General features: G+C 45.7%; 53 protein-coding genes, 1 tRNA gene and 1 riboswitch (2 of these 55 only partly in view). Of the genes, 33 read left to right on the top strand and 21 right to left on the bottom strand.

Going from position 1 to position 57,671, the window contains the following annotated elements; genetic code table 11:
• Positions 1-138, top strand: the 3' portion of a protein-coding gene (locus tag ACSSU7_RS11665; RefSeq protein ID WP_492516635.1) for a hypothetical protein. It extends 378 nt beyond the left edge of the window; 138 of the gene's 516 nt are visible here — the last part of the coding sequence; its start codon lies off the left edge, out of view; the stop codon is at positions 136-138.
• 135 nt (positions 139-273) lie between these two features.
• Here the strand turns inward: ACSSU7_RS11665 and sugE are convergent, their stop codons facing one another.
• Positions 274-594 carry a quaternary ammonium compound efflux SMR transporter SugE gene (sugE, locus tag ACSSU7_RS11660; RefSeq protein ID WP_492516634.1) on the bottom strand — a complete coding sequence of 107 codons (321 nt, stop codon included), beginning with the start codon at positions 592-594 and terminating at the stop codon, positions 274-276.
• A gap of 393 nt (positions 595-987) precedes the next feature.
• Here sugE and ACSSU7_RS11655 point away from each other — a divergent pair, with 393 nt between their 5' ends.
• The 4 genes from ACSSU7_RS11655 to ACSSU7_RS11640 all read left to right on the top strand — a co-directional run bounded on the left by ACSSU7_RS11655 (position 988) and on the right by ACSSU7_RS11640 (position 7,851).
• A complete protein-coding gene (locus ACSSU7_RS11655; protein WP_492516633.1) occupies positions 988-2,670 on the top strand; it encodes a phosphoethanolamine transferase in 1,683 nt (560 codons plus the stop codon).
• 6 nt (positions 2,671-2,676) lie between these two features.
• Positions 2,677-3,099, top strand: coding sequence for an EamA family transporter (locus ACSSU7_RS11650; RefSeq protein ID WP_492516632.1), 423 nt, complete (start codon positions 2,677-2,679; stop codon positions 3,097-3,099).
• 264 nt (positions 3,100-3,363) lie between these two features.
• A riboswitch (cobalamin riboswitch) is annotated at positions 3,364-3,596 on the top strand.
• Between the two features lie 163 nt (positions 3,597-3,759).
• A complete protein-coding gene (locus tag ACSSU7_RS11645) occupies positions 3,760-6,570 on the top strand; it encodes a ribonucleoside-diphosphate reductase subunit alpha (protein WP_492516631.1) in 2,811 nt (936 codons plus the stop codon).
• A 156-nt stretch (positions 6,571-6,726) separates the two neighbouring features.
• Complete coding sequence (locus tag ACSSU7_RS11640) at positions 6,727-7,851, top strand: ribonucleotide-diphosphate reductase subunit beta (RefSeq protein WP_492516630.1); 1,125 nt, start codon at positions 6,727-6,729, stop codon at positions 7,849-7,851.
• A 55-nt stretch (positions 7,852-7,906) separates the two neighbouring features.
• Here the strand turns inward: ACSSU7_RS11640 and ACSSU7_RS11635 are convergent, their stop codons facing one another.
• Positions 7,907-8,686, bottom strand: coding sequence for an ankyrin repeat domain-containing protein (locus ACSSU7_RS11635; protein ID WP_492516629.1), 780 nt, complete (start codon positions 8,684-8,686; stop codon positions 7,907-7,909).
• A gap of 163 nt (positions 8,687-8,849) precedes the next feature.
• On the opposite strand from ACSSU7_RS11635, the gene ACSSU7_RS11630 reads away from it, so the two are divergent.
• Complete coding sequence (locus tag ACSSU7_RS11630) at positions 8,850-10,622, top strand: sensor domain-containing diguanylate cyclase (RefSeq protein ID WP_492516628.1); 1,773 nt, start codon at positions 8,850-8,852, stop codon at positions 10,620-10,622.
• Between the two features lie 40 nt (positions 10,623-10,662).
• Here ACSSU7_RS11630 and ACSSU7_RS11625 read toward each other — a convergent pair whose 3' ends face one another.
• The 5 genes from ACSSU7_RS11625 to ffh form a co-directional block, all read right to left on the bottom strand.
• A complete protein-coding gene (locus ACSSU7_RS11625; RefSeq protein WP_492516627.1) occupies positions 10,663-12,543 on the bottom strand; it encodes an EAL domain-containing protein in 1,881 nt (626 codons plus the stop codon).
• 151 nt (positions 12,544-12,694) lie between these two features.
• On the bottom strand, positions 12,695-14,344 hold the full coding sequence (locus ACSSU7_RS11620) for a sensor domain-containing diguanylate cyclase (protein WP_492516626.1): 1,650 nt from the start codon (positions 14,342-14,344) through the stop codon (positions 12,695-12,697).
• Between the two features lie 246 nt (positions 14,345-14,590).
• Positions 14,591-15,541 (bottom strand): 23S rRNA (adenine(1618)-N(6))-methyltransferase RlmF, encoded by a 951-nt coding sequence (rlmF, locus tag ACSSU7_RS11615; RefSeq protein ID WP_492516625.1) that lies wholly within the window; start codon positions 15,539-15,541, stop codon positions 14,591-14,593.
• A 133-nt stretch (positions 15,542-15,674) separates the two neighbouring features.
• Positions 15,675-15,750, bottom strand: a tRNA-Lys gene (locus tag ACSSU7_RS11610).
• 178 nt (positions 15,751-15,928) lie between these two features.
• On the bottom strand, positions 15,929-17,293 hold the full coding sequence (ffh, locus tag ACSSU7_RS11605; protein WP_492516624.1) for a signal recognition particle protein: 1,365 nt from the start codon (positions 17,291-17,293) through the stop codon (positions 15,929-15,931).
• A 224-nt stretch (positions 17,294-17,517) separates the two neighbouring features.
• On the opposite strand from ffh, the gene ACSSU7_RS11600 reads away from it, so the two are divergent.
• Positions 17,518-18,336 (top strand): cytochrome C assembly family protein, encoded by an 819-nt coding sequence (locus tag ACSSU7_RS11600; RefSeq protein WP_492516623.1) that lies wholly within the window; start codon positions 17,518-17,520, stop codon positions 18,334-18,336.
• Between the two features lie 94 nt (positions 18,337-18,430).
• Here the strand turns inward: ACSSU7_RS11600 and ACSSU7_RS11595 are convergent, their stop codons facing one another.
• From ACSSU7_RS11595 to ACSSU7_RS11570, 6 genes are all read right to left on the bottom strand, one after another.
• Complete coding sequence (locus ACSSU7_RS11595; protein WP_492516622.1) at positions 18,431-19,120, bottom strand: histidinol-phosphatase; 690 nt, start codon at positions 19,118-19,120, stop codon at positions 18,431-18,433.
• Between the two features lies 1 nt (position 19,121).
• Entirely contained in the window at positions 19,122-20,006 is an 885-nt protein-coding gene (yedA, locus tag ACSSU7_RS11590) for a drug/metabolite exporter YedA (RefSeq protein ID WP_492516621.1), read from the bottom strand.
• A gap of 12 nt (positions 20,007-20,018) precedes the next feature.
• Complete coding sequence (locus ACSSU7_RS11585; RefSeq protein ID WP_492516620.1) at positions 20,019-20,675, bottom strand: hypothetical protein; 657 nt, start codon at positions 20,673-20,675, stop codon at positions 20,019-20,021.
• A 44-nt stretch (positions 20,676-20,719) separates the two neighbouring features.
• A complete protein-coding gene (locus ACSSU7_RS11580) occupies positions 20,720-22,258 on the bottom strand; it encodes a 2-isopropylmalate synthase (protein WP_492516619.1) in 1,539 nt (512 codons plus the stop codon).
• A 366-nt stretch (positions 22,259-22,624) separates the two neighbouring features.
• Positions 22,625-23,407 (bottom strand): CDP-diacylglycerol--serine O-phosphatidyltransferase, encoded by a 783-nt coding sequence (gene pssA / locus ACSSU7_RS11575; RefSeq protein ID WP_492516618.1) that lies wholly within the window; start codon positions 23,405-23,407, stop codon positions 22,625-22,627.
• Positions 23,408-23,633: 226 nt separating this feature from the next.
• The gene (locus ACSSU7_RS11570; protein ID WP_492516617.1) at positions 23,634-24,284 is read right to left on the bottom strand and encodes a YiaD family glycine zipper/OmpA-like lipoprotein; all 651 of its coding nucleotides are present in this window, start codon (positions 24,282-24,284) and stop codon (positions 23,634-23,636) included.
• Positions 24,285-24,464: 180 nt separating this feature from the next.
• Here ACSSU7_RS11570 and tgt point away from each other — a divergent pair, with 180 nt between their 5' ends.
• From tgt to ACSSU7_RS11530, 8 genes are all read left to right on the top strand, one after another.
• Positions 24,465-25,568, top strand: coding sequence for a tRNA guanosine(34) transglycosylase Tgt (tgt, locus tag ACSSU7_RS11565; protein ID WP_492516616.1), 1,104 nt, complete (start codon positions 24,465-24,467; stop codon positions 25,566-25,568).
• A gap of 107 nt (positions 25,569-25,675) precedes the next feature.
• Complete coding sequence (gene yajC, locus ACSSU7_RS11560) at positions 25,676-25,990, top strand: preprotein translocase subunit YajC (protein WP_492516615.1); 315 nt, start codon at positions 25,676-25,678, stop codon at positions 25,988-25,990.
• 102 nt (positions 25,991-26,092) lie between these two features.
• Complete coding sequence (secD, locus tag ACSSU7_RS11555; protein WP_492516614.1) at positions 26,093-27,922, top strand: protein translocase subunit SecD; 1,830 nt, start codon at positions 26,093-26,095, stop codon at positions 27,920-27,922.
• A 49-nt stretch (positions 27,923-27,971) separates the two neighbouring features.
• A complete protein-coding gene (gene secF, locus ACSSU7_RS11550) occupies positions 27,972-28,937 on the top strand; it encodes a protein translocase subunit SecF (RefSeq protein WP_492516613.1) in 966 nt (321 codons plus the stop codon).
• Between the two features lie 200 nt (positions 28,938-29,137).
• Positions 29,138-30,409: an HlyC/CorC family transporter gene (locus ACSSU7_RS11545; protein ID WP_492516612.1), complete on the top strand. Its 1,272-nt coding sequence runs from the start codon at positions 29,138-29,140 to the stop codon at positions 30,407-30,409.
• Between the two features lie 100 nt (positions 30,410-30,509).
• Entirely contained in the window at positions 30,510-30,821 is a 312-nt protein-coding gene (gene clpS / locus ACSSU7_RS11540; protein WP_135278575.1) for an ATP-dependent Clp protease adapter ClpS, read from the top strand.
• A gap of 38 nt (positions 30,822-30,859) precedes the next feature.
• On the top strand, positions 30,860-33,133 hold the full coding sequence (gene clpA, locus ACSSU7_RS11535) for an ATP-dependent Clp protease ATP-binding subunit ClpA (RefSeq protein ID WP_492516611.1): 2,274 nt from the start codon (positions 30,860-30,862) through the stop codon (positions 33,131-33,133).
• A 102-nt stretch (positions 33,134-33,235) separates the two neighbouring features.
• The gene (locus tag ACSSU7_RS11530) at positions 33,236-33,877 is read left to right on the top strand and encodes a trimeric intracellular cation channel family protein (protein WP_492516610.1); all 642 of its coding nucleotides are present in this window, start codon (positions 33,236-33,238) and stop codon (positions 33,875-33,877) included.
• Between the two features lie 27 nt (positions 33,878-33,904).
• Here ACSSU7_RS11530 and ACSSU7_RS11525 read toward each other — a convergent pair whose 3' ends face one another.
• The 3 genes from ACSSU7_RS11525 to ACSSU7_RS11515 form a co-directional block, all read right to left on the bottom strand.
• A complete protein-coding gene (locus ACSSU7_RS11525) occupies positions 33,905-34,519 on the bottom strand; it encodes a glutathione S-transferase (protein ID WP_492516609.1) in 615 nt (204 codons plus the stop codon).
• A gap of 15 nt (positions 34,520-34,534) precedes the next feature.
• Positions 34,535-35,551: a quinone-dependent dihydroorotate dehydrogenase gene (locus ACSSU7_RS11520; protein WP_492516608.1), complete on the bottom strand. Its 1,017-nt coding sequence runs from the start codon at positions 35,549-35,551 to the stop codon at positions 34,535-34,537.
• A 124-nt stretch (positions 35,552-35,675) separates the two neighbouring features.
• Positions 35,676-37,808, bottom strand: a complete 2,133-nt coding sequence (locus ACSSU7_RS11515; RefSeq protein WP_492516607.1) for a molybdopterin-containing oxidoreductase family protein — start codon at positions 37,806-37,808, stop codon at positions 35,676-35,678.
• 148 nt (positions 37,809-37,956) lie between these two features.
• Here ACSSU7_RS11515 and ACSSU7_RS11510 point away from each other — a divergent pair, with 148 nt between their 5' ends.
• The 4 genes from ACSSU7_RS11510 (at position 37,957) to ACSSU7_RS11495 (ending at position 40,906) form a co-directional block, all read left to right on the top strand.
• Positions 37,957-39,144 carry a JmjC domain-containing protein gene (locus ACSSU7_RS11510; protein WP_492516606.1) on the top strand — a complete coding sequence of 396 codons (1,188 nt, stop codon included), beginning with the start codon at positions 37,957-37,959 and terminating at the stop codon, positions 39,142-39,144.
• Positions 39,145-39,167: 23 nt separating this feature from the next.
• Positions 39,168-39,659 carry a DUF7931 domain-containing protein gene (locus ACSSU7_RS11505; protein WP_492516605.1) on the top strand — a complete coding sequence of 164 codons (492 nt, stop codon included), beginning with the start codon at positions 39,168-39,170 and terminating at the stop codon, positions 39,657-39,659.
• Between the two features lie 9 nt (positions 39,660-39,668).
• Entirely contained in the window at positions 39,669-40,499 is an 831-nt protein-coding gene (locus ACSSU7_RS11500; protein ID WP_492516604.1) for a secretin GspD/PilQ domain-containing protein, read from the top strand.
• Between the two features lie 185 nt (positions 40,500-40,684).
• Positions 40,685-40,906: a hypothetical protein gene (locus ACSSU7_RS11495; protein WP_492516603.1), complete on the top strand. Its 222-nt coding sequence runs from the start codon at positions 40,685-40,687 to the stop codon at positions 40,904-40,906.
• A 106-nt stretch (positions 40,907-41,012) separates the two neighbouring features.
• Here the strand turns inward: ACSSU7_RS11495 and ACSSU7_RS11490 are convergent, their stop codons facing one another.
• The 3 genes from ACSSU7_RS11490 to dapA all read right to left on the bottom strand — a co-directional run bounded on the left by ACSSU7_RS11490 (position 41,013) and on the right by dapA (position 44,193).
• Entirely contained in the window at positions 41,013-41,786 is a 774-nt protein-coding gene (locus ACSSU7_RS11490) for an MBL fold metallo-hydrolase (RefSeq protein ID WP_492516602.1), read from the bottom strand.
• Between the two features lie 205 nt (positions 41,787-41,991).
• The gene (gene bamC, locus ACSSU7_RS11485; protein ID WP_492516601.1) at positions 41,992-43,287 is read right to left on the bottom strand and encodes an NlpB/DapX family lipoprotein; all 1,296 of its coding nucleotides are present in this window, start codon (positions 43,285-43,287) and stop codon (positions 41,992-41,994) included.
• 30 nt (positions 43,288-43,317) lie between these two features.
• Positions 43,318-44,193, bottom strand: coding sequence for a 4-hydroxy-tetrahydrodipicolinate synthase (gene dapA, locus ACSSU7_RS11480; RefSeq protein WP_135278585.1), 876 nt, complete (start codon positions 44,191-44,193; stop codon positions 43,318-43,320).
• A 342-nt stretch (positions 44,194-44,535) separates the two neighbouring features.
• Here dapA and rsxA point away from each other — a divergent pair, with 342 nt between their 5' ends.
• The 14 genes from rsxA (at position 44,536) to ACSSU7_RS11410 (ending at position 55,338) form a co-directional block, all read left to right on the top strand.
• Positions 44,536-45,129: an electron transport complex subunit RsxA gene (rsxA, locus tag ACSSU7_RS11475; RefSeq protein ID WP_135278586.1), complete on the top strand. Its 594-nt coding sequence runs from the start codon at positions 44,536-44,538 to the stop codon at positions 45,127-45,129.
• Between the two features lie 149 nt (positions 45,130-45,278).
• Positions 45,279-45,857 carry an electron transport complex subunit RsxB gene (gene rsxB, locus ACSSU7_RS11470; RefSeq protein WP_492516600.1) on the top strand — a complete coding sequence of 193 codons (579 nt, stop codon included), beginning with the start codon at positions 45,279-45,281 and terminating at the stop codon, positions 45,855-45,857.
• Positions 45,854-47,791 carry an electron transport complex subunit RsxC gene (gene rsxC, locus ACSSU7_RS11465; protein ID WP_492516599.1) on the top strand — a complete coding sequence of 646 codons (1,938 nt, stop codon included), beginning with the start codon at positions 45,854-45,856 and terminating at the stop codon, positions 47,789-47,791. Before rsxB ends, rsxC begins: the two co-directional genes overlap by 4 nt.
• A gap of 36 nt (positions 47,792-47,827) precedes the next feature.
• A complete protein-coding gene (rsxD, locus tag ACSSU7_RS11460; RefSeq protein ID WP_492516598.1) occupies positions 47,828-48,847 on the top strand; it encodes an electron transport complex subunit RsxD in 1,020 nt (339 codons plus the stop codon).
• A gap of 21 nt (positions 48,848-48,868) precedes the next feature.
• Entirely contained in the window at positions 48,869-49,531 is a 663-nt protein-coding gene (gene rsxG, locus ACSSU7_RS11455) for an electron transport complex subunit RsxG (RefSeq protein ID WP_492516597.1), read from the top strand.
• Positions 49,528-50,220, top strand: coding sequence for an electron transport complex subunit E (locus tag ACSSU7_RS11450; RefSeq protein ID WP_492516596.1), 693 nt, complete (start codon positions 49,528-49,530; stop codon positions 50,218-50,220). The genes rsxG and ACSSU7_RS11450 overlap by 4 nt, the downstream gene beginning before the upstream one ends.
• A gap of 17 nt (positions 50,221-50,237) precedes the next feature.
• Positions 50,238-50,903 (top strand): endonuclease III, encoded by a 666-nt coding sequence (gene nth, locus ACSSU7_RS11445; RefSeq protein WP_492516595.1) that lies wholly within the window; start codon positions 50,238-50,240, stop codon positions 50,901-50,903.
• Positions 50,900-51,979: an FIST C-terminal domain-containing protein gene (locus ACSSU7_RS11440; RefSeq protein ID WP_492516594.1), complete on the top strand. Its 1,080-nt coding sequence runs from the start codon at positions 50,900-50,902 to the stop codon at positions 51,977-51,979. Before nth ends, ACSSU7_RS11440 begins: the two co-directional genes overlap by 4 nt.
• Before the next feature lie 15 nt (positions 51,980-51,994).
• Positions 51,995-52,432 carry a DUF1841 family protein gene (locus ACSSU7_RS11435; RefSeq protein ID WP_492516593.1) on the top strand — a complete coding sequence of 146 codons (438 nt, stop codon included), beginning with the start codon at positions 51,995-51,997 and terminating at the stop codon, positions 52,430-52,432.
• A 1-nt stretch (position 52,433) separates the two neighbouring features.
• Positions 52,434-52,991, top strand: coding sequence for a sigma-70 family RNA polymerase sigma factor (locus ACSSU7_RS11430; RefSeq protein ID WP_492516592.1), 558 nt, complete (start codon positions 52,434-52,436; stop codon positions 52,989-52,991).
• A gap of 9 nt (positions 52,992-53,000) precedes the next feature.
• Positions 53,001-53,258 (top strand): zf-HC2 domain-containing protein, encoded by a 258-nt coding sequence (locus ACSSU7_RS11425; protein ID WP_492516591.1) that lies wholly within the window; start codon positions 53,001-53,003, stop codon positions 53,256-53,258.
• A gap of 50 nt (positions 53,259-53,308) precedes the next feature.
• Positions 53,309-53,635, top strand: a complete 327-nt coding sequence (locus ACSSU7_RS11420; RefSeq protein ID WP_492516590.1) for an HvfA family oxazolone/thioamide-modified RiPP metallophore — start codon at positions 53,309-53,311, stop codon at positions 53,633-53,635.
• 23 nt (positions 53,636-53,658) lie between these two features.
• A complete protein-coding gene (locus ACSSU7_RS11415) occupies positions 53,659-54,573 on the top strand; it encodes an HvfB family MNIO-type RiPP peptide maturase (RefSeq protein ID WP_492516589.1) in 915 nt (304 codons plus the stop codon).
• Positions 54,574-54,588: 15 nt separating this feature from the next.
• Positions 54,589-55,338 carry an HvfC family RiPP maturation protein gene (locus tag ACSSU7_RS11410; protein WP_492516588.1) on the top strand — a complete coding sequence of 250 codons (750 nt, stop codon included), beginning with the start codon at positions 54,589-54,591 and terminating at the stop codon, positions 55,336-55,338.
• Positions 55,339-55,385: 47 nt separating this feature from the next.
• On the opposite strand, the gene ACSSU7_RS11405 is transcribed toward ACSSU7_RS11410, so the two are convergent.
• Both ACSSU7_RS11405 and secA read right to left on the bottom strand, forming a co-directional pair.
• A complete protein-coding gene (locus ACSSU7_RS11405; protein WP_492516587.1) occupies positions 55,386-55,580 on the bottom strand; it encodes a DUF1289 domain-containing protein in 195 nt (64 codons plus the stop codon).
• A 50-nt stretch (positions 55,581-55,630) separates the two neighbouring features.
• Positions 55,631-57,671, bottom strand: the 3' portion of a protein-coding gene (gene secA, locus ACSSU7_RS11400; protein ID WP_492516586.1) for a preprotein translocase subunit SecA. It continues 689 nt past the right edge of the window; only the last 2,041 of its 2,730 coding nucleotides appear in the window; its start codon lies beyond the right edge, outside the window; its stop codon occupies positions 55,631-55,633.

Here is a 57,671-nt window from a genome sequence, read left to right as displayed (position 1 = left end):
ATTAATGCCGGAAAAGTGCTGATGATTGTTTCTGTACCCTTGCATAGACTCATTGAGATTCGCGACATCTTGATTAAAAGACATCCCGAAGCCAGCTATGAAGGAACTTGGCCAACTGATCACGTATTATTTCCTTAGCAGTGGATTGATACGCAGTGATAAAAATGGCTAAGTAGTCTAAGCGTAATGTGAATGGCGCTTGCTGAATGTACACCTTGATGGTGTGGGGTCTGTTTCGGCCTGCAATGCCAAACAAACTACAGGCCAAAAGCACTAAATGGCTGTGCTTAACTTCAGCCCTACTATACCAACAAATATGCATAACAAACTTAGTAGCCTACCTAAGTTCGCAGATTCATCAAATAGCAATATGCCAAAAATTGCTGTGCCAATGGCACCGATTCCTACCCAAACCGCATACGCCGTTCCAACGGGTAATGATTTCATTGCCATTCCTAGCAGCCAAACGCTCAGTACCATTGCCAGCACGGTGCCTACCGTTGGCCAAAGTCGCGTAAAACCCTCGGTATACTTCAAGCCTATCGCCCACACTACCTCTAACAGCCCGGCCGCCACAAGAATCGCCCAACTCATCTTAACACCTCACAAAAAAATATTGGGTCGTCCCGAGATTAATCTAAATAAGCAAGGTCGTCCTTACTTATCGCACAACGCATAAAGTTTAGCACTAGAATTGAATGCCAGCTTACTTTCAACATAGCGCACAATGAATAATTACCAACCCATTGATGCAATCAAACGCTATTGCCCACCATAGCTTACACATGCTGCATGTAATTAAACATCACAAGGGAGCAATCTACAATTTATGCAGTGCCGTATTTAATTCTTAAATCAATTCATGCAATTATTGCACCATGCATCATTCATATTTAATTTTTTACTTATATAAATCAATGCAGTAGGCATCTGGCACATTTACTGCTCTTACCTTAATAATATTTAAGCTAAGGCACACCCCATACTATGCAGTCAATGAAGCCAGAAGTTACCGACAAAACAGAATTGTCAAAATTTCTGAATCAAACACAAGCCATATTGTTAGTGGTCATTTTCATCATGCTAACAGGCAACTTCGCCCTGTTTCACGGCATTGCGCACATATACCCACTTACAGTTGCCAATGCACCTTTTTTAACCTCATTGGCTTTATTCTTTAGCGCACTGACCGCCGTTTTCTTTTTATCCATTTGCCATGGAAAATTTACACGCTGGATATTGGCATTGTTTGTCATTATTGCATCGCAAGCCGCTTATTATATGGACCACTTAGGTGTCATTATCGATACCGTCATGATTGATAACATCATGCAAACCAGTACAAACGAGTTTGCTAGCTTAATTACCATGAGCTTAATCGTGAGAACTTTAGTTTTCGGTGTTATACCGGCATGGTTAATTATTAAATACTGCCCCGCACCAATCAATTTCAAAGCGGAATTTAAATCTAGATTAAAAACCATCGCTGTTTGCTTGGTAAGCATCGTTTTATTAGTAATACCGTTCACCGCTGACTACAGCTCGTTTATACGAGAACATAAAATTGTCAGGTTCTACGCTAACCCAACTTACTCAGTGTACTCGGCGATTAAATACGTCACAGAGCAATCAAAAATTGCAAGTCATGCGGTGTTACATAAAACGGCAGAAGATGCGGTTTTAATTGACCCAAGCACAAGTAAAAAAGAGCTCATCATATTAGTAGTTGGTGAAACTGCCCGTGCAGACCGCTTCTCATTAAATGGATATAAGCGAGAAACCAACCCATTGCTCGCCAAAGAAAACCTTGTAAGCTTTAGTAATGTCAGCTCATGCGGGACATCTACCGGCGTCTCTGTGCCATGCATGTTTTCATCTTTAGGGCGAGATAAGTACGATAAAGAAAAAGCGCTTGAGCAAGAAAATGTATTAGACGTTCTGAAAAAAAATGGTATTGAGGTGCTGTGGCGCGACAATAACTCAGACTCTAAAGGAGTTGCCACCAGAGTTAAATATGAGGACTTTAAGTCGCCAACGCTCAATCCAACTTGCGAAGGTGAGTGTAGAGATATCGGTATGTTAAGCGGGCTTGATAAGTATATTGAGGCGCACAAATCTCAAGACATGATGATTGTATTGCACCAAATGGGCAATCACGGCCCTGAGTACTATCGCAGATACCCCAAAGCATTTGAACGCTTTAAACCTGCCTGCCAAACTGGTGAGTTGAGAGATTGCTCTAAACAGGAAATTGATAATGCTTATGACAATGCAATTTTATATACGGATTATTTTTTATCCGAAGTGATTAGTTTTCTCAAAAAATACGACAGCACGCACGAAACAGCAATGCTTTACATCGCAGATCATGGTGAGTCTTTAGGTGAACACGGCATTTACCTACATGCCGCACCGTATATGATGGCGCCTAAAGAGCAAACGCATGTTCCAGCCATTGTATGGGCCGGGAAAAGCTTTGATTATCGCTTGGATGATATTAAATCGTATCAAGACCATGCGCTGAGCCATGACGATTTATTTTGTACTATACTGGCTTCGTATGAGTTAGATTCACACATATGTGCAGCCAAAAAAGGCATTTTCTCTAAAAATACCGCGTTAAAATCAGCGGCTATCTCTGACAATCATGCAGAGAGGAAACTAAATTAATTCACCATGGAACGCTGGGTTCTATACGCTATTATCTCCATGCTGTTTGCAGGCTTTACTGCCGTCATTGCAAAACAGGGCTTAACTGGCATTTCTGCTGAGCTTGGTTTAACGCTAAGAACACTGTTTGTTTGCGCATTTATTATTTTGTTTGGTCTGCTTGCCGTCACACCGGCTGAAATTAAAAACCTGCAAAAACATCATTATATCTGGCTGGCACTATCCGCCCTCACCACTGCCGGCTCTTGGATTTTTTATTACAAAGCACTGAAAATGGGGGATGTAGCAACGGTCGCTCTGATTGATAAAGGCAGCGTGGTTGTCACCGTGATATTGGCATGGCTGCTATTTAAAGAAGTTATCACCTTACGCATGATGATAGGCGCAGTATTAATTATTGCTGGCATCATCACGATTGCAAAAAAATAATAGAATCACCACAACCTAATCCTAAGGCTGACCAAAATTGACTAGAGCGCATAGCTGACGTGAGCCTCTACCCCACTGCAAAGCTTAATCCCCCTTCAATTAACTGACTAAAGCACAAGAGACTTAAAATCTCTTGTGCTTTTGCAATCTAATCAAGCTAAAAAAGCCAATTAAAAAAATCCTTATAAAACATAGGTATGGAAATTTAAAATAAATAATATCTATATATTGTGCTTTTAATATTGAAATCACCCACTATGTTGCGTTATAGTGCTTGCACACGGTTCTTATTTTTCAGTCGAAAATTAAGATAATAGGGAATCCGGTGCGAAGTTTGACCTAGCGCAAACATCAATACCGGGGCTGCCCCCGCAACTGTAATCAGAGAGTTATTTTGTATTTCTCGCCACTGAATTTTGATTAATTAAAATTTGGGAAGGCTAGCAAAATGATGATGACCTGAGAGCCAGGAGACCTGCCGTAGACATTTTCACGCTGCACTTGTGTGAATACTTTTATAACGTTTGAGGCGGGGTGTCCTCGGCAGATGGGTAGACTCAATCTATCCGCCATGCTGGTCTTTGTTTGGCGTATTTTTCTATTGTAGAAGATGCTCGCCTATAAAGCGTACCTGCCCTTTATTAAAAAAGGGAAATCTAAATGGATGACATAAAACCATCTTCAAGTACTGACTCAGTACAATCTACACTACTGCCTATGTTGCAGGTAATTCGCCGTAATGGTGCCGCGGTAACATTTAATTTAGACAAAATTGCTATCGCGATCACTAAAGCCTTCTTGGCGGTTGAAGGTAACCAAAGTGCCGCATCACAGCGTGTACGTGACCAAGTTAACACATTGAGCCAAATCGTTAATAACGCATTAATTCGCCGCTTACCAGCTGGTGGTTCTATCCATATTGAAGACATTCAAGACCAGGTTGAACTAGCCTTGATGCGTAGCGGCAATCACGACGTAGCACGTGCTTACGTGCTTTACCGTGAGAAACGCAATGCTGAACGTGCCGCAGAAAAAGCGACGACTAGTGAACCTAGCCATGCGCTGAATGTGAATATTGACGGTAAATTAGTGCCGCTTAACATTAAACAGCTAAACGACATGGTGGCAGAAGCCTGTCTGAATCTGGGCAACGAAGTAGATGTGAACCTCGTTGTAGAGCAAGCAGTGCGTGATTTATATGATGGCATTCCATTTAGCGAAGTATATAAAGCGCTGATTTTATCTGCGCGTAGCTTGATTGAAACTGAGCCAGCTTACAATTATGTAACAGCGCGTTTGCAGCTGGATTTAGTGCGAGCTGAAGTATTAGGCGAGCGCGTAAGCCATGCTGAAATGGATACGTACTATGTGGAATACTTCCCACGCTATATCAAAATCGGTATCGGCTCAGATTTGTTAGACCCACGTTTGGCACAGTTTGATTTGGGTAAACTGGCCGCAGCTTTGGTTAAAGAGCGCGATTTCCAATTTAGTTACTTAGGTATTCAAACTTTATATGACCGCTACTTCTTGCATATTGAAGAGCGTCGTATCGAACTACCGCAAATCTTCTTTATGCGCGTGGCGATGGGTTTGGCGATTAACGAGATTGACCGCGAAGCGCGCGCAATCGAGTTCTACAATGTATTGAGTACGTTTGACTTTATGAGCTCAACGCCAACTTTATTCAATGCTGGCACATTGCATTCACAGCTTTCTTCTTGTTACCTCACCACTGTGAGCGACGACTTGGACGGTATCTACCAAGGCATTAAAGAAAATGCTTTGCTGCAAAAATACGCAGGCGGGTTAGGTAACGACTGGACGCCAGTTCGCTCATTAGGTGCACGCATCAAGGGCACTAACGGTAAGAGCCAAGGCGTGATTCCATTCTTAAAAGTGGTGAACGACACGGCAGTAGCGGTAAACCAAGGCGGTAAACGTAAAGGTGCAGTATGTGGTTACTTGGAAACTTGGCATCTGGATATTGAAGAATTTTTAGACCTGCGTAAAAACACCGGTGATGATCGCCGTCGTACGCATGACATGAATACCGCGCATTGGATTCCAGATTTATTCATGCGCCGCGTGACTGAAGCTGGCGAGTGGACATTGTTCTCACCATCTGATGTGCCGGACTTGCATGACAAATACGGTAAAGCGTTTGAGGCGGCTTATGTGGAATACGAGCGTCGTGCGGATAATGGCGAAATCAAGTTGTTCAAGCGCGTGCCTGCTTTGCAGATGTGGCGCAAGATGCTTTCTATGCTATTTGAAACAGGCCATCCTTGGATTACGTTCAAAGACCCATGCAATATTCGTTCGCCACAGCAGCACGTGGGTGTGGTGCATAGTTCTAACTTATGTACAGAAATCACGCTGAATACTTCTGATACAGAAATCGCTGTATGCAACTTGGGTTCTGTGAACTTATTGCAACATTTAACAGAAGTTAACGGAAAGTTAGTGCTAGATAACGACAAATTGCAAGCCACGATTAAAGTCGGCATGCGCATGTTGGATAACGTGGTGGATATCAACTTCTACCCAGTGGGTAAAGCGCGCAACTCCAACACACGTCACCGCCCAGTGGGTATGGGCATCATGGGCTTTCAAAACTGCCTGCACGCAATGCGTATTCCTTATGCAAGTATGGAAGCGGTTGAGTTTGCCGACCGCGCCATGGAAATGGTGTGCTACAACGCGTACTGGGCATCAACCGTGTTGGCAGAAGAGCGCGGCCCTTACTCTAGCTTTAAAGGCAGCTTGTGGGATCAAGGCATCTTGCCATTAGATACATTAGATTTGTTAGCTAGTGAGCGTGGCGGCAATGTGGAAGTGGATAGAAGCAAGACATTGGATTGGGACGCTTTGCGTAGCCGCATCCAAAAAGTAGGTATGCGTAACTCTAATTGCGTGGCGATTGCGCCAACTGCGACGATTTCTAATATCGTCGGCGTATCTGCCAGCATTGAGCCTGAGTACCAAAACCTGTACGTGAAATCTAACTTATCTGGCGAGTTCACCATTGTGAATGAGCAATTGGTCAATGATCTGAAAGCACGTGGCTTATGGGATACCGTGATGGTGTCAGACCTGAAGTATTTTGATGGTTCATTGGCGCCTATCGAGCGCGTGCCAGCAGACTTAAAACAGCTTTATGCAACAGCATTTGATGTTGATCCAAGCTGGTTGATTGAAGCGGCAGCACGTCGCCAAAAATGGATAGACCAGGCGCAATCACTTAACCTGTATTTCGCAGTGCCTTCAGGCAAGAAGCTTAACGATACGTACTTATTGGCTTGGCAACGTGGCTTGAAAACGACGTATTACTTACGTTCATTAGGCGCAACAGCGGCAGAGAAATCGACTGGTAGTGGTGGCGAGTTGAATGCGGTTGCATCAAGTGCGCCAGAACCAGCGCCAAAGATGTGTTCGATAGATAACCCGGAATGCGAATCTTGTCAATAAGCAAGCGTCTGTGAGCCATCCATTGCTTTGTTACAACAATGCTCAAAGACTGCGCCGTACTATTTGTACTGTCTTGTCTTTTGCGCTTGTCGTGCCTCGCACTGAATAGCTCTCACTAGCTTGCTAAAAATGATGACGAAGAATTAAGGAAAAAACATGCTTTCATTTGAAGATGAAGTTTACGTAGAGCCAACTAAGCCACAACTGGCGCCAGTGCCAACACCAACCGCAGCGCCAGTAGCAGCAAACCAGCCGTCTATTTCAGGCCGTGTGAATGCCTCAGATAAGCGCATGATTAACGGCCAAACGGACGTGAATCAACTAGTGCCGTTCAAATACCATTGGGCGTGGGATAAATACTTGGCCGGTTGTGCCAATCACTGGATGCCGCAAGAAGTTTCCATGAGCCGCGACATTGCACAGTGGAAGGACAGCACTGCACTGACCGACGATGAACGTCTGATTGTTAAGCGTAATCTGGGCTTTTTTACCACAGCTGACTCATTGGCTGCGAACAATATCGTGCTGGGCACTTATCGCCACATCACTGCGCCAGAGTGCCGCCAATACTTGCTGCGCCAAGGCTTTGAAGAGGCGATTCATACACATGCCTATCAATACATCGTTGAGAGTTTGGGTTTAGACGAATCTGAAGTATTTAATGCTTACCAGGAAGTAGCGAGTATTAAAGATAAAGATGACTTCTTGATTCCATTCATCAATGTCCTGACAGACCCGGAGTTCAAAACCGGTACACCAGAGGCTGATCAACAACTATTGCGTTCATTGATTGTGTTTGCCTGCATCATGGAAGGTCTGTTCTTCTACGTAGGCTTCGTGCAGATTCTGGCACTTGGCCGCCAGAACAAGATGCAGGGCGCGGCTGAGCAGTACCAGTACATCTTGCGTGATGAGTCTATGCACTGCAATTTCGGTATTGATGTCATTAATACGATTAAGCTTGAGAACCCACATTTATGGACTGCTGAATTCCGTGAAGAGATTAAAGGCTTAATCCAACACGGTGTTGAGTTGGAATATCGTTACGCAGAAGCAACCATGCCACGCGGCGTGCTGGGCTTGAATGCCACCATGTTTAAGGAATACCTGCGCTTTATTGCCAACCGCCGTTGCCAGCAAATTGGTTTGGATGTGCTTTACCAAGGTGCGACCAATCCGTTCCCATGGATGAGTGAGATGATAGATTTGAAGAAAGAGAAAAACTTTTTTGAAACCCGTGTGACAGAATATCAAACGGGCGGCGCATTAAGCTGGGATTAATCTGGCGCCAAACTGGCAAGAATAGCCTTAGCTACACGGCTATTTTTGCCTGCACTCAAGGAGTAGCGCCTTTTTCTTTTAAGAGCGCTACTATTTTAGTATTACCTGCATCTTCAGCTAAGGCTAAAGCAGACTTACCGTTCTTACCACGCGCCAAGATATCAGCACCTCGTTCGATAAGTAGTTCAGCCACTTCAAACTGACCAGATGTGAGACTAAGCAATAAAGGCGTAAAACCAAGGCTATCCCGATCATTGATATAAGCCCCTCTTTTGATCAACATTTCTGCAATAGTTTTATAACCAGGCAATTGTTGACCACATACCAGTAAAAGCGGCGTCATGGTCTTGCGGTCATAAGCATTCACATCCGCACCTTTTTTGATCAGTATGCCCGCTATCACCGTGTAGCCTTTTTTTAAAGCAACCAACAGCGCGGGCGTGCCATCTGGATCTGAAATGTGGATATTGAAATTACTACGAACAAAGAGATCAACAGCCGCCTGATTACCTGTATGAATTGCCTGCAGAAACTGCTCTTCACTGCGCGCAATCCCTAGCCGCTCTAATTCTTTAATAGCAGCATCTATACCCTGGGCTTCGCGGATATGTTGAGACTGTCGCACTTGCCGCAGCCTGAGAATGTCTTCCATCACCTCTTTTGGGAAGCCCTGACGCCCGCCGCGAGAGTCAATAATCAGCTCACTGAAATAATCATGTATTTGTGGTGTAGACCACAGCTTCTCGATGCGCAACAAAATACGATCGAACTTATCTTCAAGGGCGTATGGGTAGTTCTCGCCGAGGTATTCAAAAAAAGGATGTTTAACAGACATAATGAATATAGTAACTTAATCTAGCTATTTAAATTGAGTGAGTTAGTAATGACTACCAACATCTCACAAAAATTCATTATAATCAATTTTTAATATGCTAAGCTAACAGCGTTGCATAGTTTACTCACGCGCTATTTCGTAAGTAAACGAAAGGATTATTTTGTTGAATTTCGAAGAAATGCATACAAGATTACCCGCTTACTATCGTTACCTGATTGCGATAGTGCTGTTCCTCATAGCCTTTTTTCTGCGTTTCATCATCGCACCAGCACAAGAAAATCTGGCTTACATCACCTTTTATTTGCCAACACTCATCAGCTTCTATCTACTTGGAACTGGCCCTGGCGCCTTGGTGGCTATACTTTCTGGCATAGCTGGCGAATACTACTTCGTGAAACCATTTGAAGTATTATTTAGCGCGCAAAAGAGCTATCTTCCACTCGTATTTTTCTCCTTAACATCTTGCCTGATTGGGTTAATCATCACGAGACTTAGCCACTACAGTGATGAACTCAAGCATGCCGAAGTCCGAGAGAAGTTCCGTAGCCATGTACTAGAGCTGATTACCAAAGGGGCGCCGCTACCTAATATACTCAGAGCCATCATCCTCTGGGTTGAACAAGAAAACCCAGCTATACGCGGCAGTATTATGCTGCTAGATTCTGAAGGTAAGCGCCTGTTGGCAACAGCCGCTCCTAACCTGCCTAGATTCTACGTAGCCGCAGTGAATAATCTAAGCATAGGCGAAGGCGTTGGCTCCTGCGGCACAGCAGCATTTACCGGCAAACGGGTCATTGTTGAAGATATACAAAACCACCCTTACTGGCGCTATTTTAGAGAGATTGCAGGCCAAGCAAGGCTTGGGTCTTGCTGGTCGGAGCCAATACGTTCAACGCAAGGCAAGGTACTAGGAACCGTCGCCATCTACCACCAGAATACATACCGGCCAACTGAAGCCAATATCATGCTGATTGAGCAAGCCGCATATCTCGCAAGTATTGCCATTGAAAAAAATCATAGTGAACTTGCCTTAAAGAAGAATGAAGAACGCTGGAGATTTGCTTTAGAGGGTGCAGGAGACGGGGTTTGGGAATATGATTTTCAAACAGGTAAAACTGAAGCATCCCCACGCTTAATGGAGATTTTGGGGTTAGATGCGAGCCTAACATCTGATGTTGAGAGGTTTCACCACTGGGTAGCGTACACCCACCCAGACAGCGTCACCAACACAATGATGGCGATACAGGCGATGAAAGATAACAAAACCGATCGCTACCAGATTGAACAGCAAAAGCTATGTGGAGACGGCTCTTACAAGTGGCTACTGAACCGAGGCATGGTGATCAGCCGCAACGATGAAGGAAAACCATTACGCATGATTGGCACCTCTACAGACATTACCGAGCGCAAACAGCTTGAAGAGGAGTTCAAACGCCAAGCACGTATTGATTTCCTCACTGGGGTCAGCAATCGCCGCTACTTCATGGAGCAAGCCGAACAAGAAATACAGCGCACCAATCGCTACGACACGCCACTCTCGTTCTTTATGCTGGATATTGACCTCTTTAAGCAGGTTAATGATACATACGGCCATAAATCGGGCGATACGGTGCTGAAAAGAATGGCTACGGTATGCCGTGAAACCTTACGTGAGATCGACATCATTGGCCGCGTAGGGGGCGAGGAGTTTGCTATTTTACTGCCCGAGACAGACAAAGCAGAAGCCGCCGAGGTTGCCGAGCGGCTACGTGCAGTACTTGCCAATGAAAAAGTACCAATGGAGGTTGGCATTCCCATTCAGTTCACAGTTTCAATCGGTGTAGCTTCCAGAATATCCAAGCAAGACAACATCGACATGCTACTCAACCTAGCAGATGAAGCACTTTATCAGGCCAAAAAGTACGGGCGCAATCGAGTCTACATTGCTATGCAATAAGCGGATTAACCAGAAGTGGAAACTAGAGGCTGACTAATAATTACACTAAACTCTTAATCCAGCTACTTGCAGGCACAGGTTTACTATACAAATACCCTTGGTGGACCACCACTGCCCTAGCATTCAAAAAATCTGCCTGCTCTTGCGTCTCCACCCCTTCAGCCACCACATTTAATTGCATATGTTTGGCAACTGCCAATACCGATTCAACTAAAGCCGCATCGTCTGGGTCATGCGGCGCATCCTGCACAAACGTTTTATCTATCTTCAACTCATGAATCGGCAAGCGTTTGAGATGACTTAGCGAAGAATATCCGGTACCAAAATCATCCAGAGAAAAGTGTATTCCCAGTAAAGTGAGCTCCGTCATTTTAGCAATCACCTCGCTGATGTTATCAATCACCAACCCTTCCGTCACTTCGAGCGTCAAATGGGTTGGGTCAGCGCCGGTATCCGCTAAAATTGTTTTAATGCTCGAAACAAAACCCCGCTGACGGAAGTGCCTTGGACTAATATTGACTGATACGCGAATCGGCAAACTGTAAATATCCTGCCTTGCCAAAATCCGGCAAGTTTCAGTGAGCACCCACACATCCACATCCACAATCAAATCTGTTTCTTCAGCCACAGGAATAAATAAAGAAGGCGGCACCAAGCCACGTTCGGGATGCTGCCAGCGCACCAAGGACTCAGCGCCAACCACCACACCGGCAGCGTTCACTTGCGACTGCAGATACAGCATTAACTCTCCGGCTGGAATGGCCAAGCGCAATTCACGCTCAATTTTGAAGCGCTGCTCAGCCACACTTGCCATTGACTGTTCAAACAAGATACTTTGATTGCCACCATTTTGCTTAGCACGATGCATGGCTGTATCCGCGCGGCGAAACACATCACCCGCATCATCTTCAATATTAATAGGGAAAGTGGCAATACCAATACTACCTGATGCAATCAACTCATCATCCCCCAGCTGAATTGGGAGCTTAAGCTGCAATCTAATTTTATCAAGCAGGTGGCTAACCATCGAGTCAATATCTGCTGTATTGCTTGCACCTTTCGGAATCAACACCGCGAATTCATCCGCAGACATTCTGGCTAGCATACCATCGGCTCCCACCAGCGGCTTTAGCCTATCGGCGATAAAACATAGCAGCATATCCCCCACCGCATGCCCACGCGCTTCATTCAGCGTTTTAAAACGATCTAGGTTTAATAAAATGAGTGCACCTTTGGAGCCAGTGCTTTTGCACTCCAATAAGGCACAATTAAGACGATCAATCTGCAATGATCGATTCGGTAAGCCGGTCAATGAATCGTAGTAGGCCAAACGGTGCAGCTCAACACGACCATGCTCTTTCTCTTCATAATCTTGAAAAAGCAGGCAAATTAGCATCGTTGCCACCGGATAAAACAAAATAATCGTGGGGCCCAACTGCTTATCAATCCAAACCCCAATGCCGCCAGGTAAATATAAAAACAGCAGCAGCATCACCACGTGCACTAGCAGGCCAGCACCTAATAGCGGTAGTGCCTTCAAAGAGCCGCCTACACTTTTCCGATAATAATAAAACGCAACACCGATTAAAGCAGCCACTACAGTGACGGCAACTCCGATATAAACACCGGCTCCACCAAGCCATATCCGGTATGCGCCGATAATAGACGCACTCAACGCAGCAACAAAAGGGCCACCAAACATCCCTGCAACAAACAAAACAATGGAGCGCCCATCAAAGATCACGCCATTACCGTACTGCACTGGTGTCATCATGCCAATCACACCGGCAATACCAAATAAAAGACCAAAAAATAACGGCTGCGTTAACGGATTTTTTTTATTACGGGAGGAGGTAACTTGGTAGATTGTTGTGAGCGCAACTAACAAAGCAGTATTGTGAATCAGCTCAATAAAAAACATGACACTCCCTTAAAGTAGATCAGACGAAATCAAGCTGCATATTAACTGATAAGATCACTAATAAATAAGCCGAACAAATAAAAATTAAGCTTTGCACACTCGCTTACTCCAACCAAGCACTTAAAAAAGCAGAAAAACCTCGCCTCAAGCCCTAGCTTGCTGCACATACCCGATTACGGCCAGACTGCTTTGCCTGATAAAGCGCCTTATCCGCTCGACTAAGCAACACATCGATATTGTCATCCGCTGACTCCACAGAAGACACGCCAATCGAGACCGTATACTGTACTGGCAAGCCATCCTTCATTGGCACTTCAGAGTCAGCAACCGACAGCCTTAAACGCTCAGCCACTTCCAGCGCCTCTGTGCGATTGGTTTCTGGCAGCAAAATAGCAAACTCTTCACCGCCTACGCGCCCAATAATATCAACCTCACGCAAGGTTTGGCGACATACATCTGCCAATTTTTTCAATACAATATCGCCAACTTTATGTCCATGGCTGTCATTAATTTTCTTAAAAAAGTCAATATCCATCATAAAAATTGCCATTTCTTTTTCATAGCGCTGACTTCGACTAAGCTCTTTCTCCGCCTGCTCCATAAAGTGACCGCGATTATTCAACTCAGTCAGGTAGTCAATATGTGCCTTTTGGTTAAGCTCCAACTCCAGCAGTTTACGGCTATTAATATTGGCATGCACCCCTATCATGCGCATGGGCTGATGTAGCGCATTAAACTCAGCAATTTTGAACACACTATTCATCCAAACCCAATCTCCGTTTTTTGCACGGCGCCGATAATCAACAGAGACCGAGTCACTGCCAGTCATGCACTCATTTAAGAATGACATCACCCTAGCACTATCTTCCGGGTGCAATGCTGCCTGCCACTCCTGCAAGTTATGGTCTAACTCCCCCTCTGCATAACCCAGAACTTGAGAGTACTCATCACTCGTCGTCATCTCACCCGTTTTGATATCAAAATCAAACCAAGCCTGATTAGCCGCCAATAACGCAAGGCGCATTCTGTCTTCACTTTTACGTAGCTGCGCCTCAGCTCTCTTTAACTCAGTGATATCTCTGGCAATACCAAACAAACCGATAATATGACCGTCTTTATCTTTCATCGCATATTTACGGTTATCAACCCAACAGGGCTTACCATGACTATTTAACAGCGGCTGTACCTCTTGTGCCATAGGCAAAAAGCCATTAAAAATCTTTTTCTCTAGCGTGTAATAAATATCCGCATACTCCCTAGGCAGCACATCGTAATCTGTTTTACCAATCAAGTCAGACCAATGCGCGATGCCTTGCGTGACATCTACGACAGTTTGGCTTGCACTAGTAAACTGATGATTTCTATTCTTGAAATAAATGTAGTCATCTGTATTTTCTAGCATCGCAAAAAAGCTGTCATACATCAGACCCTGAGCAATCTCGAGGTTAACCTCAGGTTGCGCAAGGGTGAGCGTAATCCGCGTTTTTAAATGATCTACATCTAGCTGTTTTTGATAAGTGGCACTCAGAATCTTAGCCAGCCCCTTCTTATCTACAATTCTAAAAGTCAGGGTAACCGGCTCTACTTGAGATGAGTGTGAGAAAATCGCATCGTATATATCTAGGTCATCTGGATGAAACAAACTTTTGAGTGTGGGGCTAGATGCCGACAGCTGCGTCGAACTCCATCCGGTCAGAGGCTTGGCATCCCCCTCCAACTGCTCACAAACGAGCGCATCAAGCGCTACAACAAACATGAATTTAATAGGGGGGATATTTTCTTGTTTTTTGCTAGCCATCATGTTGACTTTCAGTCGGTTAAACAAGCTGTCATCATTAACACCTACCTAAAACCTACTGTGCTACCTATACTGGGGCTTGTCAAGAAATATACATAGCATGTGCTCGCTATTTCAAACACCTACTTTCTGCTGCCGTCCGGCTAAAACAAAACAGCCCAATCGGATATCGATTAGGCTGTTAATTTGATAGCGCATAATTGCAGCAACGGCACTAGCGTCCATTGATGAGCGCACACTACCCCTTACTCAACCCCATACAGAACTGCGTTGACTAGCATCCAGAAAGGTCCAGGCTACGATGCGGCTTTGTTTTTGACCTTGCGTCATTTCTATGGTCCTCACCTCACGCGCATGCACGTTCTTGAGCGCACGGTAAACACTGGGCAAGTTAGCGGCTTTTGAAATCAGCGTGGTAAACCATACGCATTGCGTTGCATACTGCTTACTCTGTTTAACCATGGCGGTCACAAACGCCTCCTCACCCCCAGCACAATACAACTCTGCGCCTTGCCCGCCAAAATTCAATACGGCAGGCTTGCTACCCCCACCCTGTTTAGCCACATGCTTACCTAACCCCCGCCACTTTCGTTGCGTGCCGGCCTGCGCATCGGACAGAGAGCCATGAAACGGCGGATTGCACATCGTTAACGCAAATAACTCGCCCGGTTGAATCATGCCGTTAAAAATGGATGTTGGTGTAGCCTGCAATCGCAACTCAATTACATCAGTCAGGGCATTTGCATCCACAATCTGCTGTGCATTGCGTAGTGCCTTAGCGTCAACATCTGCCCCCACAAACTGCCACCCATATTCATGAGTTCCAATCAGTGGATAGATGATGTTCGCACCTACGCCTATATCCAGTACGCGTACAGATGGCCCACGCGGCACCACGCCATGAGGCTCACTTAGTAAATCAGCCAGATAGTGCAAGTAATCCGCACGCCCGGGAATGGGCGGACATAGGTAATGTTGAGGAATATCCCAAACATCCACCGCATAAAACTGTTTGAGCAAAGCCTGATTAAGCGCCTTAACGCTTTGCGCATCAGAAAAATCAATGGAAGCATCGCCATACGCATTCAATTGCACATATGGGGCCAACGCCGCGCTAGTTTGCATTAGCGCATCAAAGTCGTAGCGCTCGCGATGTCGATTACGCGGATGCAACGCAGATTTGGTGTTTTCAGGTTTCACTAATGTTTGATAGGCAGATTAAAAAGATAAGTACCCAAAGCGTCTATGCACATGGGTTAAATAATAGCGCTAATCGGAACTGACAGCACAAAAGAAAAAGGCTTAATCATTTCTGATTAAGCCTTATATATCTTGGTAGGGTGTGCGGGGATCGAACCCACGACAAACGGATTAAAAGTCCGCTGCTCTACCAGCTGAGCTAACACCCCATTCATTTCGTAATTAACTGCGTTACTTACGAAAGGTCGCCATTATATAGAAACTATCAGGTTGGTCAATGAGAAATTCACAAATAACTTAATTATTTTGTAAAAAAGTTTTCTATTTTTCGTAAGAGATTGTTTTAACAAGACTTCTAAAGTGCACCGCTTCACCCGAACTAATATATTAACGCATTCCAGGTAGCTTACCGCCCATCAAACCACCCATACTGCGCATCATTTTTGCCATGCCGCCTTTGCTAAACATCTTCATCATTTTCTGCGTTTCTTCAAATTGCTTCAACAAACGGTTCACTTCCTGCACTTGCACCCCAGAACCATCCGCAATACGTTTTTTACGTGTTGCCTTAATCAGCTCAGGTTTACGGCGCTCCAACGGCGTCATGCTATTGATAATACCCTCAATGCGGCGAATGCTCTTGTCTGCATCATCTGGATTAACTTTGGCTGCCATGCCTGCAAGCTGTGACGGCATTTTATCCATGAGTGCTCCCATACCCCCCATTTTTCGCATTTGCGACATTTGCGCTTTAAAGTCGTCTAAATCAAAGTTTTTACCTGATTTAACTTTATCGGCCAGCTTTTGCGCTTCAGCCATGTCTACGTTTTTATGCGCTTGCTCAATCAAGCCCAGCACATCACCCATACCGAGGATACGTGATGCCATACGGTCTGGATAAAACGGCTCTAGGCCATCCACTTTTTCACTCACACCGATGAACTTGATTGGCTTACCTGTCACATGGCGAACCGACAAAGCCGCACCGCCGCGTGAGTCACCGTCCAGCTTGGTTAAAATAACGCCGGTTAACGGTAAAGTATCCCCGAACGCTTTCGCCGTATTAATCGCATCCTGCCCCTGCATCGCATCAACCACAAACAAGGTCTCAATCGGGTTCAAGAAGGTGTGCAATGCCTTGATTTCAGCCATCATCGCTTCATCAATACCCAAGCGGCCTGCCGTATCGAAAATCACCACATCGTAGTAACCGCGTTTTGCAAAATCTAAAGTCGCAGTAGCAATATCAAGCGGCGCTTGGCTGGCATTACTATCAAAGCACTCTATCTCCAGCTGATTCGCCAGCGTTTTAAGCTGCTCAATCGCGGCTGGACGATAAACGTCAGCACTCGCCAACAGGACTTTCTTTTTCTGCTCTTTTAATAACTTTGCCAACTTGGCAGAGGTGGTGGTTTTACCCGAACCCTGCAAACCCGCCATTAAAATAATAGCTGGTGGCACTGCAGCTAAGTTCAAGCCTTCATTGGCCTTACCCATGAGTGAGGTCAACTCATCGTTCACCACTTCAATCACGGCCTGACCTGGGGTTAGGCTCTGTAACACTTCCTTACCCTGCGCACGTAGCTTCACCGCAGCAATAAAGTCTTTCACTACCGGCAAGGCAACATCAGCCTCCAGTAAGGCCATACGCACTTCACGCATCGCATCAGCGATGTTTTCTTCAGTTAAGCGTGCTTGCCCACGTAAGTTTTTAATGACGCCCTGCAAGCGCCCAGTCAAGTTTTCTAGCATCTTTATACTCGTACAAATAATATTAGGTCTAATTTTACATCAAGCGTCAGACCTGTCCTATTAATACATTTGTTTAATCAATCCAATATATTAAGTAAGTTTAAGCCTCAGCACTGGCAGCTTGATTACACTAGCGCCTGCTGGCGTAGTAAGTGATGTGATAAATCTTATATTTATTAATCTCAGCTATTATATTTACGCGCTAATTGCGCCATAATTGCACTATGCAAAAATTAATTCCTTACTTTATTGTTGCGTTTATTTATATGGCTGTGGCTATTGATTTCTGGCGCGATGCAAAAGCACCAAACCATGCCAATATAAAACCTGATGCATTAAAACTGCACTCAGCAATGATTGCCTTGGGCTTACTGATTCATGGTTGGCTATTACACCAAAGCATTTTCGCGATCGGTTTCAACTTGGGCTTTTATCAGTCAATTTCGGCCATACTGTGGTTAACGGTTTTAGTGTATTGGGTAACAGATCGCAATCATCAGCTATATAGCCTGCAGGCCTTTGTGTTGCCACCAGCTGCTGTATTTTCACTGCTACCGGCCTTCTTTACCGAAACGCATTTTTTGCCTGAATCTGGCAACCCGCTGTTTATTGCGCATATCTGGGTAGCCATGATTGCCTACAGCCTGTTTACGTTTGCTGCATTGCATGCCTTGCTGATGACCATTGCGGAACGAAACCTGCACCACAAAACCACGCTGATTAAGCTACCTAGCTTCCCACCATTAATGGTGATGGAAAGCCTGCTATTTAAAATGATAGGGTTTGGATTTATTCTACTCACCGCTACTTTAGTGAGTGGCATGTGGTTCTCTGAGGCGCTGTTCCATAAGCCAGTGCAATTCAACCATAAGACCATCTTCTCAATTGCTAGCTGGTTTATTTACGCTGGGCTATTGTTTGGCAGATACCAGTATGGCTGGCGGGGATTAAAAGCCATTCGTTGGACCCTCACTGGCTTCGTCCTGCTGGTGCTAGCTTATATTGGCAGCAAATTTGTTTCGCAGATACTGTTGGGGCACTAAAAACGTTTAAAGCAGCGCGCGGCTGCTTTAAACTTAAACTTGATATCGACAAATGATCGGCGCACTGTAAATAGACGCTGTCTATGCACAATACCTATGTGCGCAAACTAATACGAGGCCACTGATGCTGCTCTGCATATGTTGCTAGCGTAGGGTCTGCATCTACGGCGATAGGATTAGTCACCAACTTCATTAACGGTAAATCATTGTGCGAATCACTGTAGAAATAACTTTTCGCAAAATCGCCTAATTGCTGCCCACGTGCATTTAACCAATCGTTAATACGCGTTACCTTACCCTCTTGAAAGCTCGGCACACCTTGCACGCCACCCGTGTATTGGCCATCGACCATTTCCGGGTCGGTACCAATCAAATGCTCAATGCCATATGCAGTAGCAATTGGCTTAGTCACAAAGCTGTTCGTTGCCGTAATCACAACGCACAAATCGCCTGCCGCTTTGTGCTGATTCACCAACTCTTGCGCCTTCACGGTCATCATCGGGCGAATCACTTGCTCCATATATTTCAAATGGAGCGTATCTAAAAACTCTTTAGAGTGTTCACTTAACGGCTTTAATTGAAATTCAAGAAATTTATAAATATCTAGATTGCCGTTTTTATAATCTTGATAAAACTGGTCATTGCGCTCTTGATGTGTCTTGCCGTCTAGCAAGCCTTCACCAATCAAAAACATGCCCCAGTTGTAATCGCTATCACCAGCCAGCAAAGTATTATCTAAGTCAAACAACGCTAAATTCTGCGTTGGAGTTACGTCTTGTTTCATATTAAATATCTTCATTATTCGTTACAGAAAGTACTAAAAATACACCTACCAAAATCACACCCAGCGCAGCTATTTCAACCGTGGTTACGTGTTCAGCGGCCCACCAGATGCCCACGGCGAACGCCACGATCGGATTTACAAAAGTATTGCTGCTGGCAACTAAAGGCCGCACCGTTTTAAGCAAGTACTGGTATGCACTGTATGCAATTAACGACCCTAGTACAATTAGAAACACCAGCGCACCCCATGACTTAGATGATACCTGCTGAGGCCATGACTCGCCAGCGTAAGCGCTTACTAACAACAGCGCCAACCCGCCCACAAACATCTGGCACGCCGCGCCCATTAAACCTGCCGGCATCGCTAAATGCTTACCCCATACCGAGCCAAACGACCAACTCGCTGCAGCAAATATCAACAAGAAGGCGCTAGTAAAATCCCCTTCAAAACTGCCGCCCAGATTAAGCAACACAATACCAACTAAACCGATGGCAATACCTAGCCACTCTTTTAGCGTAATCTTATGCCCCCAAATTGAGGAAAAAATTGCCATCCAAATCGGCGCGGTGGCGATTGATAACGCAGCAACGCTCGATGAAATGGTTTGCTGCACATAACACACAGTGCCATTGCCTAGCGCAGGTAACAACAGCCCCACTACACCAGCGCCAAGCCATTCGCGGCCAGAAGGCATCGCAGCACCCAAATAACGCATCACAACAAACAAAACCGCGCCGGCAACAGTGAAGCGTATACCCCCCATTAAAAACGGAGGAAAGCTTTCTATCCCAAAACGAATGGCCAAATATGTTGAGCCCCAAATAAAGTAGGTACAGAACAGTGCCAACACAATCAAAAGCGATTGCCGACTCATACGTAGACGCATATTGTTATTCTGCTAGAACTTAGCCAGCTTCCAAAAAAAGTTGTCCTGCCCTAGCAGTAGTTTAGAAAGCTCATCCAAAAATGTTGCATCCACCTGATCAAACGGCATTTCCAATTCCATCTCACCAAGCTTGGCAATGTTTTTTAATGAAAAGTGCAATACCTCAGCATCAGATAATGCCGTGACTAATATTGAGCCTTTGACTTGCCAAGGAATAGTAAAGGATACCGCTGTCACCCGTGCATGTTCATTCTTCACGTCTTCTGCAGTATGAACTATGCCATAGCGCCACAACACATCTTTAATGCGCTGTGCAATGCCTAGCTCACGTTCAAATTTAAAAACCTGCGGTGCCTTGTAAAAGTAGAATAGTGAAACATGGCTAATCTCATCAGAGAATGCTTCATTACTCAAGAGCGTATGCCGATACTCAGCAAAAGGCTCAGTCACCCTTAACCCAGATAAATCACCGATGCTAGGCAATGAAATGACATGGGGAAACTCAGGCTCAATCACTCGAATTAGCTCAGAGAACTCACGCCAATAATTGAATACCTCTTTAAGTTTTGCATTACGCAAAGCGAGCGAATCAGCACTGAGTTTGCTTTGATTATTTTTATCCTCAAGCGTTTGCTGCGCCTGAAGCTTCATCTGTCCTAACAAACTCATGGATTCGCCCGACTTGGTTTTAACAACACATCCGCATTCAAAAACTACACTTGAGGATGCGCACGCTCTAGCTTGCTATGTAACTTATTCAATCCATTTAAATAAGCTTTGGCAGAGGCCACAACAATATCCGTGTCCGCACCTTGCCCATTCACTATACGCCCGCCCTTAGAAAGACGTACCGTCACTTCGCCTTGCGCATCTGTACCGCTGGTAATGTTATTCACTGAGTAAAGCAATAACTCAGCGCCGCTGTTTACAATTTGCTCAATCGCCTTAAATGATGCATCTACAGGGCCACCGCCATCAGCCTCAGCTTTTTTCTCACTGCCATTATCACTTACTGTAATCAAGGCATGTGGCACCTCACCAGTTTGTGATGCCACTTGTAAATACACCAATTTATAATTCTCGCTTGCTTCAGACACAAACTCATCGCTCACTAAGGCGTGTAAGTCTTCATCAAAAATTTCAGACTTTTTGTCCGCTAAATCTTTAAAACGTGCAAACGCTGCATTTAATAAATCTTCAGTTTCAAGCTCAATGCCCAACTCTTTCAAGCGCGTTCTAAATGCATTACGGCCAGACAACTTACCCAAGGTTAATTTATTTGCGTTCCAACCCACATCTTCAGCACGCATAATTTCATAAGTTTCGCGATGCTTCAACACACCGTCCTGGTGAATACCAGACTCATGTGCAAACGCATTGGCACCTACAATCGCCTTGTTAGGCTGCACCGGATAGCCAGTGATAGTAGAAACTAACTTACTGGTTGGTACGATTTGTGTCGCATCTATGCTTGTGGTTAAGTTGAAGATGTCATTGCGTGTTTTCACTGCCATGACCACTTCTTCCAAGCTTGCATTACCTGCACGCTCACCCAAACCGTTAATCGTACACTCAACCTGACGCGCACCAGCCATTACCGCAGCCAATGAGTTTGCCACTGCCATACCAAGGTCATTATGACAGTGTGTAGACCACACTACCTTATGACTATTGGGCACACGTGCAATCAATTCACGCATACGCTCGCCCCATGCTGCTGGAATAGAGTAACCTACAGTATCTGGCACGTTAATGGTTTTGGCACCAGCTTGAATCACTGCATCGAATACGCGAATCAAAAAATCCATGTCTGAGCGCACCGCATCTTCGGCAGAGAACTCAACATCATCTGTATATTCCAACGCCCATTTCACCGCTTGCACCGCACGCTCAACTACTTGGTCTTCGGTCATACGGAGTTTATTTTCCATATGAATCTTGCTGGTGGCGATAAATGTATGAATACGCCCTTTTGCCGCAGGTTTAATTGCCTCACCAGCACGACGTACATCGTTCTCGCTGGCACGCGCTAATGAGCAGACCGTTGAGTTTTTAATAATCTTTGCAATTTCGTGAACCGCATCAAAATCGCCAGGGCTCGCCGCCGCAAAACCCGCCTCAATCACGTTCACGCCCAACTTCTCAAGTTGACGTGCAATACGAATTTTTTCCTCTTTGGTCATTGCTGCGCCTGGGCTCTGCTCGCCATCACGCAATGTCGTATCAAAAATAATAATTTGCTCTTGTGTCATGATAATTACCTTAGTTTTATTTTGTTTTAGCCTATCATTGCTTTAAACAACAGGCTAGTAGCTGGCACCTCACCTAAAAAATTGGGTGCGCGAAGTAATACTTAAATTTGGGGTGTGTTTAGTCTGCGCACTAGCGCAGAAAGCTAAGAAGGCGTAACGCAGATAATTTGCGTAGCAAATCGGCACTGGCATGTTGATGCAGTGCATATTGAGTAAATGTAATATTTAAATTGAACATAGTACTAGCAATATAATGTTTTTTAAGTGGTTTCGCAAGTGCTTAAGTATTTGAATTTATTTATCATGATGATCAATAAATCTTAACGAACGTTGTGTATTACTTAAGCACTTTGGGTTGGCTGTAAATTACTTAGCAGTAAATTTTCCACGCAGCCACATCACATAGCCTGAAAGTGCATAGATTGTCATAATCAAAAACAATACTTCCGGCGGGCTATAGGAAATCAGCACAAAGCCCAACATGATGCCAAGAATAACAAAAAATGGCACGCTCGCTTTTAGATTAATATCTTTGCCGCTGTAATAGCGCAGATCACTCACCATAGAAGCACCAGCAAACACCGTAATGCACCATGCCATCCATTTCATTTGCAGCACACCAAAAAATACATCGCGGCCATTCACGCCATACTCATAAGACACCCACACAAAGCCAGCCAGCAAAGCAGCAGCAGCCGGGCTAGGTAAGCCTTGGAAATAACGCTTATCTTGATTCACATCATCCAGCTTGGTATTAAATCTAGCCAACCGCAGTGCCGCACAAGCGCAATAAATAAAGGCAGCAATCCAACCCAGTTTACCTAAAGGCTTAAGCGCCCAAACATACAAAATAAGCGCAGGCGCAACACCAAACGACACCATATCAGACAGGCTATCGTATTCTGCACCAAACGCGCTTTGCGTATTGGTCATGCGGGCGACCCGACCATCCAAACCATCCATCACCATTGCGATAAAAATCGCAACAGCAGCCTGCTCAAAGTTGCTATTCATCGCCTGTACGATTGCGTAAAAACCAGCAAACAAAGCCGCAGAAGTAAATAAATTAGGTAATAAATATATTCCGCGCTCACGTAAAGACGGTGAGTCAGAGTTACGATGAAATGTTTTTTGTTTAGGTTCAATCATGTTTTACATCATACCTTTATATATGATCATATTTAAATTTTGATTAGTATAACAAAGCCTATTGCGATACTCGAAATCAAATTTCAACACTGGTAACTTTAATTTTTTAAAAACACGGACATCTAATCTTAACACTGACAGCGACGCGCCAGACAAAACAAAGCCGGCAAATAGCCGGCCTTGTTTCAATTACCCATACTCACGTTAATAACAAGTAAGCCTCACATTATTTAGCGGGTTCTGCGACAAAAATCTCTACGCGACGATTTTTGGCCCGATTTGCCGCGGTGTCATTGGCGACCAAAGGTTCACGTGAACCTCTGCCTTCAATCGCAATCCGGCTAGACTGCACACCACGTGCTACAACATATTCACGAACACTTGCAGCACGATTTAACGATAATGGGTTGTTAACAGCGTCACTACCTGTACTATCCGTATGGCCGATAACGGTTACGTTACTTGCCGGATTGTTCACCAAGCTGGTAGCAAAAGTATCGAGCACAGTTCTAAAATTTGATTTGATATCAGCACGACCCACGTCAAAAGAAATATCACTAGGGATATCTAGTTTCAGGCGATTATCCGCAGTCTGCGTCACACCTACGCCAGTACCTGCTGTAGCTTCTTCCATTTGCCTTTTTTGCTCTTCCTGACGCTTAGTCCAGACGTTGCCCGCAACAGCACCCGCAGCAGCACCAACAGCTGCGCCAATCGCAGCACCTTTCCCTTTACCGGCAATCGCACCTACAACGGCACCTGCACCAGCGCCAATCGCGGCACCTTTAGCCGTGCCCTTTTGCGTCTCTGTCATATTGGCACAACCGCCAAGCACAAAAGCCAATAAGCACGTACCTACAATCATCGTATTTTTCATATATCCTCCATTATTAATTTATAGCTAAACCTTAGAGCATATTTTACTAAAATAGTTTTCACCAAGACTTAATATTTAGGATTCAACCCTTAACCGGCATTCACAGACGCAGAGTGGCTACGCCTACAAGCTATACATATTGTGTTAGTATCGCGACATTCAAAATATTATTGTTTTACCATGCAATTTACCTTACACAAACAAGATGGCCTCGCACGTCGCGGCACTTTAGAACTAGCGCACGGCAAAGTTGAAACGCCTGCTTTCATGCCTGTCGGTACTTATGGCACAGTCAAAGCCATGTCTCCGCTGGAACTGACCGAGATTGATGCGCATATCGTACTCGGTAATACCTTTCACCTATGGTTGCGCCCAGGACTAGAAGTGATCGCGGCACACGGCGGCCTGCACAAATTCATGGGTTGGGATAAACCCATACTAACCGATTCAGGCGGCTTTCAGGTTTGGAGCCTAGGTGACTTACGCAAGATTACTGAAGAGGGGGTTAAATTCCGCTCTCCTATCAATGGCGACTCATGCTTCCTCACACCAGAAGAATCCATGCGCATCCAACGTGTATTGAACTCAGATATTGTGATGATTTTTGATGAGTGCACCCCTTACCCAGCCACCCTCAAAGAGGCCAACGACTCGATGCAGCTTTCGCTCAGGTGGGCAAAGCGTAGTAAGCAAGCGCACGAAGGTAACCCCAATGCTTTATTTGGCATCATCCAAGGTGGCATGCACGAGGAGCTACGCGACGTTTCTCGCGAAGGTTTAGAGCAAATTGGATTTGATGGTTATGCCATTGGTGGCCTTTCAGTAGGCGAACCTAAAGAAGATATGTTGCGCATATTAGCGCACACTGCACCCAAAATGCCGCAAGAGAAGCCACGCTACTTAATGGGCGTTGGCACGCCTGAAGATTTAGTCGCTGCCGTATCACAAGGCGTGGATATGTTCGACTGCGTTATGCCGACACGCAACGCACGCAATGGCTGGCTATTTACGCAATATGGCGATGTCAAAATTAAAAATGCCAGCTACAAAAACGACACCAATCCGCTTGATGCAGACTGTGCGTGCTATACCTGCCGTAACTTCACACGCGCATACCTGCACCACTTGCATAGAATTGGTGAGATCTTAGGCTCTCGCCTAAACACCATACATAACCTGCATTATTATCAGCAACTCATGAGCGGCATGCGTGGTGCGATTGAAGCAGGTACGTTTGACACGTTCAAGCAAGAGTTTGCAGCAAAGCGCAAAAGCTTGACCTGAATCAACTGAACGAAAATCTGCACCGTCTGCATTCACATACAGTATGTGCTAGAATTAAAGGCTAATTTTTAGATCATTTTTTAAGTTTTTTTAAAGAGAGTTATATCGTGTTTATTTCAAATGCTTATGCTGCAACAGCGCCTGCTACAGATTTCACTAGCTTTTTACCATTGATCGTCATCTTTTTACTATTCTTCTTTATGATTATTCGTCCGCAGATGAAGCAAGCTAAAGAGCAACGTAACATGATTGCTGCATTACAAAAAGGCGATGAAGTAGTCACTTCTGGCGGCATTGTTGGCAAGGTCACTAAAGTAACGGACGCATTTGTTACGCTTGAAATTGCAACCAATACTGAAATTACCGTTCAAAAGCATGCAATTCAAAGCGCCTTGCCAAAAGGTACGATTAAGAGCATCTAATCCCAAGACTTTATAATCGCTAAGCGCCATCCTAACTAAAATTTAACTAACACTTTGCACCACTGCTTTAAGTAACTGCAAACCGTTGACTAGAGTCTGACTATGAACCGCTACCCGCTGTGGAAAAACATTTTTGTTGTCTTCATGATTCTGATGGGGCTGATTTACGCTATCCCCAATCTGTTTGGTGAATCGCCTGCAATTCAAGTCACCCCTGCAAAAAGCACCAGCAAGATTGACCCTACCTTACTAGCACAAGTAGAACAGATTCTGCAAAAAGAGAAAATTGCATACGACGGCATTTATTTAGACGCACGTGGTGTAAAAGCGCGCTTTGCAAATACAGACACGCAAATCAAAGCCAAAGACCTACTACAAGCCAACCTAAGCAGCGACTACACAGTCGCCTTAAACCTGCTATCGCGTTCACCAGACTGGCTACGTAGCATAGGCGCTAAACCGATGTACTTAGGCTTAGACTTACGTGGTGGCGTGCACTTTTTACTGCAGGTCGACATGAAGGCTGCTTTAGACAAAGCTGCAGAGCGCTTTGTTGGTGACTTTAGAACAGCATTACGTAAAGAGCGTGTTTCATACGCCGGCGTAACACGCGAAGGTCAAACCGTACAAATCCGCTTTACCAGTGCAACAGAACTAGCTAAAGCCAGAAAAATCATTAGCAATCAATATCCTGACTTAACGCTTAAAGATAGCATCAATGGCGAAGATATTGTACTGAGCGCTTCATTGAATGCGATTGAGCAAAAACGTATTCAAGAGTTTGCATTAAAGCAAAATATTCAAACACTGCACAACCGAATCAACGAGCTAGGTGTAGCTGAGCCGATTATTCAGCAACAAGGCACAGACCGCGTGGTAGTACAGTTGCCTGGCGTGCAAGATACTGCCAAAGCTAAGGAAATTTTAGGCCGTACTGCTACGCTTGAAATTCGCTTGGTAGATGAAGAAAAATCAGATGCAATGACTTTGGAAAAAGCCCAGAAAGGCCAAGCACCTGTTGGTACCGATGCGTTTAAAGACCGCGAGGGTCGCGCTATTCTCGTGAAAAAGAACGTGGTACTCACTGGTGACTACATCACCGATGCAGGCCCTGGCGTGAATGGCCAAACTGGGCAATCAGTGGTGAACGTAACACTGGACGCACGCGGCGCACGCGTATTCCAGCAAGTAACACGTGAAAACGTGGGCAAACGCATGGCTATTTTGCTGATCGAAAAAGGCAACACCGAAGTAGTGACCGCACCAGTGATTAACGAAGAAATTGGCGGTGGCCGCGTACAAATATCAGGCATGGCAAACACGCAAGAGGCAACTGATATTTCTTTACTATTACGTGCCGGCGCATTGGCTGCACCAATGGATATCATTGAAGAACGTACCGTTGGCCCAAGCATGGGTGAGGAGAACATCAAACGCGGCATGCACTCTACCTTGTGGGGTTTCGCAGCCATTGCGGTATTTATGATTTTTTACTACCTAGTATTTGGTGGAATTTCAGTATTGGCGCTAGGCATTAACTTACTGCTACTGGTAGCTATACTTTCTATGTTGCAAGCAACATTAACCTTACCGGGGTTGGCAGCGGTAGCGCTAACGCTGGGTATGGCAATTGACGCCAACGTGTTGGTTAACGAACGTATCCGTGAAGAGCTACATAGCGGCAATACACCTCAAGCCTCAATCCACATTGGCTATGACCGTGCTTGGGATACAATTCTAGACTCTAACGTCACCACCATGATCGCCGGTATTGCCTTATTCTTATTTGGCACAGGCCCGGTTAAAGGCTTTGCGGTTGTACACGTACTTGGCATCCTCACTTCTATGTTCAGTGCGGTGGTGGTTTCACGTGCGATTGTTAACTGGGTTTACGGTAGCCGTCGTAAAACAACACACCTTTCAATTGGTTAAGCGCTCCAGTTAATTTAGCGCCCACAGACAAAAATATAGAGTAAAAACTATGGAATTTTTTAGAGTAAAAAAAGACATCCCCTTCATGAGCTATGGCCGTTTAACCACAGCCATCTCCATGATTACCTTTATACTTGCTGTCGTGTTTCTTGCTACACGCGGCTTGAACTTTGGTGTGGACTTCACTGGCGGCACCATGATTGAAGTGAACTACCCGCACGCTGCAGATTTAACCAAGATCCGCACCACCATTGATGGCATCGGCTTGAAAGATGCAACCGTACAAAACTTTGGTACTAGCCGTGACGTGCTGATTCGCTTGCCGGTCAGAACTGGCCTTACTGGCGCACAGCTTTCAGACAAAGTATTAGGCTCGCTTAAAGCAGTAGATGACTCAGTACAAATGAGCCGCATTGAGTTCGTAGGGCCACAAGTAGGCACTGAGCTGTATGAAAAAGGTTCGCTAGCCCTGCTATTGGTGATCGCAGGCATTATGATTTATCTAGCACTACGTTTTGAATGGCGCTTTGCTGTTGCGGCAATCATTGCGAACATGCACGATGTGATTATTATTTTGGGCTTTTTCGCCTTTTTCCAGTGGGAGTTCAACCTGACCGTACTAGCAGCAGTGCTTGCAGTATTAGGCTACTCAGTAAACGAGTCTGTAGTGGTGTTCGACCGAGTGCGTGAAAACTTCCGCAAAATGCGTAAAGCTAGCGTCACCCACGTGATTGATAATGCGATTACACGCACCATGTCACGTACCATCATTACCCACTTCTCTACACAGCTTATGGTGCTGTCTATGCTGTTATTTGGCGGTGAAGTGTTACATAACTTTGCGCTAGCACTGACTATTGGTATTTTATTTGGTATTTACTCATCAGTGCTGGTAGCTTGCCCGATTGCCATGTGGTTAGGTGTTAGCCGTGCCAACTTAATGAGTGATGTGGAAAAGAAAGACGGCGATAAAAAAGAAACGCATCCTGATCCAGACCCATCTGAATTTGCCTAAAACTAAAACAACCGCTACAACAACCTAACAAAGCTAAAAATTGTTGTAGCGTGTTGCACTCCCTACGCAAAAAAATTTAACCACACCCGTTTCTTAGCAACGACCGCCCCCCTCACAGGAACGTGCAGAAAATCACCACACTTGTTCTAAGCCCTTATCACGTATACACTATCTCTTCGTAGTAACCATCACATCATACTTTGGACAACATACCCATTTCTTGGCAGCTTGGCGCCCTAGCCGTTCTGCTTTTAATTTCAGGCTTTTTCTCACTTGCTGAAACCAGCTTGATGTCGGTTAACCGCTATCGTTTAAAACATTTAGCGAACCAAGGACATCGTGGAGCTAGGCTGGCAACGTTTCTGCTGCTAAAAACCGACAAACTGTTAGGTGTAATCCTACTCTGCAATAACTTTGCCAATGCCGCATCTGCAACCTTGGTCACCATTATCGTCGTTGAGCTGTTTGGTGAGGGGGAATGGACACTCATGTTTGGCACCATGACTGTGACTTTTGCTATTTTAGTGTTTAGTGAAATCTCGCCAAAAGTCATCGCAGCGGCATACCCAGAAAAGCTTGCGTTCTTTGCCAGCTATATCTTGTATCCATTGCTAAAAGCACTGTATCCAATCGTATGGTTTGTTAACCTGTTTGTCGTAGGCTTATTACGCTTACTTAGGGTTAAAGTGAATTTTGATGCACAAGCACAATCACTCACCATGGACGAGCTACGCAGCATTGTGACTGACGCTGGGCACTTTATGCCCAAGAAGCACCGCACCATTTTATTAAACCTGTTTGAGCTGGAAAAAATCACCGTAGATGACGTCATGACGGCGCACACCATGATTGAAAGCATTAATTTTGATGCGCCATTAGAAGACATCCTAAGCCACATCACCAATACACATCACACACGCCTGCCAGTGCGTCAGGGTGAGTCTGAAGAAATCATTGGTATTTTGCATGTACGTAAAGTGATTAACCAGTTGCGTGAACACTACCAGCGAGATGATTTTAGTAAAGCCGCCTTACTTGAAGTAATTGACGACTCTTATTTCATCCCGTCCGGCACGCCTCTATTTACCCAGATTCAGCAGTTTCAGGAGAATCACGAGCGGATTGCGCTAGTGGTGGATGAATATGGTGAGTTAAAAGGTTTAGTCACCTTAGAAGATATTTTAGAAGAAGTGATTGGTGACTTTAATACACAGCTACCTTCCAGACTGGGCAGCTATCACCAGGAAGAGGACGGTAGCTGGCTGGCCGATGGCACCAGCACATTGCGTGACCTTAATAAAAAATTAAATCTTGAGTTGCCACTAGATGGCCCGCGCACGCTCAATGGTTTGATTCTTGAGCATTTTGAAGACATCCCTGAGCCCAACACCAGCTTCAAAATTGGCTCTCACCGCCTTGAGATATTGCAGACGCAAGATAGAATTGTAAAAAGCGTCAAAATCTTCCCTTAGCCTAGGCAATCGCTGATTACCTGTTCGCAACAATATCTCTTCGAGATAAACCAAATTACACTTGAATTTTTTTCAGTTTGGCTCAAAATAGACTCATACTATGGCAAATAAACCGCACGAAAATGACATTGCACTTAAGCCTGAGGTTGCAAAACCAAAATTACCCCCCATGTTTAAAGTGCTACTGTTAAATGACGACTACACACCAATGGAGTTCGTTGTTGAAGTCATTGAGCGTTTTTTTAATAAGAGCCGTGAACAAGCAACGCAAATTATGCTCAAAGTACATACTGAGGGTGCTGGTATATGTGGCATTTACCCACAAGACATTGCAGAAACAAAGATGAATCAAGTAGTGAGCTATGCAAGGCAATCGCAGCATCCATTGCAGTGCATCATTGAAATGGCATAAATGTAGGCGAGATACATAATAGAAAGTTAGGTACCGAGATGATAGCGCAGGAATTAGAAGTTAGTTTGCACATGGCGTTTATGGACGCAAGACAAAAACGCCACGAGCTCATCACGGTTGAGCATTTGCTGCTCGCAATGATTGACAACCCAACCGCGGCTGAGGTTCTGCGTGCATGCGGCGCAAAGTTAGAAACATTGCGTACCGAGTTAAATCAGTACATTGAAGAGCACACCCCAACGGTGATTGGGCAAGATGATGTGGATACGCAACCAACCTTGGGCTTCCAACGTGTAATCCAGCGCGCTATGTTGCATGTACAGTCTTCTGGCAAAAAAGAAGTGACCGGCGCGAATGTACTCGTAGCTATTTTTGGCGAAAAAGATTCACACGCTGTATTCTTTTTGCATCAACAAGGCATCACTCGCCTAGACATCGTTAACTTTATTTCTCATGGCGTTTCGAAAATCGGCGAAACAGCTAAACCAGAGGGCGGTGAACAAGAAGCCGAGGCTGAAGCAGCACCCAATGGCGCACTTGAGAACTACACGCTTAACCTGAACTCACAAGTTGTGGCAGGCAAAATTGACCCGCTGATTGGCCGCGCATCCGAACTAGAGCGCGTGGTACAGACTTTATGCCGCCGCCGTAAAAACAACCCACTGCTAGTAGGCGAAGCTGGTGTTGGTAAGACCGCCATCGCTGAAGGCTTAGCTCGCCGTATTGTAGAAAAAGATATTCCTGATGTACTTGCTAATGCCGTGGTGTACTCACTCGACATGGGTGCCTTGCTTGCAGGGACCAAATACCGTGGCGACTTTGAACAACGCCTAAAAGCGGTAATGAAGCAATTGGAAGAAAAGCCTGACGCGATTCTGTTTATTGATGAAATTCATACATTGATTGGCGCAGGCTCTGCTAGCGGCGGTACTTTAGATGCAAGCAACCTATTGAAGCCAGCGTTATCTAATGGCTCGCTCAAATGCATAGGCGCTACGACTTACCAAGAATATCGCGGTATCTTTGAAAAAGACCACGCACTATCTCGCCGCTTCCAAAAGGTAGATGTGGTAGAACCTAGCGTTGCCGAAACCATTGAAATCCTCAAGGGACTTAAATCACGCTTTGAAACACACCATAGCGTGAAATATACAGTAGCGGCGCTCACTACAGCAGCAGAATTATCTGCCAAATATATCAATGACCGTCACCTACCAGACAAAGCGATTGATGTGATTGATGAGGCCGGCGCAGCACAACGCATCTTGCCAAAATCTAAACAGAAAAAAGTGATTGGCAATAAAGAGATTGAAGACATTATTGCCAAAATTGCGCGCATTCCGCCCAAAAATATCTCTAGCGATGACCGCAACGCACTAAAAACGCTGGAACGCGACCTAAAAGCGGTGGTATTTGGTCAAGACAAAGCCATCGAGGCACTATCCTCTGCCGTTAAAATGGCACGTAGCGGTTTGGGTCAAAACAACAAGCCGATTGGTAGCTTCCTGTTCAGTGGCCCTACTGGCGTAGGTAAAACAGAGGTTGCAAAACAACTGGCTTACATTATGGGCATAGAACTGATTCGCTTTGATATGAGTGAATACATGGAGCGCCATGCCGTATCACGCTTAATTGGTGCGCCTCCGGGCTATGTGGGCTTTGAACAAGGCGGTCTAATGACCGAAGCAATTACTAAGCACCCATACTGCGTATTGCTATTAGATGAGATTGAAAAAGCGCACCCAGATATTTTCAACATCTTACTGCAAGTAATGGATCACGGTACGCTCACGGATAACAATGGCCGCAAGGCAGACTTTAGAAACGTTACCATTATCATGACCACCAACGCTGGTGCCGAGAGCTTGTCTAAATCCAACATGGGCTTCACCACAGCGAAACAAGCTGGTGATGAGCAGGCAGATATCAAACGTTTATTCTCTCCTGAGTTCCGCAACAGGTTAGATGCTACTGTTTCGTTCACAGCGTTGTCACAAGACATTATTATCCGTGTTGTGGATAAATTCTTGATTCAACTAGAAGACCAATTGCATGAGAAAAAAGTTGAAGCCACATTCAGTGATGCACTAAAAGCACACCTCGGCAGAAAAGGATTTGACCCACTCATGGGTGCACGCCCAATGGCAAGGTTGATTCAAGACACTATCCGCAAAGCGCTGGCTGATGAATTGCTATTTGGCAAACTGGCTAACGGCGGCAATGTACACGTGGATATTGATGACAAAGACGAAGTAAAACTCATCTTTGAAGAAAATAATCAAAACGAGGCTAAAGACTTAGCAACCACTTAAATCTCACCGACTGTTTGTTGACCTGCATCGCGCCGCAACGCACGATGCAGTTGCGTTGTTGAGTGAACAAACAGTCACCACTTGCTATTAAGGTACTCAGCCATGGTCGATGTCACTGCATCCACGCTACAAGTGGCTATTGAGATTTTTGCCACGTCGGCCTTTGCACTTTCTGGGCTAGTTGCTGGCGCCAGAAAGAAGCTAGATGCCTTTGGCGTGTTCGTGGTCACCGGGGTAGCAGCCTTTGGTGGCGGTACTTTACGTGACGTGCTGCTTGATCGGCGCCCGTTCTTCTGGGTTGATCACGCCAACTGGATATGGCTCATGCTGTGCGTATGTATGCTTGCTATGTTGTTTATGCGTAATAAACATATACAGCTCACCGAGCGCGCTATCCTCATCCCCGATGCATTAGGCTTGGGTTTATATGCCGCGCTAGGCACACAAATCGCATTACAGCAGCAACTACCTGTGATTATATGCACCTTGATGGGGGTGATGACCGCGGTGTTTGGTGGCGTATTACGAGATATCTTTTGCGACGAAATCCCTAAAGCCTTTAGTGATTACCAGCCATATGCGGTAATTGCGTTCTTAGGTGGCTTGCTGGTGTGCTTGCTTAACCAACTCCATCTGGCATCCTGGCTTTGCATCTTTATCCCTGCCGCCTTGATGACGATATTACGTATCTTAGCGATTTACTTTGAATGGCGCCTGCCGCACTGGAAAACAGAGTCGAACTAAATGTTTGGCGATTGGTAGCCAGCCGACTCACTGCGCGGAATAAACCGGATGCTTATCCATAATGCTATTAAACAGCGCAGATGACAGCATCAAATTCAGCCAGGTCTTTAACTTAGGATAGTTTGCAGACTCAAACCATACCGCATCTACCGCAGAGAACTGGCGAACAAATGGGAAGATAGCAATATCGGCTAACGTCAGCTTAGCCCCCATTAAAAAGGCTGTTTGGCTTAGTTTCTGCTCAAGCTTGGCTAAGAACACCTCACCGAGGGAACGATAGTCCTCCATCGCTTGCTCAGGAAAGCGTATCGCGTATTTATAACGATCTAAAGCCTGTTTAAAGCTGGTATCGTTTTCAGTAATGAACTGTTGTGTTTGCGTGGCATCTGCCGAGAGCCAGCCGTCAGGGTCGCTTTGCTGCAATGCCCAATGCATGATATCCAAGCTTTGCTCAAGCACGGAACCTTCTGCCGTTACTAATACAGGCACCGTACCTTTGGGTGAGACTTCAAGCAAATGTGCAGGTTTATCACGCAATGATATCTCGCGTATTTCTACTGCAATACCAGCATACTTTAATGCCATGCGAGCTCGCATGGCATAAGGACAACGGCGATACGAATATAAGATCGGCAAGGTCATCGACAGAAAGCGAAATTAGCCCAATGCCTGCGCTACGTCACGAATCAGCTGTGGGCCTTTATAGATTAAACCACTGTATAACTGCACCAAACTCGCGCCCGCCGCAATTTTTTCTACCGCATCAGCACCACTCAAAATACCGCCTACCCCAATAATTGGTAGCGCACCTTGTAAGCGCTGCGATAACTGCTGAATCACCACTGTAGATTTATCTCGCACTGGCGCGCCAGACAAGCCGCCAGTTTCTGCAGCATTTTGCATACCTTGTACCGCATCACGCGAGAGCGTGGTATTGGTTGCAATCACACCATCTATTTTATGCGCCATGAGCAAATCTGCAATTTCATTCACTTGTTCAAGCTCTAAATCCGGTGCAATTTTCAAAGCAATCGGCACATAGCGACCAAACTGCTCGGCCAATTTCAACTGCTCTGCTTTTAATGTAGCAAGCAAATCTGACAAAGCTTCTTTTTCTTGCAAAGCGCGTAAGTTTTTAGTGTTGGGTGAGGAGATATTGACCGTGATATAACTGGCATATGCATACACTTTACGCATGCATATCAAATAATCACTCACCGCACTTTCATTGGGCGTATCAAAGTTTTTACCGATATTAATGCCAAGCACACCTTTATATTTAGCCGCTTTCACGTTTTCTATCAGGTTATCTACGCCTAAATTATTAAAACCAAAGCGATTCACGATACCTTGCGCCTCAGCTACGCGGAATAAACGTGGCTTAGGGTTACCAGGCTGCGGCCTAGGGGTAATCGTTCCGACTTCAATAAAGCCAAACCCCAAAGCTGCCATGCCATCAATCACCGCAGCATTTTTATCCAAGCCTGCAGCTAAGCCTACCGCATTGGGGAAAGTAATGCCCATCACCTGTCTAGGCTGGCAAATCGGCGCCGATGGATACAACTTCAAAGCGCCTAACCGCTCGGCAGTTTTTAAGCTTTTTAAAGTAAAGTCGTGAACAGATTCAGCATCAAACTGAAATAATAGAGGACGTGCAAGAGAGTAAATATTCATAACGTGATTTTACTGCATTCTTAAACATCCCCAAAATGAGGGAGAGTGCTCCTTGCTAAAAAAGAGAGCTACACTAGCTAACTAACGCAGCTCTCTTTTAACACTAACCGCTAACAACTAACCACTAGCCCAGCGCCACTTCCACCAAATTATCACTAAACGTAGTCGAGTGTCCCATGTCCCCAAACTCAGCCGAGCTAATACAATTCACCGTCCCATTATTCAACTGCCGCCAATAACCAAGCGTAGCCACCACTATCCCTGCATTCACATCATCAGATATCCTCGCCACGCCTTCAAACACACCGCGGTCGTTAAACACTTTCACTACATCACCTGCTTTAATATTACGTGCGGTAGCATCTAGCTGATTAATCATCACAAACTGCTCACCTTGACCTTTAATCTTTTCGGTGACATTGGCATAGCATGAGTTTAAAAAGCCATGACTCTTTGGTGAAATAATATTTAAAGGGTATTTGGCGGCAAGTTCAGGATTAGTTGCTGGCGTTTCACGTGATGGTACGTAATCTGGCAGGCTATCTAAATCTTCGCCCGGTTGAAAACCTTCATACATTTGACGGAAAGGCCCTGCCACAAAGTTTTTTGCACCCTCTACCAAAAAGTGGCATTTACCAGTGGGGGTAGGAAACTCACCTTTAGCATGGCGTGCGCGCGTGTCTTTATCACCAAACGCTTTTAATCGTGCAAAACCATGCTGGCGTAAATAATCTAAATCGATACCATCACACGTAGGTGAATCCCAATCAACATAATGCTCTAAGCACTCAGTATCATTCCACTGGAAATTAGCATCGGTATAGCCCATGCGTTTGGCTAGCTGTCTAAAAATCTCGTTATTGGGGATGGCTTCACCTGGTGGATCTATACACTTCTCATTGTAGGTCAGATACAAATGCCCCCAAGATAGCACCATATCTTCCATCTCAGCACCCATCGCGGCTGGCAATACGATATCTGCATAGGCAGCGGTATCAGACATAAAATGCTCAGCGACGACCAAGAACAGGTCTTCACGCTCCAAGCCTTTGACTATCTTGTCTGTTTCAGGCGCTTGCGTAAGTGGATTGGTATTCCATACCATCATCGATTTAATCGGTATTTTAAGGTTTAGCTCACCGGTGAGCGCCCTGCCTAATTGCAAGTTATTCACCACAGGGGTGCCTTCAGGAATTAAATCTGGGCGTGAAATCACGTCAAATTTATAAGGGTGCTCCCATACTGGGAATTGCAATGCACCGCCACCTACATGGCGCCATGCGCCAATTAACGCAGGCAAGCTTGCCACCGCACGAATCGCTTGGCTGCCACCGTAACTTCTTTCTAACGCAACACCTAAGCGGATTGCAGCTGGCGGTGTCGTCGCGTATTCGCGTGCAAATTTTCGAATATCATCAGCTGAGATACCTGTAATTTCTGCTGCCCATTCTGGCGTTCTAGTGTTAGCACGCTCAGCTAGCTCTTTGTAACCTACGGTGTACTGATCGATATAGTCTTGGTCTACTAAACCTTCACTAATAATCACATTCATCATCGCCATCGCTAGCGCACCATCCGTGCCTGGTTTTGGCGCAATATGCCAGTCTGCTTCTTTTGCAGTTTTAGACGCATAGGAGTCCACGACTACAACTTTAGCGCCTCTTTTTTGTGCCTCATGGATGATGTGCCAGTGATGTAAGTTAGTGCTCACTGAGTTGCACGCCCATATGACAATATACTTGGCGTGTGCAAAACTTTCTGGGTCCACCCCAGCGGTAGGGCCTACCGTCAGCAACCATGCAGTACACGAACCCTCACCACAAAACGTACGCTCACACACTGTTGCACCCATGCGATTAAAAAAAGCATCGCCACCATTTAGCCCATGCACTAAACCTTGGTTACCTAAATAACTATTCGGCATGATGGCATGCGGGCCATCTGTATCAATAATCGCTTTCCATTTGCTGGTAATCTCATCCAATGCCTCATCCCAAGATATACGCTTAAACTGCTTACTGCCCTTGGGGCCTATACGTTTTAGCGGATAAAGTAAACGGTCAGGGTGGTAGTGACGCTTTTCGTAATCTTTTAATTTCACACACAAGCCACCGCGTGTCATTGGGTGCGATGTATTACCCGTCACAGAAATCAATTTTTTATCTTTAACCGTGTACACCATTGAACAGGTGTCTGGACAATCATGTGGGCATCCACCATGAAAGGTTTGAACAGAGGCGTCAGCTGAAGCGTTCATATCATCATCCTTAAATAATACAACGATGGTTTAAAAATAACAGATTGCAGCACATTGCTTTATTTTTACAGGTTAACGCTAATATATGCTCACCTGTAACCATTGGCAATGGCATAATTATTCACTGAATTATTAATCAACACGGCACATGAACAATCTTAACCAACCACTACAGCTACTAGGCGGCATCACCGCCAGCGAGTTCTTAAAACACTATTGGCATAAAAAGCCTTTACTGATTAAAAATGCAATCCCCGGATTTAAGGGGCTATTAAGCCCAGACGAACTGGCGGGCTTAGCTTGCGAAGAGGAGGTTCAATCCCGTATCGTGGAAGAAATTAAAGGGAAATGGCATGCAAGCCATGGCCCATTTGATGAAAATGACTTCACAAACCTGCCTGAAAAACCAGACCCTAAGCACCGCTGGACCTTACTAGTACAGAGTGTGAACCATCACTTACCTGAAGCGGCTGAACTGCTGAGCCAATTTAATTTTATTCCACATGCCAGACTGGATGACCTGATGGTGAGCTACGCACCGGATGGCGGCGGTGTAGGGCCGCATTTTGATAGCTATGATGTGTTTTTGCTGCAAGGCCAAGGCAAGCGATTATGGCGCATTAGCGAGCAATCTGATTTAAGTTTGGTAGAAGGCGCACCATTACGTATTTTAAAGAACTTTGACACAGCACAAGAGTGGCTAGTAGAAGCCGGTGACTTGCTCTATTTACCGCCGCATTTAGCACATTGGGGAATTGCGGTAGCTGATGGCAAAACAGACTGCATGACTTACTCTATTGGATTCAGAGCGCCCAAAGTGCAGGAGCTAGCCACAGAGTTTCTTGGCTTCATGCAAGATAAACTCAATAAAGATGCAAACGCCTTACCCGGTATCTATCAAGATGCTGATTTAACCCTGCAAGAACACCCTGCCGAGATTGGCAACGGCATGATTAGCAAAGTGGCCGACATTTTAAAAACCATACAGTGGTCAGATCAGCATGTGGCAGACTTTTTAGGGTCCTACTTATCAGAGCCTAAAGCAGATGTCTTTTTCAACCCAAACAAAAAGATATCTATACGTAAATTCCATGAAAATCTGCTGCAGCACGGTATCTGTCTAGATTTAAAAAGCCAAATGCTGTTTACCGCTCAGTATTTTTATTTAAACGGTGAATCTATTGCTGCAACAGGCCAGTCAGCAAGGTTGCTCACCGCACTGGCTGATCACCGTAAATTGACCAGCGACGACATTGCAGAAGTAGGCGAGATAGAGACAGCAATCATTGAGCAACTGCATGTTTGGTATCTGGCCGGCTACCTTTACTTTAATTAAGCATAGCGCGTATTATTACCATCATGGACAGCACATTGATGCCAGATAAAATCGTAGTTGGAGAGCATTTGTATAACGAGGCCATCAAGCTCATTATACAAAGTGCGGAGCATGAACTTTTAATCTTTGACCAAGATTTAAGGCTCGGTGAGTTCTCCGGCTTGGCTACCTATGAACTGTTGCAGCAGTTCTTAAGCCGGCAGATTACCAGCCGCTTAAGCATTATTTTGCAAGATAGCGCATATTTCCAAGACAAATGCCCCAGGCTGCTTAACCTGCTTAAAACCTTTGGGCACAAAATGAGCGTACACGTTACTAATCCGTCCGCAAAGCATGCAAAAGACTGTTTTATTCTCGCGGATGGCAAACACTACATTAAGCGCATACATATCGACCAGGCACGATTTAAGTATGCCTATGATGATGTCACAACGGTTAAAGCACTTCACACTAGATTTGAGGAGCTGACAGAGGCGATTCAAGACACGGTGAGCACCACACCATTAGGCTTATAAGGCATCAACATGATACGACTATTGATAAAAAATCGTTGGCTGTGGCTGTTATTGGTATTTAGCCTCACGCTGCAAAGCCATGCCGCTAATGATTTCAAAATTTTCACCCTACAGCATCGCTTTGCCGAAGAAGTCTTACCGACGATACAAGCCGTTATTGGCAACCATGGCACAGCATCTGCCATACAAAACCAACTGATCGTCCGCACAGATAGTAAAACGATGGCTGAAGTTGAGCAAACCATTGCCACACTAGACACTGCACGTGAAAACTTCACTATTAGCGTTAAGCGTCAGAATAACGTTACAGGTACTAGCCGCAACACTGCAGTCAAAGGCCGCACTCGCATTGGCAATGTCGCCATACAGACTGGAAATGATGTGAGAGGGGGCAGGGATGGCATCCAAATAGGCGCAGAAGATAACCAAACTAACTCACAGCAAAGCAGCCAGCAGTTTATTCGGGTTACAGATGGCGCACCTGCCTATATCAGCGTAGGTGAATCCATTCCCTACACCAGTGAATGGGTAACACTCACACGCCGCTACGTAGTTAGGCAAATCAGTACAGAGTTTGTAGATATCGGCACAGGGTTTACAGTGCGTGCCCGTAGCATAGGCAGCCAAGTTGAACTTGAAATTACCCCTACATTTTCCAGCCTGCAGCAGAATGGCCGCATAGAGTTTGAGCAACTCTCATCTACAGTACGAGCGCAACGCGGCGAATGGGTTAATCTAGGCGGCATGATGCAAGACAAAGATGAAGTTAGCCGCGCCATATTGACCAGCAGCAGCGGGCAATCTTCCCAGAATAACCAGCTTTTTATTCGTGTTGAATAATCATTTTTGGGCAAGCTGCATGAAAGCGGGAACTTTTTTACTATATTTCAGCTTAATATTTGAAATGTAGTGTTTTTTTTTTTAATTCCTGCTAGAATTTGCGCCACTCGATATAGTTATTAGTCACTTTTTAAGTAGTATCGAAAACAGTTTTTTAACCAGTTAAACTCATAAGGAAATTTAAAATGACACGTTCTGTTTTGTTAGCTGCATTGTTAGCTCTTGCTGTTACTGCTTGTGGTGAAAAAGCTGCTGAAGCTCCTGCTGTTGAAGCGCCAGCTGTTGAAGCACCAGCTGCTGAAGCTCCTGCTGCTGAAGCACCAGCTGCTGAAGCTGCTCCTGCTGCTGAAGCACCAGCTGCTGAAGCTGCTCCTGCTGAAGCTGCTCCTGCTGAAGCTGCAAAATAATTTATTGTTTAATCAATAGTTATTAAAAAAGCCGACGCAAGTCGGCTTTTTTACGTCTAAACACTGAAACCTCAGTAATTAGCATCCGTTTTATACATCAACCAAGCTAGCTGATTTGACGCCAGTCGAACCCCAAAGCCTGATCAGCAATACCAATCCAATCCAGCGCACAGCCAGCAACCCCTGCTAACGCAGATTGAGCCAGCAACGGCGTATTGTTTTTTGCGCTTAGATGCGCAGCTATCAGATGCTGCAATTTAGAACGATCTAACTTCGCGAGTAAATCAGCTGAGGCTGAATTCTCCAAATGCCCCCACTCACCGCCCACACGCTTCTTTAAAGATGCCGCATAAGGCCCCTTACGCAGCATAGCGCTATCGTGATTACACTCCAGCACCAGCGCATCACAAGCATTCAATTGCTGCTCAATATGCACGGTGGTACGCCCAACGTCAGTCAGAACCCCTAGGCGATGCTGACCATCACCAAATACACACTGCACAGGTTCACGTGCATCATGCGGAACAGGATATGGACACACTTCAACATCAGCCACGCTAAACGGCGTGTGGCTATCAATCACATTCAGTTGCAAGTTGTGCTGATTCGGGAAATATCGCTCGGCCATTTTGAGGGTACCATAGGTGAGCCAAACGGGGATATAATGCCTAGCAGCAAACTTAAAGGCGCCGCCGGCGTGGTCGTCATGCTCGTGCGTAATGACGATGCCCGCTAAATCTTCAGGGTTTAAATTCAGACGAGCTAATCGACTGCTGGTTTCTTTAATGCTAAATCCACAGTCCAGCATCAAGCGTGTGTTATTGACTTCAACCACTAGCGCATTGCCAGCGCTGCCACTACCGAGCGAAGCAAAGCGCATGTTTGATCTCTCTTCTATAAACTGACAATAAATAAAGGCGGGTAGCAATGCTGCTGAGATGGTACAGCGCTGAGAATATACAATCTGGGGCAACAAGCCCGAGATTACCTAAACTAGCTGCCTGTAGCGCAAGCAACGCTCTCACCTTGAAGCGTGCCGCATCACCTAATAAAAAAGGCGGCCAAGAAGCCGCCTTATATTTTAGTTAGCGTAACTGTTCGTACATCAGGGCAATAATTCTATTTGCCGTTGTGGTACGAATGCGTGCACCTTCGGCATCAACCACAGTCACCACTGCACCGTTATCACCGTCACTCACTTTGATACGGTATTGGCGGTCTTTGTTAGCTTTTTGTTTGTCGTCACTACCCCAGAACTTCAAGCTATCCACGATGCTTTTATCTTCTTTTTTGGCTACTGACTCAGGTTTCTTCTCTTCATCATCGCCCCAGAATTTAATGCTCTCGATCAGACCTTTCTTTTTCTTCGGTGCGTCGTCAATATCAACATCAGCGTAACGCACAAAGAAAAGTCCATTAGAACGGTCTCTGTCTTCAATTACAAAGCCAACGCGATCCAGAGCCAAGCCTACACGGCGCCACGCACGGTCGAACTGGTCAGTCAGTAGCAATCTGGCGCTACCGTCAGACTCTTTCACCACCTCAGCATGCTTAGCAGCTGCTGCATCAGCAAGTATCGTTTGCGATTTTTTCTCTTCTACACCTAATTTCACCATCAAGCGGCGTAATAGCTCAGCATCCAACTCTGCATCAAAGGCATCACCTCTAGGGTTAGTTGCCGCTTCAGCTTTGTAACCGGTTTCAATTTCACCCAATTGCGTTCTAACACGGGTTTTACCATCATCTGGTGCACCAACCACTGAACGATGCGTCATATAAATCTCGGTGGTACCGGTATCGTTACCATGCTCTAGGCGTGTACGGAATTTTCTCTTATCAGCAAAGCCTGATAATTTATCCAGCCATTTATCAAACTTATCCAGCGCGTTGCCTGACTCATCTTTTTTCAGCGCTTCAGCATCAATCCACTCTGTTTCCATAAACCCAACTTGTGGGTTTTCTACACGCACAGCAAAGCCCATATCGGTCCAGAAGTCACGAATCACCGGCCATATTTTTTCAGCTGGCGCGTTTACCACTAACCAGCGCTGTGTGCCTGATTTTTCCATACGCACGCCATCAGGGTTTTGCAACACTTTTTCAACACCGGCTTCTTGACCCTCTTGCGCTTGGCTGTAACTAGAATAACTCGCGCTACCTGGCACAGCATAAGCATCACTTACTGGACTCGCGGTTAAATCCGGCGGCACTTCTAATGGACGTGAACGGCCTGCACCTTTGTAATCTGATTTTGTATCAATAAAAGGAATAGAATCACAAGCACTTAAACTTGCCATTAAAAACAAAGGCAGCACTACAGACTTTGCTTTACGCAACACGCCTAGACGATAAGCGCCTGCGTTGAAATTAACTTGTTTCATTCAAACCTCGTGTTAGAACTCTGTTGTTCGTTATAGAATTTGCGCAGGCTCACACGCCTTGCGCAAAACTTCATGGTACTGAGCTGATAAATTAACCATTGGCAATCGAATGCCAGTTTTAATCATGCCCATCTGTGCCAACACCCATTTAACCGGGATTGGATTCGCCTCTACAAATAACTTCTGATGTAAACCGAACAGTTTGGCATTGATTTCACGTGCGACTTTTACATCCCCAGCCAGTGCAGACACACACATGTCGTGCATCAACTTAGGTGCAACGTTGGCGGTAACTGAAATCACGCCATGCCCGCCTAATAACATCAAAGACAATGCAGTTGCATCATCGCCACTGTAAATAGCGAACTCTTTTGGAGCGCGTAATAGCAAATCAGTTCCACGCTCGATACCACCTGTCGCATCTTTGATACCGACAATATTGGCATGGGTGGCTAAACGCAGCACAGTGTCATTGCTGATATCACAGCCAGTACGGCCTGGTACGTTATAAAGAATTTGCGGGATAGCCACGGCATCGGCCACGGCTTTAAAATGCTGATACAAACCCTCTTGCGTTGGCTTGTTGTAATAAGGCGCAACCAAAAGGCAGGCATCAGCGCCTAGCTCTTTTGCCTTTTGTGTCAGCACGATGGCTTCTTTGGTTGAGTTAGCGCCAGTACCTGCAATCACTGGAACGCGGCCAGCCACCTGCGCAACGGCTGTTTCAATAAGCAAGCAATGCTCATCAAAATCTACAGTAGGAGACTCCCCTGTAGTGCCAACAATCACAATACCATCCGAGCCTTGATCAATATGAAAATCAATCAATGTTTTTAAAGATGGGATATCTAAACGCCCATCTTCAAACATGGGCGAAACAATAGCAACTAAACTGCCTTGCAACATAGGAAATCTACCTGATTCATAATGTTATATTTTAACCTGAATGTTTCATAATTTTCTGTATTTATTACGCACAATTTCCAATTGACGATGATTTTATAAAAACATTAGCCAGCATCGTTTCAGCAGACACCGCCCATCGTAAAGATTATCACACCTACAACACTAAAATCCTCGTGCAAGATTGCCGTCGCTAGTATCAACCTGCAACTTACTCAACGGCAGTAAAAACTTATAGCAGCATTTATATATCAAACACTTAACGCAAGTGTGCCCTTAACTGATTTACACCGGAACAAACGCTGTATAATCTAAAAAATTATCGCTGAAACCCATATTTGAAATATGACTTTCGATTTTCATCATTACATCATGATTTTGATTGGCACCGTGTTTGTAAACAACATTGTGCTAGTCAAGATTTTGGGCTTGTGTCCATTCATGGGGGTTTCTAAAAAACTAGAAGCCTCTATCGGGATGGCCGGCGCCACTGCGCTGGTGTTAAGCGTGGGTTCAATGACGAGCTGGGGTATCAATCACTACCTGCTGGAGCCAAATGGCCTGTTTTATCTGCGCACACTTTCTTTCATTGTGATTATTGCTGGCGTAGTACAGTTAACAGAAATGGTCATGGAAAAGAACTTCCCCACCCTACACCAAGGCTTGGGTATTTTTCTGCCGCTAATCACCACCAACTGCGCGGTGCTTGGCATCCCGCTACTCAATGCGCAAGCCAGCCATAGTTTTTTAGAATCACTGTTCTTTGGGCTAGGTGGCGCACTTGGTTTTTCATTAGTGCTAATACTGTTTGCGTCCATGCGAGAGCGATTAGAAGGTGCGGACGTGCCTGCTGCATTTAAAGGTTCGGCTATCGGGATGATTACCGCCGCATTAATGAGCTTGGCATTTATGGGCTTTATGGGCCTAGATAAATATTAGACTTAAGGACAAATACTAGACTTAAGTATTAAAACTTCAGCAACAATAAAATATTGTATTAAAGATTTGGGTGCCGCCAAATTTCATTAAACAACATAAGCAACTATTAAAATATTAGCCACTTTATTTAAAAATAATCAAAAAGCGATATGTTATTAACCTCCATCTACGTCATGCTTGGGCTAGCCTTAGTGCTGGGCGCTTTGTTAGGCATTGCGGCATTACTTTTTAAAGTAGAGGGCGACCCACTGGTGGCACGTATTGATGCCATCTTACCGCAAACACAATGCGGCCAATGTGGCTACCCCGGCTGCAAACCCTACGCAACAGCCATCGCCAATGGTGAGGCCGATATCAACCAATGTCCACCAGGTGGCGATGCCGGCGTGCACGCGTTGGCTGATTTACTAGGTGTAGAGTATAAACCCCTCAACGCGGAGCACGGTTTACCCAAGCCAAAGTCTGTCGCCTTTATTGATGAAGCCACTTGCATTGGCTGTACTTTATGCATACAGGCGTGCCCGGTAGACGCCATTTTAGGTGCGGCTAAGCATATGCATACAATTATCGCCTCAGAATGCACAGGCTGCGAATTGTGCTTGGCGCCCTGCCCGGTAGACTGCATTAGCATGGAGCCACTGGCTGAAACGCCTGACAACTGGAAGTGGAAATATCCGGTATTCCCCATCAAGGCATTGCCTGCAAATTCTGGCAAGGTGTCTTCATGAATAACATTATTCAATTTGCCAGCAAGCTGATTAAAAACCTCACTACAAACACGGCAAATGACGTACATAAATTTCATGGTGGCGTACATCCAGATGGCCACAAATATGAGTCAACCACCCGCCCGATTGCACAACTGCCGATTCCGGAGACGCTGACCCTACCCCTACGTCAACATGTTGGCTACATTCCGAAATTGAAAGTCAAAGTAGGCGATTACGTATTAAAAGGGGAGATGCTTGCCGAGGCGGAGGGCACGGTATCCGCTGCCATCCATGCGCCGACTTCCGGCACCATTACCGCTATTGAAGAGGCGGTGATTCCGCACCCTTCCGGCTTGCCTGACATGTGCGTGATCCTGACACCAGATGGTAAAGACCAATGGAAACCATTAACACCGATAGACTGGAAAAACACAGCGCACAGTGAACTGATTAGCAGCTTACGCACATCGGGCATCGTGGGGCTAGGCGGCGCGACATTCCCCACACACATTAAACTGCGTAAAGATGGATCATCCGCTATCCATACCCTAATTATTAATGCAGCGGAGTGCGAGCCTTACATCACATGTGATGACATGCTCATGCGCGAACGTGCAGACGAAATCATCAAAGGAGTAGCCATCGCCCAGCATTTACTGGGGGCAGCTAAGGTAGCCATCGGTATTGAAGATAACAAGCCGGAGGCCAACCATGCCATGACGACTGCCAGCCAAGCATTAGCTAACGCATCTGTCACTACGGTGCCTACGCTCTACCCCAGTGGCGATGCGCGCCGGCTCATTCATTTACTCCTTGGCGTAGAAGTGCCGCATCATAAACGCGCAACCGAGGTTGGCATTCAAGTATTTAACGTAGCCACCGTACTCGCGATTTATCGCTATTTCACTTTCGGCGAGCCTAGCGTAAGCCGCATAGTGACAGTGACCGGCAATGTTGCCTCACCGCAGAACTTTGAAGTTTTGTTGGGCACACCCATGCCATTACTGATGGCTGCTGCTGGCGGTGCCAAACCAGACACCACCCACTTTGTAATGGGTGGCCCGATGATGGGTTTTGACTTACCCAGCCTAGACGTACCTGTGACCAAAGCCGCTAATTGCATTATAGCCGCTAGCCCGGCCTTGTTTGCACCACCGCCCCCAGCACAACCATGCATACGCTGCACACGCTGCGCGGACGCATGCCCAGTGAATTTACAGCCGCAAGAGCTGTATTGGTTTGCCAAATCTGACAACTTTGAAAAGGCCCGTGATTACAATTTATTTGATTGTATCGAATGTGGCTGCTGCACTTACGTTTGCCCCAGCAACATCCCGCTCGTGCAATATTATCGCTACGCAAAAAGTGAGATTATTGCGCTCGACAAAGCACAAGAAGCAGCCGATTTGGCACGTGAACGCAATGACTTTAGGCTTGCACGCATCGAACGCGAAAAACTGGAACGGGCGCAAAAACATGCGGAACGGGCAGCCAGCGCTAAATCCAATGAACCTAAACCCGAGCTAGCTGAAGCAGAAAAAGCCACTAGCAATCCAGATGCTGTTGAAGCGAAAAAAGCTGCAATTGCAGCAGCTATAGAGCGAGCAAAAGCACTAAAACTAGCTGCGGCCAGCAGCAATGCGGCAAAAAATAGCTCCGAGCAGCCCGCGCAAGATGAATCATCAGCACATAAAACTGAGCCTAGTGCAGCCGAGACAATGCTAGACGCCACGACCACGGCAGCCAATGAGGCACAAGCCAAAACAGATAAAAAAGCACTGATTGCTGCGGCAATTGAACGAGCCAAGGCGCAAAAGCTAGCGGCAGAACAAACTGGCGATGCCCCTAAAAATACAGAAAACCTGAGTGCTAAGGTCAAAGCGGAGATCGATGAAATTGAAGCCATACGCACTAAAGCACAGCAAATGGTTAAAAATAAAGTACCTGATTAATGATTAACTCACTCTATTGCCATTAGGATATGACGATTGAACCGTTCACCTTACATCACTGACGCACCTAGCGTAAGCATGATTATGCTCAAAGTATTGCTTGCGCTGGTGCCGGGCATCGTGGCTTACGCATGGGTTTATGGCGCAGGCATTTTGCTCTCGCTCGCACTCGCCACAATTACCGCACTAATCACCGAAGCGGCTATTTTAAAAATTAGACAACGACCTATTGCCCCCAGCCTCGCAGACCTGAGTGCCGTGGTCACGGCATGGCTATTGGCACTAGCACTACCGCCGCTCGCGCCATGGTGGCTGGTGGTGGTGGGCACGCTGTTTGCGATTGCAATTGCCAAGCAACTCTATGGTGGCCTAGGCTATAACCCGTTTAACCCAGCCATGGTTGGCTACGCTGTGCTATTGATTTCCTTTCCGGTAATCATGACCAAATGGCCAGCGCCACTAGCGTTGGCAACAACACCATTAGGATGGACTGAACAATTTAGATTAATTCTCGGCAATGTATTACCCACTGGCGTACCACTAGATGCAGTCACCTCAGCAACACCGCTAGACTACCTAAAAACACAGCGCATGCTGCAACTAGAAGTAGAAGCCATTTCACAGGCACCTATTTTTGGTCACTTTGGCGCTAAGGGTGGGGAGATGGTTACCGCAGCTTATTTGCTCGGTGGCCTATATCTATTGCAGCAGCGTATTATCTCCTGGCATTTACCCACTGCATTTATTGCCGCACTAGGGTTAATTTCCTTTATATTTAATTTGATTGAACCTAGCCAATTTGCAGGCCCAAGCCTGCACTTAATGGCTGGTGCATCCATGCTATGCGCGTTTTTTATTATTACAGACCCGGTCAGTGGCCCTACCACGCCTAAAGGCAAACTATACTTTGCCGCCGGTGCAGGTGTGCTCACTTATTTAATTCGCGTATATGGCGGCTATCCAGATGGCGTTGCATTTGCGGTATTAATCATGAACATGTGCGTACCATTGATTGATGCGCATACCCAACCACGTGTATTTGGACATAAGCGCTAAACCATATAAGTAGGCAAGACAATGTCAGAAACTATTATTAAACACGCCATTAAAACAGCAGGCACGCTCACTGCATTTGCGCTAGTGGGTACGGCCATACTTGCTTATATATTCATCATCACGCGCGCGCCGATTGAGGCAAGTGAAGCTGAGGCACGCCTCGCTCTGTTTTCGCAGATATTGCCGCACGACACTTATAACAATGATTTACTGAAAACAGAACTCACTATCCCGCCTAATCCATTACTGGGTAACCGTGTACCCAGCAAAGCCAATATTGCCAAATTAGGGGATGAAACTGTGGGCGTCATTCTGGAAGCGATTGCACACGATGGCTATGCTGGTGACATTAAGCTGCTGCTTGCTATCCGTGCAGATGGCTCTATCAGCGGCGTGCGCGTGCTTGCCCACAAAGAAACACCGGGGCTGGGTGATTACATAGAAATTGAACGCAATGCCTGGATCACACAGTTTAGCAATGAATCTTTAACTAAAACCGTTGCCAAAGATTGGGCGGTGATTAAAGATGGCGGTAAGTTCGAGTACATGGCTGGTGCTACAATTACACCACGTGCAGTCGTAAAAGCGGTAGCTAAGGCATTACAGTTTTTTGATGAAAACAAGCCCTTGTTATTAGAAAACAAAACTGCAGATAAAGCGCCACAAAGTAAGGACGCGACATGAGCATCTATAAAGAAATCACCCTCAATGGGATTTGGAAGCAAAACCCGGGCGTAGTGCAACTATTGGGCTTGTGCCCAACGCTGGCCGTTACCACTAGCGTCGTCAACGGGGTAAGCCTTGGCTTGGCAACAGTATTGGTGATGGCGGCAGCGAATGGCACCATTTCCCCCGTGCGTAAATATGTCCCCAACGAGATTCGCGTACCTGTATTTATTTTGGTGATTGCAGCATTGGTCACCGTGATTGATTTGTCTATCAATGCGTTTGCGCACCCGCTACACAAGGTTTTAGGTATTTTTATCCCGTTAATTGTGGTGAACTGCATTGTACTCGCGCGCGTAGAGTCATTTGCCGCTAAAAATGCGCCGATACCATCCATTCTGGACGGGTTTATGATGGGCATAGGGTTAACCTTAGTATTAGGCTTGCTAGGTGGCATGCGCGAGCTTGTCGGTAAAGGTACCTTATTCTCAGGCCTAGACCTAGTATTTGGACCCGCAGCCAAACAGTTTGTACTCACTATCATCCCGGATTACCACGGCTTCTTATTGGCGGTGTTGCCACCAGGCGCGTTTCTAGGCTTAGGCATGCTGATTGCGGCACGCAACTGGATGGATATTAGAAACAAAGCAAAATCAGCTGACGAGCATACAGCCACATCGGCACTGCAACCAGCGCTCCACCCTTAACCTGTCAATCACGCCTTATGAATGCAGAAAAACGCTTAGAAATATTTAAACGCTTAAAGTTAGCCATCCCTAATCCAGCCACAGAACTAAATTACAGCACTACTTTTGAGCTACTGATTGCTGTAATGCTGTCAGCACAAGCCACGGATAAAAGTGTCAATCTGGCAACCGACAAGCTTTTCCCTATCGCCAACACCCCTGAAAGCATTTTGGCATTGGGGCTGGAGAATTTAGAGCACTACATTAAAACCATAGGCTTGTACCACTCTAAAGCCAAAAATGTGTTAGCTACCTGCCAAATACTGATACAAAAACACCAATCGCAAGTACCGCACTCGCGCAGCGCATTAGAGGCGTTGCCGGGCGTTGGCCGAAAAACTGCCAACGTGGTGTTAAATACAGCGTTTGGTGAACCTACCATCGCCGTGGATACGCATTTATTCAGACTGGGCAACCGCATCAAGCTTGCTACTGGCAAAACCGTGCTAGATGTAGAAAAGAAATACATTAAAACCATTCCGGCAGAGTTTATGCAGGATGCGCATCACCTGCTTATTTTACACGGGCGCTATGTGTGTACGGCACGTAAACCTAAGTGCGCAGAATGCTGCATAGAAGACCTATGTGAATATCAGGCAAAAGAATACTACCTGCCACCTAGCGCTGCCGCCGCAACCAAATGAAAGTCGCCACCAGCATTGTATTAGGACGCCAAGCCCTGCCAGCACTAGCTGCGCAAGCGGTCACCAATGCCATGCACAAAGCTGGAATCGCCAGTGCCAACGCAGTGTTGCTGTTACTAACTTCAGAGTTCGCCAGCAATCCGCAAGCCGCCATTAAAGCTGCAGCCAAGGCCGCGTCTTGCACACAGGTGACGGGCTGCTCAGCAACTGGCATTTTTACGGAAGAGGACTGGGTGTTAGACACGCCAGCAGCTGCAGCCATGGTGTTTGGCGGTGATATCAGGCTAGAACTAGCCCGCCACAACCATGACCAGCAGCCACTTTTGACCATCGCCGCACCCAGTGCAATTAACAGTACATGGCTCGACCACGACACCCGCTATGGCGGTATCTCTGGTGACGTTACCGGGCAAGGGCCGTTCTCGGTATGGCAAAATGCAAAAGGTGATGTCACAGGACATATCGAGATGTTTATCTCCGGGGTAAAGATGGCAACTCAGGCCGCACATGGCTTAAGCTTGCTTAGCACCCCAAAGCCGATACAAGCCAGCCAACAGTTTAATCTACAGCAGCTAGGCAAACATAAAGCACTTAGATCCTTACAAAAAGCTTGGGATAACGACCACAAGGCACCGGAGCCCTTGCCGCTACATTTAATCATGGCGGTATATGGCGAGAGTACAGAGGCTATTCTGCAAGGTAATTATCATCAAACAACGATTATCAGCTGCGACGAAGCAGACGGTAGCGTCACACTCGCTCATTCTTTACCCGTGGGACAGTATTTAAGCTGGGCACTGCGTGATGCAAACAGCGCCCAAGCTGACATGTCGATAGCCGCAGATACGCTAGCCACAAAGCTAGGCAGCAACCCAGACTTTGGCTTATTATTTTCATGCTTAGGGCGAGGGCCGTACCTCTACGATGGTGAAGACCTAGACTTAAAAGTCGTGACCAAGCGCTTCCCAAACATGCCATTATTAGGCTTTTATGGTAACGGTGAAATTGCCTGTATCAATGGGCAGAATCAGCTGCTACCTTACTCTACCGTTCTTTCATTATTTTCAGCGTTATAGCGCAATAGGTATTTTATGAGTTTATATAACCCCAGCCGCGACCAAGCCAGACAGTTTTTATTTGACGCGTGGGCAAAATTTAAACAACACGCCCAGCTCTCAGATTTAGAGAAAATTGCAGTAGAGGTGATGCAAATGCACCCCGAATATCACGCCATACTAGATGCGCCAGAGCGTTATATGCAGCAGCAGTACTTTCCAGAAATGGGCGAGACCAATCCGTTTCTGCACTTAAGCTTGCATTTATCCGTGATTGAGCAAATAGCCATCAACCAACCCATTGGTATCCATGGCATTTACGAACAGCTCAAACAAAAACATCAAGACCAACACCTCGCACAACACGATATTTTAGATTGCCTCGCCGAAACCATATGGCAATCACAGCGCAACAACACACCACTAGACTCTGCACATTATCTGAGCCTATTACAACAAAGAGTAGCGGCTTAATATGCACAGCAATGTTAACGATTGGCTGAATGAACATGGTGATTACCTATATCGCTTTGCGCTAGCACGCTTAAAAGATACGCATCAGGCAGAAGACGCAGTACAAGAAACCATGCTCGCTGCAATTAAGCACAACAGCTTTGCAGGTGACTCATCAGTACGCACCTGGCTCACGGGTATACTCAAACATAAAGTAGTGGATATGCAACGCAAGCTAATCCGCGAACAGCCGATATCAGACCTCATTGATTTAGATGCTGGCGAAGAAAGTATGGACGACTTTTTTGACAAAACCGGCCATTGGCTGGATAAGCCGCAATCTTTTGACATGCCAGACCATGCGCTAGAACAAAGCCAGTTTTTAAGTGTACTAGACACCTGCATGCAAAAACTACCTAAGAAACTCAAAGCCATTTTTATGTTAAGGGACGTACATGAAATGGAGAATGAAAATATTTGTAAGGAACTTGATATTACACCGACCAATGCTTGGGTAATGTTGTATAGAGCTAGGATGGTGTTAAGAAAATGTTTAGAGATGAACTGGGTTAAAGGCTAGGTGATACATATGATGACCTGTAAACAAGCCAGCAAACTCATCTCGCAGTCTCTAGACCGTCCTTTATCTTGGTCTGAACTTATGCAGCTAAAACTGCATCTCATGATTTGCGATGCATGTAGCCGATTCAAAAAACAATTGAATCTACTGCGCGTAGCACTGCAGAACATAAGAACCAATATGGAAAACAATAGTGCTATTACGCTCCCATTAGCTGCAAAGGCGAGAATTATTGATCAGATAGAGTCTGACCAGCAATCTCAGTAACTTTTATTAGTTGTAATCAGTGGTAACTCTTTTAATTAAAGGAAACGACAATGAACAAAACACAAAAAACTCTTTCTCTTGCTATTGGTGGCGCATTAGCACTTTCAGTGGCGGCAACCACAGTGAATGCAGCAGAAAATCCATTTGCATTAAAAACCCTTGCTAGTGGCTACCAAGTAGCAGATGCACACGATGCAAAGTCGGCTGACGGTAAATGTGGCACAGGTAAGTGTGGTACCGCTGAAAAAGCCAAAGAAATGAAAATGAAAGATGCAAAATGCGGTACCAGCAAAACCAGCAGTGCAGAAAAAACTAAAGAAGGCACTTGTGGCGGTGAGAAAGCCAAAGAAGGCTCATGCGGCGGCGAGAAAAAATAAGCACCAGCAGATTGATATAGCGCATGATGAGTCCGTTGATTAATCGTAGTCAAATTCATGGTGCTGGTCTGGGGTTGAAGCGAGAGCTGATACCCCAGATTCAGTCGCTCGACAACCAAACATTAATTTCTAACATCCAGTTTGTTGAAATAGCCCCAGAAAATTGGATTGACGCGGGCAGTAAGGCAAGCAAACAGCTAGATTGGTTTGCGGCGCGCTACCCTATCGTATGTCATGGCCTTTGCTTATCACTGGGCGGCATTAGCCCGCTAAATACTGACTTCTTGCATCAGGTTAAGCAGTTCATAAACCACTATGACATCGATATCTACACTGAACATTTAAGCTATTGCACAGATGGCTACAAAGGTAAGCAAGGCTATTTATATGACCTGTTACCTATCCCCTTTACCGAAGAGGCAGTACACTATGTGGCAAAGCGCATTCGTCAAACCCAAGACATACTGGGCAGACGCATCGGGATAGAGAACGCCTCATTTTATGCAGCTGCGCCCATCTCTGAAATGAGCGAACTGGCCTTTCTTAACGCAGTGCTGAGCGAGGCGGATTGCCTGTTACATCTGGATATCAACAACATATACGTCAACAGCGTAAACTTTAACTTTGACCCATTCGCATTCTTGCGTGGCATACCGCATGAACGCATTATTTACAGCCATATCGCCGGGCATTATCAACAATCACCAGATTTACTCATTGATACGCACGGAGAGAATGTCATCGACCCGGTTTGGGCACTCCTGAAAGACGCCTACGACTTATTTGGCGTGTTTCCCACCTTACTAGAGCGCGACAGCAATATTCCAAAGTTAGACACACTCATGCAAGAAGTAGACAAAATCGCCGACCTGCAACGCCAAGCAATTCCGCGTAGCAGCAAAGACAATGCAAATACACTCACACCGCTGATGATTTGAATTAGCTAAATAATCATGTCGAGCCAGCTACTCAGCTTCCAACAATATCAACTAGCGTTTACAGCACGCATACGCGATGCGCACAACCAGCCTATTCCTCTGGGTGTTGCGCCTGAGCGCATGGCGGTTTATGACGAAATTGTATTTAACAACCTGCTTGAGTCTGTATCCGCATGCTTTCCGGTCGCGCGTAAAACCATAGGTAAAGCTGCCTGGCTTAAATTGGTACGCACTTTTTTAAAAGACCATTCGGCAGATACGCCACTGTTCCGCAAAATTCCAGAAGAATTCTTAGCCTTTTTACAGCACACCAATCTGGCATTGCCACCTTATCTGCAAGCGCTATGCCACTATGAATGGATAGAGCTTTATCTCAGCACATTGCCGGCACTCGACCGTCAAGAAGCCGACGTGCATGGTGATTTGGCGCTCCATCCCTTGGCATTTACACAAGCAATGCAGCTACTCACTTATGACTACGCCGTGCACAAAATCTCTCCTAAACATAAACCTAGGGGCATAGAACCCACGTACCTGTTAGTGCACCGTGACGCAAACGACAAGATTAAATTTATCGAGCTAAACCCGATGACATTTAAACTAATTACGCTATTAAAAGCTGGAGAATTGACTGCGGAGCAAGCACTGACCATGCTTGCAGAGGAATTAAAACACCCCCAACCACAAATCATTATGCAATTTGGATTAGGGGTCTTACTAGACTTGAAAAATCAGGGAATTATCCTTGGCACAGCACCGCAGTAATATCAAAAGGATAATCATCGACTACTGCCGAACACCCTATACCTTACTTAATCGAAACTAACAGTCTCGCTCTGACGCGTTTCTAACACAGATAACAGGTTCTGCTGCTCAGCTGGCTGCATATCCCACCAGCCTCTAATTTCTGGGATGGTACGATAACAACCATGGCAAAAGCCTGTTGTTTCATCAATGCTACAAACCCCGATACAGGGGGATTGTACTTCTACTGTATTGTCTGACATTGCTAACCCTATTCTTAACTTAATACACCATGTTTGAGCTTAATATACGCTTAGCTTAATACGCCATGGCACTGCTTATATTTTTTACCTGATCCACATGGGCATAGGTCATTACGGCCTACTTTAGCGCCATCACGTACCATAGGCTGCTGTGCTGCCACATTTGCTTCGGTATCTTCAGAAACATCACCAGCCAGTGCTTCTGCATAATCTGCATGCTGGTATTGCACATTTTCAACTTCGACTGGTTTTTCTACCGCTTCAACATCCGCCTCAGTTTTTACTTGTACCAACATGGTCACTTTAGTGACTTCAGTTTTAATGGTGTTGAGCAAGCCCTCAAACAGCTCAAATGCCTCACGCTTATATTCCTGTTTAGGATTTTTCTGTGCATAAGAGCGTAAATGAATCCCTTGGCGCAGATGGTCTAATGCAGCCAAATGTTCACGCCAGTGGTTATCTAAGCTTTGCAGCATTACTGAGCGCTCAAACTGACGCAAGATATCTGGGCTAGCCAAATCTTCTTTTGCCTGATAAGCCTCGCTTGCCGCGGCAAGTATACGCTCACGCAATGTTTCTTCGTGTAGGTCAGGGTTATCTTCCAGCATTTTTTGTAAACCGATCTCTAAACCAAGATCAGCTTTCAACTCACGCTCTAGCGCTGGCACATCCCACAACTCTTCCACGCTATCAGGCGGAATATGCGTAGCCACCATGGTCACAATCACGTCTTCACGCATGGCTTTAATCGTTTCACCAACATCCGCAGCTTCCAGCAACTCATTGCGTTGCTCGTAAATCACTTTACGCTGGTCATTCGACACATCATCAAACTCTAATAATTGTTTACGAATATCAAAGTTACGGCCTTCAACCTTACGTTGTGCATTTTCAATCGCACGCGTGACCCAAGGGTGCTCAATCGCCTCACCATCCGGCATATTCAGTTTGCCCATAATCGCTGAAACGCGATCAGAAGCAAAAATTCTTAACAATTGGTCTTCTAAAGATAAATAGAAACGGCTAGAACCCACATCACCTTGACGGCCTGAACGTCCACGCAACTGATTATCCACACGGCGTGACTCATGGCGCTCGGTACCTACGATATGTAAACCACCGGCTGCCAGCACAGCATCATGCACCTGCTGCCAGGCTGCTTTAATCTCAGCCACGCGGCTTTCTTTTTGCGCATCAGTCAATGATGCATCATCATGCACTGCAGCGATTTCAGGCTCAGGATTACCGCCCAACACAATGTCGGTACCACGGCCAGCCATGTTAGTAGCAATGGTAATGACACCGGGACGCCCTGCCTGCACAATAATGTGCGCTTCACGTTCATGCTGCTTCGCGTTTAATACCTGATGCTCTAACTTTGCCTCAGTGAGCAATTTAGAAATCAGTTCTGAGTTCTCAATTGAGGTCGTACCGACCAACACTGGCTGCCCACGGCCTTGGCAATCTTTAATATCTAAAATCACCGCCTCGTATTTCTCGCGTGAGGTTCTATAGACTTTATCCATTGCATCTTTACGTTGCATCGGGCGATGCGTCGGGATCACAACGGTTTCTAGGCCATAAATCTGGTTAAATTCGTAAGCCTCGGTATCTGCCGTACCCGTCATACCAGACAGTTTGCTGTACATACGGAAGTAGTTTTGGAAAGTAATGGATGCCAGCGTTTGGTTTTCTTTTTGAATCTCAACGCCTTCTTTCGCTTCAACCGCTTGATGCAAGCCATCAGACCAACGGCGACCTGCCATCATCCGGCCAGTAAACTCATCCACAATCACGATTTCGCCATCACGCACTACATAGTGCTGATCGCGATGGTAAAGGTTGCGTGCGCGTAGCGAAGCATATAAATGGTGTACTAAAGTAATATTAGACGCCTCATATAGACTTGAGCCTTCAGCCAGCAAACCAGCTTCTGCCAATATTGCCTCAGCATGTTCATGGCCTTGTTCAGACATCACTACATTCTGTGCTTTTTCATCCACCCAGAAGTCGCCTTCGCCCTCTTCCTCTTTTTGTGGAATCAGTTTCGCAGCCACTTCATTGATTTGCGTATATAGGGCTACGCTGTCA

It is taken from the genome of Methylotenera sp. E1MeOHC1 (assembly GCF_058745595.1).
This window is presented reverse-complemented; position numbering and strand designations above follow the sequence as displayed.

Excerpts from the sequence above, each read along its gene's own strand:
- ACSSU7_RS11520 (WP_492516608.1), bottom strand. The coding sequence starts at position 35,551 with ATGAATATTTACTCTCTTGCACGTCCTCTATTATTTCAGTTTGATGCT.
- ACSSU7_RS11510 (WP_492516606.1), top strand. The coding sequence starts at position 37,957 with ATGAACAATCTTAACCAACCACTACAGCTACTAGGCGGCATCACCGCC.
- ACSSU7_RS11585 (WP_492516620.1), bottom strand. The coding sequence starts at position 20,675 with ATGAGTTTGTTAGGACAGATGAAGCTTCAGGCGCAGCAAACGCTTGAG.
- ACSSU7_RS11580 (WP_492516619.1), bottom strand. The coding sequence starts at position 22,258 with ATGACACAAGAGCAAATTATTATTTTTGATACGACATTGCGTGATGGC.
- ACSSU7_RS11495 (WP_492516603.1), top strand. The coding sequence starts at position 40,685 with ATGACACGTTCTGTTTTGTTAGCTGCATTGTTAGCTCTTGCTGTTACT.
- ACSSU7_RS11430 (WP_492516592.1), top strand. The coding sequence starts at position 52,434 with ATGCACAGCAATGTTAACGATTGGCTGAATGAACATGGTGATTACCTA.
- dapA (WP_135278585.1), bottom strand. The coding sequence starts at position 44,193 with ATGTTGCAAGGCAGTTTAGTTGCTATTGTTTCGCCCATGTTTGAAGAT.
- ACSSU7_RS11570 (WP_492516617.1), bottom strand. The coding sequence starts at position 24,284 with ATGAAAAATACGATGATTGTAGGTACGTGCTTATTGGCTTTTGTGCTT.
- ACSSU7_RS11490 (WP_492516602.1), bottom strand. The coding sequence starts at position 41,786 with ATGCGCTTTGCTTCGCTCGGTAGTGGCAGCGCTGGCAATGCGCTAGTG.
- yedA (WP_492516621.1), bottom strand. The coding sequence starts at position 20,006 with ATGCGTCTACGTATGAGTCGGCAATCGCTTTTGATTGTGTTGGCACTG.
- nth (WP_492516595.1), top strand. The coding sequence starts at position 50,238 with ATGAATGCAGAAAAACGCTTAGAAATATTTAAACGCTTAAAGTTAGCC.
- ACSSU7_RS11635 (WP_492516629.1), bottom strand. The coding sequence starts at position 8,686 with ATGTCTGTTAAACATCCTTTTTTTGAATACCTCGGCGAGAACTACCCA.
- bamC (WP_492516601.1), bottom strand. The coding sequence starts at position 43,287 with ATGAAACAAGTTAATTTCAACGCAGGCGCTTATCGTCTAGGCGTGTTG.
- ACSSU7_RS11595 (WP_492516622.1), bottom strand. The coding sequence starts at position 19,120 with ATGAAACAAGACGTAACTCCAACGCAGAATTTAGCGTTGTTTGACTTA.
- ACSSU7_RS11650 (WP_492516632.1), top strand. The coding sequence starts at position 2,677 with ATGGAACGCTGGGTTCTATACGCTATTATCTCCATGCTGTTTGCAGGC.
- ACSSU7_RS11405 (WP_492516587.1), bottom strand. The coding sequence starts at position 55,580 with ATGTCAGACAATACAGTAGAAGTACAATCCCCCTGTATCGGGGTTTGT.
- ACSSU7_RS11450 (WP_492516596.1), top strand. The coding sequence starts at position 49,528 with ATGAGCATCTATAAAGAAATCACCCTCAATGGGATTTGGAAGCAAAAC.
- rsxC (WP_492516599.1), top strand. The coding sequence starts at position 45,854 with ATGAATAACATTATTCAATTTGCCAGCAAGCTGATTAAAAACCTCACT.
- ACSSU7_RS11515 (WP_492516607.1), bottom strand. The coding sequence starts at position 37,808 with ATGAACGCTTCAGCTGACGCCTCTGTTCAAACCTTTCATGGTGGATGC.
- ACSSU7_RS11645 (WP_492516631.1), top strand. The coding sequence starts at position 3,760 with ATGGATGACATAAAACCATCTTCAAGTACTGACTCAGTACAATCTACA.
- ACSSU7_RS11530 (WP_492516610.1), top strand. The coding sequence starts at position 33,236 with ATGGTCGATGTCACTGCATCCACGCTACAAGTGGCTATTGAGATTTTT.
- secD (WP_492516614.1), top strand. The coding sequence starts at position 26,093 with ATGAACCGCTACCCGCTGTGGAAAAACATTTTTGTTGTCTTCATGATT.
- secF (WP_492516613.1), top strand. The coding sequence starts at position 27,972 with ATGGAATTTTTTAGAGTAAAAAAAGACATCCCCTTCATGAGCTATGGC.
- sugE (WP_492516634.1), bottom strand. The coding sequence starts at position 594 with ATGAGTTGGGCGATTCTTGTGGCGGCCGGGCTGTTAGAGGTAGTGTGG.
- ACSSU7_RS11415 (WP_492516589.1), top strand. The coding sequence starts at position 53,659 with ATGATGAGTCCGTTGATTAATCGTAGTCAAATTCATGGTGCTGGTCTG.
- tgt (WP_492516616.1), top strand. The coding sequence starts at position 24,465 with ATGCAATTTACCTTACACAAACAAGATGGCCTCGCACGTCGCGGCACT.
- ACSSU7_RS11440 (WP_492516594.1), top strand. The coding sequence starts at position 50,900 with ATGAAAGTCGCCACCAGCATTGTATTAGGACGCCAAGCCCTGCCAGCA.
- clpS (WP_135278575.1), top strand. The coding sequence starts at position 30,510 with ATGGCAAATAAACCGCACGAAAATGACATTGCACTTAAGCCTGAGGTT.
- ACSSU7_RS11600 (WP_492516623.1), top strand. The coding sequence starts at position 17,518 with ATGCAAAAATTAATTCCTTACTTTATTGTTGCGTTTATTTATATGGCT.
- ACSSU7_RS11655 (WP_492516633.1), top strand. The coding sequence starts at position 988 with ATGCAGTCAATGAAGCCAGAAGTTACCGACAAAACAGAATTGTCAAAA.
- clpA (WP_492516611.1), top strand. The coding sequence starts at position 30,860 with ATGATAGCGCAGGAATTAGAAGTTAGTTTGCACATGGCGTTTATGGAC.
- ACSSU7_RS11640 (WP_492516630.1), top strand. The coding sequence starts at position 6,727 with ATGCTTTCATTTGAAGATGAAGTTTACGTAGAGCCAACTAAGCCACAA.
- rsxB (WP_492516600.1), top strand. The coding sequence starts at position 45,279 with ATGTTATTAACCTCCATCTACGTCATGCTTGGGCTAGCCTTAGTGCTG.
- rsxG (WP_492516597.1), top strand. The coding sequence starts at position 48,869 with ATGTCAGAAACTATTATTAAACACGCCATTAAAACAGCAGGCACGCTC.
- ACSSU7_RS11420 (WP_492516590.1), top strand. The coding sequence starts at position 53,309 with ATGAACAAAACACAAAAAACTCTTTCTCTTGCTATTGGTGGCGCATTA.
- rsxA (WP_135278586.1), top strand. The coding sequence starts at position 44,536 with ATGACTTTCGATTTTCATCATTACATCATGATTTTGATTGGCACCGTG.
- ACSSU7_RS11625 (WP_492516627.1), bottom strand. The coding sequence starts at position 12,543 with ATGTTTTTTATTGAGCTGATTCACAATACTGCTTTGTTAGTTGCGCTC.
- ACSSU7_RS11505 (WP_492516605.1), top strand. The coding sequence starts at position 39,168 with ATGGACAGCACATTGATGCCAGATAAAATCGTAGTTGGAGAGCATTTG.
- ACSSU7_RS11435 (WP_492516593.1), top strand. The coding sequence starts at position 51,995 with ATGAGTTTATATAACCCCAGCCGCGACCAAGCCAGACAGTTTTTATTT.
- ACSSU7_RS11410 (WP_492516588.1), top strand. The coding sequence starts at position 54,589 with ATGTCGAGCCAGCTACTCAGCTTCCAACAATATCAACTAGCGTTTACA.
- ACSSU7_RS11425 (WP_492516591.1), top strand. The coding sequence starts at position 53,001 with ATGATGACCTGTAAACAAGCCAGCAAACTCATCTCGCAGTCTCTAGAC.
- ACSSU7_RS11525 (WP_492516609.1), bottom strand. The coding sequence starts at position 34,519 with ATGACCTTGCCGATCTTATATTCGTATCGCCGTTGTCCTTATGCCATG.
- pssA (WP_492516618.1), bottom strand. The coding sequence starts at position 23,407 with ATGATTGAACCTAAACAAAAAACATTTCATCGTAACTCTGACTCACCG.
- ffh (WP_492516624.1), bottom strand. The coding sequence starts at position 17,293 with ATGCTAGAAAACTTGACTGGGCGCTTGCAGGGCGTCATTAAAAACTTA.
- ACSSU7_RS11500 (WP_492516604.1), top strand. The coding sequence starts at position 39,669 with ATGATACGACTATTGATAAAAAATCGTTGGCTGTGGCTGTTATTGGTA.
- ACSSU7_RS11620 (WP_492516626.1), bottom strand. The coding sequence starts at position 14,344 with ATGATGGCTAGCAAAAAACAAGAAAATATCCCCCCTATTAAATTCATG.